This is a genomic window from Cyanobium sp. NIVA-CYA 375 (assembly GCF_056108345.1).
The window spans coordinates 1-49276 of record NZ_JBSYHW010000014.1; the positions used below are offsets into that span (position 1 = coordinate 1).

The window sequence follows — 49276 nt, forward strand, 5'->3', positions numbered from 1 at the left end:
TCCGCGATTACCTGCCAACCCTCCAGATAGCTCACGCGGCTGCGGCCCTGCTCCCGCTGGCGGACTTTGGCCCGATCCAACGGAGCGGCCAGGGCGGCGAGCTGCTCGGGGGAGAAGCCAAGGGATTGAGCCTGGAGGACTTGCGGCGCCGCGGCTGACTCTGGGTTTGCCGAGCTCTCCGCGTCGGCCCGGTCAGCGGAGCGGATCACCTCCAGAGCGGAGGACGGCCGCTGGGTCGGACGAAAAGCGGCGATGGTCATGGCGATGGGAAGCGATGGAGCGAGAAGAAGAGAGGAGCGAAATTGGGTCAGGAAGAAAGGGCCCGCCACTGCAGCGGGCCATATCGAGGGGGGCTCTGCCCCCCTCTCGTCAGTGGATGCGCCAGGAGCGGCGGGGGAGCAGCTGAGCGCCGGTGATCTGGCGACCGGTCTTGAGTGCCTCTTTGATGGCGTTCTTGTCTGGCTTGCTGGTAGTGGAGAAGGTGAGCCACTCGGCATCGAGGGCCTGCTCGTCATCGATCACGACAGCTGAGGACTTGCGGCTTGAGAGCTCGTGATCGGGGAAGGAGAAGCGCGTGGCCGCTGGCTGTAGCTGGGTGAGAACAAAGATCAGCGATTCCTCCAGGGCATCGGCCCGGCCGGCATCAGAGCGGGCCAGATCGGCGAGCCGCTTGGCCTGCTGCTGGCGGTAGGCGGCCTGGCCGCGCAGGTGCTCGATCACCCAGCAGGTGGCATCGGCCTTGGCGGCCAGGGCGGCTTTGTTGCCCTCCTCTGCCAAAAGAGCAGCCTCCAGCTCAGCCAGAGCTGAGGCGTGCTGCTCGAGATCATCGGCTTCCAGCTGCTCGGCCAGCTGGCCGATGGCGGTGGTGAGCTCCTGGGCCTCGATGCCCAGCTGCCATAGAGAACCAGATCGATGAAGGGAACAGGCAGGACCTTTCGCCGAGGGGGCTGCCGCTGGGGCATCGGCTGGAGCTGCGGGAATGGGGGTGAGAACGGCCATGACGGTGTGACGAAAAGAAGAGGAACAGGGAGCGCCAGCAGGCGCTGAAGGCTTCAAGGGACGAGGGAGGCGCATGGCGGCTGGACCTCCGCCACGGAGATCGGCACCGGCGAGCGGGAAGCCATACGCCGCGCCTGCTGCACCAGCGAGGCCGTGCCGGCACCACCGGGGAAGGCCACCACCAGCACCGAGGCGATCGAGCCCGGCGATGTGTGGGCCACGGCCCGGGCAATGGCCTGCTCCAGCAGCTCGCGATTGCGGATCGGCCCGGCGGCGCGGCCATGGCGGCCCCACTCGGCCGGCATCACAAGAGAGCACCAGCCCAGCTGATGGGCGGCACGGGCAATGGCGGCATCGGCGCCCCGAGCACCGCCATGGAGCAGCAGATGGACAAGCCGGCCGCCGCTGCGGGCCAGCAGCTCAGCGGCAACCCGCTGATGGGACCATGCCAGATCGCGGCCGCCACCAGCCGCGATCACCAACGAACGAGCAGGGCCCGAACTTGGCTCAAATGAATAGCAAACAACCCTCCAAATTCAGCACCCAGGCAGCAGCGAACGGCCTCGCAGCCGCGCGCAGGAAGACCTGCAATCAGGGCCCCTTGATTCATCCCTCGCTCGCCGTATCACCACGGGCACCGCAGCCGCGGGCATGCCCTTCCGCCTTGTACCACCACCACGGCCGCAGCGCGGAGGGCGGCGGCGGCTGTCTGACGTCAGCCAGGTGTCAACGGCCTGCCGAGGGTGGCAAGAGCTCTGTGGACAGAGTGTCAGAAACTCACGTAGTCTTCTGACACAACAGAGCACAACAAGGCCCACAGAGCCGCCATGGCAGTACTGAGCGAACAGATCCTGGAAGCCGCGGGCAAGCGCCCGGATGGATCCCTGCTGGCTGCCAAGCAGTTCCTGGCGCTGGCCAACCGCGCTGCGGTGGACCAGGCCCTGAGGCGCCTGGCCGCTCGTGGCAAGCTCGTGAAAATCACCCGCGGCCGCTACGCCCTGCCCATCACCAGTCGCTTTGGCATCAGGCCTCCGGCGCCGGAGGTGGTGATCGCTCAGCTCAACCAGGAGGGTGCCCAGCAGCTGGTGAGTAGCGGTGCCGCCGCGGCCAATGCCCTTGGCCTCACCACCCAGATGCCGGTGCAGCAGACCTTCCTGGCCCGCACCCGCAGCCAGAAGTGCTACGTCTTCGGGAAGCAGCAGGTCACGATCCGTGCGGCAGCCGCCTGTAACTTCCTGCTGCCCGATCGCCCTGCTGGCCAGGCGATCCGAGCACTCATCTGGCTTGGCCCCGATCAGGCTTCAGCAGCCCTGCCGACGCTCCGCCGTGTGCTGCCGCCGGTGGAGTGGGATGCCCTGCTCTCCGTTCGCGCCGAGCTGCCCCTGTGGCTGGCGGAGCTGCTGAGTGAACAGGCTCTAGAGCCGCAGAAGGCTCATGGCTGAGTCCTGGTTCGCGCTTTCCCCAGAGGACCAGAAGGAAGCCCTGGCGGTCGCTGCTGCCGAATCTGGCTGGCCGTCCAACCTGCTGGAAAAGGATATCTGGGTGGTCTGGGCCCTGCAGACCCTGGGGGCAGAGCAACAGTTGCTGGAGACCCTCACCTTCAGAGGGGGCACCTCGCTCTCGAAGGCCTATGGGCTGATCGATCGCTTCTCGGAAGACGTCGATCTCACCCTCAACATCCAGCACCTCTGGCCTGAGGTTGATCTCTCAGCAGCAGTCAATCCCAGCCAGGCGGACAAGCGCCGCAAAGCCGCAGATAGAAAACTCAAACAATGGGTCCGGGAGATCCCCATGCCGCTGCTCCAGGCTGCTGCCGCTGCAGCCGGTGTCACCCTCGAGCTGGTTCTGGAGCAGTCCGAAGCAGGCCGCCGGCAGCCACCAACCATCGTCATCCACTACCAACCGCTGATCCCGACGGCAGACAACAGCTCCGGGTGTGTGCGGCCGACGGTGCGACTGGAGTTCGGCGCCCACTCCACCGGCGAACCGCATGGGCCGATGCCCATCTCATGCGAAGCGGCGACCCATCTGGCCATGCTCGAATTCCCGGCCGCCAGGCCACTGGTGATGGATGCCAGGCGCACCTTTCTGGAGAAGGCCGCGGCCATCCATGTCGCCTGCCGCAAGGGACGTTGGGGCAGCGGCGATGGCGACCGCTATTCACGGCACTGGTATGACCTCGATCGCCTGGCCCGTGCAGGGATCGCTGAGGCGGCGATCCGTGACCGGCCCCTCGCCGTTGAGGTGGCGCAGCACAAGGAGGACTTCTGGCGTGCCACCGACGCCGATGAGCAGCCCATCAACTACCTCCACGCCCTCAGTGGCAACCTGCAGCTGGTGCCGATCGACGCCGCTCGGCAGGCCCTGGAGGCTGACTACAAAGCCATGACCGACTCGGGCATGCTGCGCGGCGAGATCCCGAGCTTCGCCGAGCTGCTGGAGCGGATCAGCCAGCTGGAGAGGCAGTGCAATGCCATCGCTCGATCCTTCCTCTGAAAAGGAGACCCAACACAGCAGAGGGACTACTGCAGCTACAGCAACTGCTCCCTCCCGCAGCGATTGGGATCCAGCAACTTGGTGGCCTGCAACCATCGCTCGAAGGGGAAGGCCTCCAGTCCCCGGCGGTGCAGCGCGAGGTCACGCCCAAGCTCCTTAGCCAATTGACGTGCCTGATCCACTCCGGACGGGTAGGGGAAGGCCGTACTGATCCGCCGCTGCTTCCAACTGCCATCGGGCAAGGGCAGGCTGGCCCGCAACCGCATCCTTCCCCCGGATGGGGAAACTTCGAGGCTGACACTGGAACCCAGGTCCCGCATGGCCCTGTTGATCCGCGTGAGGTAGGGATCCCGGCCGGCCATGGGACGTGTCTAAACGGTGCCTAAATGCGCTTCCTACCCTTGACCTGTTTTTTACCGAAAACCCTTTCTCTGACTGGGGTTTTGAGGATGGGGGTCCCGAGGATCGAACTCGGCTAAGGCGAATTATGAGTTCGCTGCATTCACCAGATTGCTAGACCCCCGCCTTACCAGAGCTACCAGAGCCCCCGTACCGGAGAGCTATAGCTGCCCTGGGTGACTGCGCCACTAGAGCCCAGGCTCCCGGAAAAACCATTGGACACATCGCCCGTACGCCAGGGCATGGGATCGCTTTGCTGCTGAAGCAACGCCTGATAAGTGTTCTGCACCGCCGTGCCGTCCCAGATGATCGTTTGATCAGGAAAGCCAAAGCCCATCACCCTGGTGCCATCCCCTCCGCCCATGGCGATACCAAACAAATCGGTGATTTGGTTTGTGAGGCTGACGCCACGGGCAAAGGGAGCGGAATAGCTGTAAAAACGTCGCTCCATCAGCTGCGGCGTGGTCTGCACAACGCCGCAATGTGTGACTTCAACCGGTCCGGCAGCACCAGCTCCCATCTGGCCGCGAACAGTGGGAGCCTCCAGGGTGGTGCTGCACACAACCGGGCCCGCCAAGACCGGGGCCGCCATCAAAAATCCGGCCAACGAACCGGCAACAACCCAACCATGGGTGACGTTATTGAACATGGATCCCATCAGTCCAGCAGCTGCTCCTGTCATGTTGGTCGCAAACTAGTCAACCAATCACGATTGCACCAGATCTTGTCGACCGTTTCCCTGGCTGCCACGTCATTGGCTGCAAGCCCCGCAGAGATGCGCCTGACCCTGCTGCCCCTGCTCGCCACCCAGGCCTACCGCCACGGCAGCTTCACCCTGGCCTCCGGGCGCACCAGCCACCACTATGTCAACTGCAAACCAGTCAGCCTCAGCGGCACCGGCTTAGCCCTGCTCGGCGCCCTGCTGCTGGAGCAGGTGGAAGCGGAAGCCCGGGCGGTGGCCGGCCTCACCCTGGGAGCCGATCCCCTGGTGAGCGCAGTAGCAATGCGAGCTGCCTGGGAGGGTCGCGAGCTCAATGCACTGATTGTGCGCAAGGAAGCCAAGGGTCACGGCACCGGTGCCTGGCTGGAGGGGCCGCTGCCAGAGCCGGGAAGCGCCATCACCGTGCTTGAAGACGTAGTCACCACTGGCGGCTCTTCCCTTAAGGCAGTGCAGCAGCTGCGGGAGGCCGGCTACAGGGTGAATCGAGTAGTGACGATCGTTGATCGCCAGGAGGGGGGCCTAGCGGCGATGACGACAGCCGGGCTCGAGCTGCGCAGCCTATTTCTGCTGGAGGAGGTGGCTGCCACCGCCGCGGCCCTGGTTAGTTCATGAGCACCGATCCCTGGGGATGGCTGCCCAACGGCCTGTGCCGGAGCGAGCAAGCGGGCTGCTTGATCCGCCTGGATGGCCCCGATACAGCCAGATTTCTGCACGGCCAAACCAGCGCCGCAATCGAAGGCCAGCCGGCCGGCAGCTGGATACCCACCTGTTGCACCACCGCCACCGGTCGCCTGCGGGCCCTCGCCGAGGTGCTGGTAGATGGGGATGGGGCCTGGCTGCTGCTGAGCGGCGCTGATGGCACGGCCATTTGGCAGGCCCTAGACCGGGTGCTGTTCCCCGCCGATCGGGTGCAACTGGGCCCAGTGACACCGGTGCGTTGGATTACCCCACTGGGGGATGAATGCGACTCCCTGCCCCAAGGCCCCGAGGGGAGTTGGATTTCGCTGGAGGACGGCAGCGGCTGGTTACTGGGCCGCCAGTTGGTCCTGCTGGCCAGCCAAGAGCTACCCACCTGGCTAGCCGATCGAGCCCCCCTGCCGGTCCAGGAACAGCAGCGATGGCGCATCCAGCGGGGGATACCGGCGGCCCCAGGTGAAATCAACGACGACACCAACCCCTTCGAAATAGGGCTAGCCGATCGGGTGAGCCTCAGCAAGGGCTGCTATGTGGGACAGGAAACCCTGGCCAAACTCGCCACCTACGACGGCGTTAAACAACAGCTGCGGCGCTGGTTCTGGCGCGGGAGCGAGGGCCCTGGGACGCCAGGCACGGTCTTGTTTGGCGCCAAGGATGGCGAGGGCGAGAAAAGCAGCAGCAACCGGGCGGGCCTGATCACCTCCAGCCTGTCCCTGGAACATGACCTCTGGGTTGGCCTGGCCCTAGTGCGCCGCCAATCCCTTCAACAAACCTCGCTGCGCGCCGGCCCCGATCCCCAAGATCCGCTGCTGGAGCTATCTCGCCCCCCGGGCTATGTGGATCCACCGGTCGGAGCCGGCCGTCAGTTTTGAAAAGTCAGTCCTGAGCCAGCAGCCAACGCACCACGGCCCAGGTGGCCAGGCTGTCATCGTGGTTGTAGAGAAATATCCGCTGCAACTGATTGCGACTGGCCTGGCCCCGGCTGCCGTCTTGGCGGTGCCACTGACGCCACTGGCGCCACCAAAGCAGGCAGCGGGCCCCATCCACCCCCTTCTGGCTCCAGGCAAAGCCAAGCCAGCCGGCCACTGCCTTGAGCCCGTAGCTGCTCACCGGCAGACGCCAGTGGCGCCGCAGCCGGGCGTGCACATCCAGCATCCGGCCCCGCAACCGGGCCACCTCAGCCTCACTGGCCCCCTGGCGCTGGGCCAGGCGCACCAGGCCAATCACCTCGGTTTCGCCGTAATGCAGCACCGGCCAATCGGGATAGCGGGCGAGCAAACGCTGCAGTCGCCTCCATAGGCGCTGCTCGCCGTGCTCCTGCAAGGCCAACAGGGGCTGGTAGCGGGCGGACTGCTCTAGCCAGCCCCCCGCCCCGTCGCTCTCCAGCACCACAAAGCCGTGCAGGAAATCATCGCGGGCATCGGGATCGGATTCGATGTCGTAGAGCAGCACACCAGGTGCTGCTGCCAGCTCAGGCAAAACCGGCCCACGGCCAAGGCGCTGCGGCAGGCCAGAGGCCTGCACTCGGGCCTGGGCCACCAACTCAGCGGCAATCTCACGATGCTGCTCTCCATAGGAGGCAAGGGCCTCGGCCAACAGCTCCGGATCGCGGGCCGCTAGGTCCGGCAGGCTGGTGACCCCCTGCTCCAGCAACATCTCGCGGCGCTTGCCGCCGATGCCACTCACCTCGCTGAGGTGCCCGATCGCGGCGGCCTCCTTATCGCAGACGCCTCGCCAGCTGCACAGGGTGCACTTTTTGCGATCGCTCACCAAGGGCGGTGGCGTGGACTGGGCAAGATCAGCCGCCAGGCGCTGCAGGCTCTCATCGAGCTGGTGCTGCAGGCCGCTAGCCAATGCCAGGCGCTCCCGCTGCAGGAACCTGCCTTCACCGGCCACCACCAGACCATGGGGCACTGCTGCCTGCTGGTGCTCCGCCAACAGGCGCCCCCAAAGCGCCAGCACCACCCTGGCTTCTCGGGTTAGCCGCCGCCCCTGGCGAGCCAGTACCGGCCGGTAGGCAAAGGCTCCCCAACGGCTTTGGCCAGCGATGCGCTCCAGCAGGGAGGGGTGGGATTCCAAACTCAGTCCCTGGGGACCAGCCCCCCTCAGCCGCAAGCCCACCACCCCAGCCGCCCCTGCGGCGCAGGCCGCTTCGCCGTGGCCGGGCCGCTGGGGCAGCAGGGTCTGAAAGCTGCGCAGCTGGTCGCTCAAGGCCAGGGCCCGGTGGGCATTCCACTGCCGCTCACTGGCAAGCCCAAAGCGATCCAGCCAGGCGCGGCGCCTGCAACGCAGCCAACTGCGCAGCAGGCGATCCGTGAGGGCCGCCTCTGTCCCTGAAGGTTCAATTTGAGGCCGGGAAGTCAATGCTGGCGTCCACAGATCCCGACGCTAGGGCTGGAGCGCCGCCGGCACAGCAGAATTGGAGCAGCTCGGCATGCCAACCCCCCATGGCCTCAGCCCCCCTGCCCCTGGAGGCCAGCCCGATCGCCTTCGGCACCGATGGCTGGCGAGGCATCCTCGGCGTGGACATCACCCTGGATCGGCTGCTGCCAGTGGCTGCCGCCGCAGCCCGGGAGCTGGCCCACTCAGCTCCAGAAGGCCTGAATAGCCGCGAGGTGGTGATCGGCTACGACCGCCGATTCCTGGCGCCCGAATTGGCTGAGGCGATCTGCAGCGCCGTCAGAGGTTGCGGCCTAGAGCCCCTGCTTTCGGCCACAGCCACCCCCACCCCCGCCAGCAGCTGGGCCGTGGTGCAGCGCCAGGCCCTGGGGGCCCTGGTTATCACCGCCAGCCATAACCCGCCGGAATGGCTCGGCTTGAAGATCAAGGGACCGTTCGGCGGCTCAGTGGAGGGCGACTTCACCCGCCGGGTTGAAACCCGCCTGGAAGCCGGTGGCATCACCGTGCCGATTCCGGGCCACCCCCAACGATTTGATGCTCTTGGCACCTACTTGGCTGGCCTGCAGGCCAAGGTCAATACTGCGGCATTAGCGGCAGGCCTCGAGCGCCTGGGGCTCACGGTGATCGTTGATCCAATGCACGGCTCTGCCGCCGGAGTGCTGCCTGCCCTGCTGGGCGAGCAGGCCAGCGCCAGTGGCGCCATCCGCGAAATTCGAGCAAGCAGGGACCCCCTGTTCGGCGGCAACCCACCCGAACCGCTGGCCCCCTACCTGCAGGAATTGATCACCGCCGTAACCGCCAGCACAGCAGCTGGCCGGCCCGCCATGGGCATCGTGTTTGACGGCGATGGCGACCGCATCGCCGCCATAGATGAGCGAGGCCGCTTCTGCAGCACCCAACTGCTGATGCCCCTATTCATCGACCACCTAGCCCGGGCCCGCCAGCTGCCCGGCTGCGTGATCAAAACCGTAAGCGGCTCTGACCTGATGCAGCTTGTGGCCGAAGGTCTAGACCGCCAAGTGTTGGAAAAACCCGTGGGATTTAAGTACATCGCCGCCGAAATGCTGAGCGGCGAGGTGCTGGTGGGCGGCGAGGAATCGGGAGGCGTGGGCTTCGGCATGCATCTGCCGGAGCGGGATGCCCCCTTTGCGGCCCTGCTGCTGATCGAAGCGCTGGTGGAGGGCGGCGTGCCCCTGGGTGAGCGAATCGACGCCCTGCAGCAGCGCTGCGGCGGTGCCGCCGCCTACGACCGACTCGACCTGCGCCTACCCGACATGGCAGCCCGCGGGCGCCTTGAGGCAAAGCTGGCCGCAGCCCCGCCCAGCGAGGTGGCTGGCAGCCCCGTGCTGGAGGTGATCACCACCGATGGGGTGAAGCTGCGCCTCGGCCCCAGCCACTGGCTGATGTTGCGCTTCTCAGGCACCGAGCCGCTGCTGCGGCTCTACTGCGAAGCCCCCAGCCAAGCCCGGGTGGCTGAGGTGCTGGGCTGGGCCCGCGAGCTGGCGGAGTCGGTCTGACGCCATGCCTTCAGAAGCAATACTCATCTACCCCGTCATCAAACTGGTGATCGCCAGCGGCAATGCCGGCAAGGTGCGCGAATTCCAGCACCTACTCGCCGGACTCAACCTGGCAATCGAGCCCCAGCCCGATGGCTTGGAGGTGGAGGAAACAGGCAGCACCTTTGCCGAGAACGCTCGACTCAAGGCGGTGGCCGTGGCCAGCGCCACCGGCTGCTGGGCCCTGGCCGACGACTCAGGCCTGAGTGTGCATGCCTTAGGTGGTGCGCCAGGGGTGCACTCAGCCCGCTACGCAAGCAGCGACACAGCCCGTATCGCCAGGCTGCTGCAAGAACTGGAGGGCTATAGCGACCGCAGCGCCGAGTTCAGCGCCGCCCTGGCGGTGGCCGATCCCAGCGGCAGGGTGCGGCTGGAGGTGGAGGGTCGCTGCGCTGGGCTGATCCTGCCAACGCCGCAGGGTAGTGGGGGCTTCGGCTATGACCCCGTGTTCTTTGTGCCGCATACGGGGCTCACCTACGCCGAGATGGACAAAGGTCTCAAAAGCGAGATCGGCCACAGGGGCCGGGCTTTTGCGCAGCTGGAGCCCCAGCTGCGCTCCCTGCTCGGCAGCTGATCAGGCAGTCCCAGACCAACTGCCGTGCAGCCCATAGGGAATGGCCAGGGGAAGCTCGAGCACGGCTTGCTCTGTCATATCGGCAGCGTTGAGGATCACCAGATCCGTGGCGCAGCGTGCCCCATTCCAAACCGGCACCAAGACCCAGCCCCTATCTTCTGCGGCCCCTTCTTCGGGTGAGCCATCAGTTAGGCGGGGCACCATCACCGGTTCGGTGACAAAACCGCGGGGGGCCGCGCTCCAGACCAGGCGTTCGCCGGTCTGCAAGTCGAGCTTCTCAATCGCCTGGAGCGGATCATTACCTCGCTCGCGCTGCGCTACCGCCATCCAGGCGAAGCGGGCGTTTAGGCCCTGCTTTGCCGGATTAACCATGGCGAACTCACAGCAGCGCTGCTCAAGCCACTCGCTCTTAACCGTGCCGCTGCGGGGATCTATCCGGCAACGGCGCAACTGCCCCTCAGGTATGGAGTCGAAATCAATTTCGCGGTAGTCAACCTCTGGGCCTATGGAAGGGAAGTCGTCGTAGTAGATCGAATCCACCACCACCTCGCCGGTGGCCGGATCCTCAAAGGCATTGAGGTGATGGAACACAAAGCCTTCAGGAGCAGGTAGCAGCAGCGGCCGGGCGCCAGCGTGGTGACCCGGCTGGCGGGGCACCAACCAAAACTGGCCGGCTTCGCCGGGCTTGGAGGCCAGGCATTGGGCCGCCCCCTTCTGGCCAAGCACAAACGGCAGCGGATTGAACGCGACAGCGTTCTGCAGAAACACAGCCCAACTGGGTGTGATCGCAAAATCATGCAGGAAGGCAAAACCCTTGAAGCTGTGGCGGCTGTCAGCCACCAGATCACCGGCGCGCACACCATCTGGCTGGTCTGCGCTGGCAAATTCCATCAAGCGAATGGTGCTGGTGGGGCCCGCCTTGACGCCGAAGGTGACCATGCGGGGCTCGCCGTGGTGACCAGGATCGAAGCGGGGGTGGGCGCTGAAAGCTTCGCCTGGCTTGAGCAGACCCTCCAGCCGCGAGAGCCCCCTGGTCTCGAGGGTGCAGGGATCAAGGGCGTGGGGCTCGGCCGCTTCCCAGAGCGCCAGCAGCTGGTCACCCAGCTGCACCACATGGGTATTGGCAATATTTTTGAGCCTCAGATCGAAGGCATTGGCGAGTGGCCCTCCAGGCTTCTGGGTGCCGAAGACCCCCCGGTAAACGAAGCGACCGGCCTGCTCCTCTGCCAGCCAGCCCTCGGTGCGCACAAAGCGGTTGGTGAGTCGGACTTGCCCCCCTTCAAACCGGAAGGCGCTGATCATGCCGTCACCATCAAATGGGTGATGAACCCACTGGCCACCCCGCTCAAGCCGGCCTGGCCCATTGCGGAACAAAGTGCCCTTGAGCTCAGCCGGGATCGTGCCGCGCACGGGCTCTAAAGGAACGTCGCTTAGTTCAACACCGACGTTGCGAAAGGCGCTGGACCAATCGTGGCGCTCATAGGCAGGCTGAAAACCGGTGGGCTGAGAGGCCGTAACTGTCATCCTGGCGATCCCGCGTCAGCGTTTGCGAATTGTTTCGAAAATAGGTCGGCGTAATGGCCGCCGCGAGCCAGCAAGGTGGCGTGGTTCCCCGACTCAACTACTCGGCCGCCGGCAATCACACAAATGCAGTCGGCATTCACCACAGTGGAAAGACGGTGGGCGACCACCAAAGTGGTGCGATCGGCCATTAGACGATCCAGCGCTTCTTGCACCACCTGCTCGGAAGCTGAATCGAGGGCAGAGGTGGCCTCATCCAAAAACAGCAGAGGAGCGTCCTTGATCAGCGCGCGAGCAATAGCAATGCGCTGACGCTGGCCTCCGGAGAGCAGCGTGCCATTTTCTCCAATAAGGGTGGCGTACCCCTCAGGCAGCTGGCTGATGAAATCGTGGGCGTTAGCAGCCCGCGCAGCAGCCTCAATTTCACGCGACGAAGCAGACATCAACCCATAGGCGATATTGCTAGCGACGGTGTCATTAAACAAAAATGTATTTTGGTCTACAACTGAAATCAGGGACCTTAACGAGGCGTGGGATAGCTCGCGGATATCAATAGCGTCAATCGCGATCACTCCAGAACATGGATCATAAAAGCGGCAAAATAAATCGATTATGGTGCTTTTACCACCGCCACTGGACCCCACTAGGGCAACAGTGCTCCCGCGGGGGATCTCAAGACTTAAATCCTCAATTACGGGTTCGTCATCATATGAAAAACAAACATGGCTGGCGCTTAGGCCAGCGGATACGCTATTTAAAGATTTGGGACTAGAAGCTTCAGGCGGATCAGGCCGGGTATCAAGAATATCAAACAAATCGCTGGCAGCAGAAGCACCTTGCTGCAAGATGGAATTAGATCTGGCAATTCCCTTAAAGGGTGCATAGCACAGGTATAAAGAGGTTAGGAAGGCAAAGAAATTACCCGTAGTCCGGGTACCTGCAATTACATTTTCACCGCCATATACCAAAACCGCGCTGAAGCCAATCGCACCTATGACCTCCATCAATGGCTGATTGGCCAGTTTGGCGCGAGTTGTCTTCAGGGCAGCCCTTAAAACTGATTGATTCTCTTGATCAAACCTCGACAACTCATAGGCCTGCATTCCGAAAATCTTGACCACCCGCAAGCCGATTACCGACTCCTGAAGAAATGAAGCCAGCTTGGCCAAGCTGAGCTGCCCTTGACTGGAATGGCGCCGAACTTTTTTAGAAGAATTAAGAATCGGTAGAATCGCTAGCGGGAAAAGAATGAAGGCGATCAACGACAGCAGCCAATCTTGGTAAAAAGCGACGCAGACCAGCACCAATAAAGTCAGAGAGTCTTTAAATATAGATGAAAAGCCATCAACAATTCCAGTCTTGACCAGCGACACATCAGTGAGCACTCGAGACACCAGTACAGCGGAAGAATTGCGATCCACATAGGACTGGGGCAAATCCAAGATTTGCTCAGCAAGCTCATGGCGCAGGTCTGCCGTGATCGACTGACCAACGGTTTCGGTTAGATAGGATCCCAAATATTGAGATACTGCCCTAAGCACTATCACCGCAAGTATGACTGCAGGCGCTAAATACAAGCGACTTCGATCACTCGAAGGCAAAATATCATCAAAAAGGTAGCGAATTACTAATGGGACGAAGCCAGTAGAGGCACCATACAAGAAATTGAAGAAGAGGGCCAGGGAAAATCCCGGCCACAAATGGCGGCGACCATAAAGAGCCAGTCGTCGATAAATCCGAGTACTCATTTAAGCAAACTTACTAATTCATCGGCCGCTCGCCTGGATGCACCAGGGGGGCCCATCGTTGCCTGCAACTCCTGCACAGCTTGATTAAACAAGTCCCGATTAGCGTCGAGGCGCCGCAGGGATCTCACAATTTTGTCAGCCGTCACATCCTTCTGTACCAACTCGGGAAACAACTGACGTCCTAGAATAACATTGGGAAGGCCCATAGAGCGCCGGCCAATTACCAGCCTTGCAATCAAGTAAGTAAGCCAGGAGAAACGATAAAGAATCACATGGGGACAGCCCAGTAAGGCCGCCTCGAGCGTGGCTGTGCCAGAGGCGATCACACCAGCATCGGCAGCATGCAGCAGGTTATGGGCGTCGCCATCAACTAGGGGAACCGGCAGGGCCTCTCCACCATTCGCCTGCTCCAAATAGGAGCGATCGATTGTGGGCGCCTTAAGTAAGACAACCTGCCAGCCATCGAGTTTGAGCTGGTTGGCAGCTTTCAGCATGGCGGGCAACAGCATGCGCACCTCTGCCCGGCGACTACCAGGCATCAACACAAGCAAGGGCTGCTCTAGGGATAAGCCATGGCGGTGCCGCGTCTGCTCACGAGAGCAACTGACTTGGAGCTCATCCACCAGTGGGTGGCCCACATAGCGGGCAAAATCGCGGCCATGGGAATTAAAGATGGGCTCCTCAAACGGGAAAATTACTGCTAGGCGCTCAATTAGTCGCTCCATCTTTTTGGCCCTTCCCTGGCCCCAGGCCCAAACCTGTGGCGCAATGTAGAAAAACACAGGGATGCCGCGCTTCTTAGCCTCCTTAGCCACAAACATGTTGAAGCCGGGATAGTCAACTAGTACCACCACATCCGGGCGACAATTATCCATCTGATGCTTCAACAACTCCATCACGCGGTGGTGACGGCGAAGACTGCTGATGATCTCCACCAAGCCGACCGCAGAAAGCACTCGCACGTCGGCCAGGATGTCAATGCCGCAGGCGCGCAGTTGGTCACCGCCCACCCCTGCTATCTCTACCCCCGGCACTTGGCGCTGCAGCTCTCGCACCAAGAAGCCGCCATGGAGATCTCCAGACGCCTCACCTGCCACAAACAAAATCCGCCGCGGCCCCTGCTCAGCCATGGAACTGGGCACCAGCTAGAGCACCAAGACGCTGATCGAGCCAATTCAGCAAGGGTGCCAAAGTAGCGGGCTCAACCCTTATCGGCACCAAGCTCACCGCTTCGCGAAACCGGTGGGGCAGGCGTTGGCCGTCCTTCACGGTGGTGACCAGACGTGCACCATTGGAATGGGCCAAATCCAATAAGCGCTGCAAGTCTGATTCAGCATAAACGTGATGATCCGGGAAGGATTCCGTCGCCACCAGCTGGAGCCCGCAAGCCTGCAGAGCTGAAAAGAATTTCTCTGGCAGGCCGATGCCGCAGAAGGCCACCAGTCGCTGCTGCTGGAGCTGGGGCGGCGGCTCCAAACAAAAACGCACGGCAAATCGGGGCTTCTGACTCGGCCAACCCGCAGACATAGGGGGCATCTGGTCAACAGGCTCCACTCCGGTGAACACCAGCCCATCTGCCCGGGCCAATTGGTCTAGAGGCTCGCGCAGCGGTCCCGCCGGAAACACCAGACGGTTGCCCAGTCCGTGCTGTCGATCCAGCAGGGAAAGGTCCAAATCCCGGGCTAAACGCCAGTGCTGCAGCCCATCGTCCAGCAAGATCAAAGTGGCCCCGGCTGCCAGCGCCAACGCCGCGCTCTGGCAGCGGTTGGAGCCCACCCACGCCACACCCTCTCCAAGGCTTTTGGCGTACTCCAGGGCCTCATCCCCAACCTCTGAGCAGGAGCTAGTCGCAGAAACCGGGCACGATTGGCGGCGGCGGGTGCCGTAACCCCGCAGCAGCACCGCCACCCGCCAGCCGCGCTCCTCAAGGCCCTTGGCCAAGGCAATCCCCAGGGGCGTCTTGCCCGTGCCTCCCAGGGTGAGGTTGCCGATCGAGAGCACTGGCACCGCACAACGCCAGCGGCGGGTACTGCGCCGGTGCAGGGTCACGGCGCAGCCATAAAGCCAGCCCAGTGGCGAGAGCAGCCAGGCCTGCCAGCCACGGCAGCGCTTATACCAAAAACGCGGCGTAGTTAAGGGCATTAGATCATTGGCATCTCATTAATGGCATCAAATCAGCGGCACTGCTTTAGCAGCAGTGAAGCCAGCAGCTGGGAGGGGCCGCGCAAGCGCAGGCTCTGCCCATGCCCCCGTGGCAATGGCTGCACCAGCAGGGACAGGGCAGCAGCCAGAGTCGCTCCCACATCAGTGCACTGTTGCAGGCAGCCAGCCGCCAGCAACGGCTCCAGCAGGTCAGAAAAGTTGGCCATATCGGGGCCGCAGAGCACTGGACGCCCCAGGGCCACGGGCTCAAGGGGGTTCTGACCACCATGAGCCCGACCCTGCGGATAAAAACTGCCCCCCATCACCACTACCGCCGCTGCACTGATCAGGGTGCCCATCTCGCCAATTACATCGGCCACCAACACATCGGGGTGGGGAGCCAATCCCCCGCCAACCAGGTCACTCCAGAGTGCCGCCGACAGGCCACGCTCCCGGGCCAAGGCGAGCACCTCTTGAGCCCGCTGGGGATGGCGCGGTGCCAATAGAAGCGCCAATTGTCGCTGCGCCAGCTTCTTTTCCTCCCAGGCTTCAAGCCATTGCCGCTCCTCACCGGCATGGCTGCTAGCCAGCAGCAGCACCGACCTACCGGCAAACACCTGCTGCAGCAGCTCTAGGTGATCGCTATTGACCGGCGGCGGATCGGCATCGAGCTTGGTGGAGCCCAAGGCGCGCACATCGCGGGCCCCCAGACGCCGAAAGCGCTCAGCGTCGGCCTGGGACTGGGCCAGGCATACCTCCACCCGCGCTAGCAACCAGCCGGCATAGATGGGTAGGCGCCGATGCCGCAGGTAGGAGCGTTGGCTCATGCGGGCATTGATCAAATGGAGATGGGGCATCGCCTGCACCAACTCGGGCCAGAGCTCCGCCTCCGCCAATACCCCCAGGCGAGGCCGCCAATAGCAACGAAAGGGCAATAGGGCCAGCCAATGGTCTATGGGTACGTACTGATGAATCGCTCCCGGCGGCAATACCCGGCCGGCGAGGACGGCGGAGGTGCAGGTCACCGTTGTTACCAGCAACACTGGCGCCCCAGCCCCGTTGCTCAGCGCCCGCAACACAGGCAGCAGACTGTTGAGTTCGCCCACACTGGCAGCGTGAAACCACAGCAGCGGCCCAGCTGGACGGCGGCGGCTGGGCCAGCCGAGGCGCTCCCCCAGCCTGCGGGGATCCTCCTTGGCTTGGGCCAAGCGAACCAGCAACAACACAAGCCAGAGCGGCGTCAAGCAAAGGGAGAGCAGCCGATAGAGCCCCAGCAGCAACCAGACCTGAGCGCGCCTCACGGGCACTCACCAGCCTGGCTAGCCACCTGACGCAATCCCTGCGCCAGCAGCTCCTGGCTTTCGTTAAGGCTGCTGGGCGGCCGCAGCGGCGCGCCCAGCAGCACAACCACCCTGGATAGGGGCAAGGGCAACACCGACCGGTCCCAAGAGCGCAGACGATGGCTGCGGGAGCAGGACACGGACACCGGCACAATCGCACAGCCTGATTGCTGAGCAAGGTGAATAACCCCACTTTTCACCAACTCAGCAGGGCCTTTGGGTCCATCCGGAGTGATGCAGACCGGCTGGCATTGCTGCAGAGCCCGGCGCAGGAAGTGATAGGCCTGCAGGCCACCACGGGTGGAGGAGCCCTGCACCACCTCCAAGCCGCGCAACCGCACTGCCACGGCCACGATCTGGGCATCCCGATGGCTGCTAAGCAGCACCGCCACCCGGCGCCGATCAAAGCGACGCAATAGGGGTACAAAAAAAGCGTGGCGGTGCCAGAGGGCATAAATCACTGCAGCACCCTGTTCCTGAACCAGCCGATAGGTGTCGGGATGGGCCTCAATGCGGATCCGGGAGGTGCGCACAAACAGCTCCCCGTAGGCATTGAGAGCGGCCCCGGCAAGGGTGGCCAGCAGACGGTTATTAAGCAGGGTTCGTTTCTTCACCAACCGATCACCCAGCCCTAGGTAAATGGCGATCTAAAGAAGTTATTCCAGCGGCCGATCCAGCAAAAAACCCTGCAGGTCGTCCAAAGGCGACACCACAGGGGAAAATAATTCGAATTTGAATCAGGATTTAAGCAGATCCAACTCCTACATAGGCGCCGTAAAAGAACAGCCCGACTACGAAAATTACAGCCATGCCTCCAGCTGTTGCAACGAGCCAGAGGGGCAGGATCCCCTCTGTCCAGCGGGAGCGCCAAGCAACTGCAGGACGACCATCCGGCAGACGATCTGGAATCCGGCCATCAGGCAGGTTGGACTTCTTGCCGCTCATCGGGAGCTCTCCGGGTTATGTGAAGAGGGGTCAGTTAAAGAAATAGCTTGAAAAAAGGATGCCGATCGTGAAAACGAACAACAGGCCCAGAAATAAGCTGGTGCGGTTTAGTTCAACCGGCAAATTATTGGGGTTGGGAGAGCGTTGCATGGCTGACGAGCAATTACCGACTCAGCGGCGAACAAATTGCATAGCCGCAAGACATCCCAGGAAAAAGACCGTGGGAACGCCGAGGGCATGCACCGACAGCCACCGAACCGTGAAGATCGGATAGTTGCGGGGAGTGGTGGAAACAGGTGCTTGGGTCATGGCTTATTGCAAGCGCTGGTCAAGTTGACTCTTGCCCTCGTAACGCCGACTCACCACTGGAGCCTTGCTCTCCTGAGCCTGAAAATAGGCGTCAGGGCGAGGGGTTCCAAAGGCGTCATAGGCCAAGCCCGTTGACACGAACATGAAACCAGCCAAAAAGATGGCGGGCAGGGTAACCGCGTGGATTACCCAGTAACGGATGCTCGTAATGATCTCGAAGAACGGGCGTTCTCCAGTTGAGCCGGCAGCCATAGCGACAAGCGTTCAGCTCGTTGATCTTAAGGGTGAGCCGGGGGAGGACGGGGCCGGAATGGCCCCTTGGTTACAGAAGTTGGCGGCCGCAGCAGCCAGACGGGGCGGGATCAGCCCACCCAACGCAGCAGGGATCCCCGTTCACCCAGCACGAAGCCCTTGCCATCTGACTTGAAGCTGATGCGAGTGAAGTTGGAGGGCTGCTGGGCGCCCACCGGATCTTTCTGCCAGCTTTTGCCCCCATCGCTGGAGATCAACAAGGTGCCGCTGCCGCCTCCGGTCCAGATCGAGCCATCAGGAGCCCAGGCCATGTCGAGATAACCGAAGCCATTCGTGATCGGCACCACCGCCTTGCCCCACTCCTCAACGTTGCTGGCATCTGGGTTGAAGCGGATCTGGGCTCCCCGGGCCAACATCCAGAGGGAGCCGTCGGGCTGGAAGCCCATCGACTGGAGCCGCTGGCTGCTCATCCGTTGGTGGGGCTGCCAGGTGCCATCCCCCGGCTTCCAAGTGGAGAAGAAGTTGCCCAGGCCACTAACGCTTACATAACGACCATCGTTAAAGCGGCGCAGCTCCCGCACGGCCCCGGCAGCGTCATCCACATCGGCTTGCCAATTGGTGCCGCCATCGCTTGTTTGATAAATCGCGCCCACGTTGGTGGCCAGCTCGGCCTGATTTGGCCCCAGGGCCGTGATCAGGTACGGCTCGCCTGGCAGCTTGGTATCTAGGAAAAGACGGCTCCAGTTTTGGCCGCCGTCCGTGGTGTGCAGCAACAAACCAGGCTGGCCAGCAATCCAGCCCTCATCGCCGCGGAAATCAAGGCTGATCAAACGGAAATTTTCCTCTTCCGGCAGATCAAGGGCCCGCTCAGCCCAGCTGGCACCGCCATCGTTGGTTTCGAGGATCAGCCTGTTACTACCCACCAGAAAGCCGTGGCGGTCATCGGTGAAGGCCACATCCAGGGGATTGGCCTTGGTGGCCAAGGGCACCGCTTGCCAGGGACTTGCGGCTGCCACAGGCAACCCGGTGGTGACACAACCAGACAGGCCAAAGCCCAGCCCAGCAACGAGCAGCAAGCTCACTAGGGGCCTCAGCAAGGGCCGCATTAGGGCCTGAAGCTGGAGGGACAGGGGAAGACTGGTCATCAGCGCAGGGAGTAGAGGGAGAGGAAGAAGGCAAAAGCCAAAGCGAAGCCCCCGAAGATCAACACATTCTTCTGGCCTGGGGTGAGCCTGTTGACGCCCAACCCGAAGTTGAGGTTTTCTTCGAAGCCACTGGGCTTGTTGCGGGGCCCGATGTCCTTAAAGGCCCCAACCCGACTGCGGCAGACGGGGCAGCGGAAGCCGATCGGATCAAGCTGGGTAAAGGGCGTGCCGGGGGCGATGGCCAGCTTGCGCACCCCCTCAGCCGGGTCGTAGACGAAACCGCAGCTGCGGCATTCAAAGCGGTGTGTATCTGGATCCTCCCCTGGGTCAACTGATGGATCAACTGACACGGCCGCTTCCGCTTGGGGGCCTGGCTCCGCCTCAATGACCTCGCTGGGTTCGCTGGCATCGGGCTGGGGCCCAGGCACTTGATCAGAACTCATCCCTGGGCCTCAGGTGGTGCAGTCACTTTATCGGTGCCACCCCAGGGCCCGGGCACAGATGCCAGACTGCCCGGCAGGTTGGTATGGCTCGGATGTTCGTGCTCTCCGGCTACGACGCTTTTGTTGGCTTCCTGCTGATTTCGGCGGCGGTGCCAGTGCTGGCGTTGCTGGCCAACAAACTGCTGTCACCCCAGAGCCGCAAAGGCGAGCGCGAGCTCACCTACGAATCGGGCATGGAGCCGATTGGCGGCGCCTGGATTCAATTCAATATCCGCTACTACATGTTTGCCCTGGTCTTCGTCATCTTTGACGTGGAGACCGTTTTCCTCTACCCCTGGGCCGTGGCCTTCCACCGCCTTGGCCTGCTTGCCTTTATCGAAGCCCTTATCTTCATCGCCATCCTGGTAGTGGCCCTCGCCTACGCCTGGCGCAAAGGCGCCCTTGAGTGGAGCTGAACCCATGACCAACACACCCTCCATAGAAGCTTTAAAGGATCTGCGGGCGGCTAGCTGCAACCCGGTTGGCACGCCAACCATCACCTCGGATCTCTCCGAAAATGTCATCCTCACCACCCTGGATGACATTCACAACTGGGCGCGCCTCTCGAGTCTCTGGCCCCTGCTTTATGGCACGGCTTGCTGCTTCATCGAATTTGCTGCCCTGATTGGCTCCCGCTTCGATTTCGACCGCTTTGGTCTAGTGCCCCGCTCCAGTCCACGCCAGGCAGACTTGCTGATCGTGGCCGGCACGGTGACCATGAAAATGGCCCCTGCCCTGGTACGTCTCTATGAGCAGATGCCGGAGCCGAAATATGTGATCGCCATGGGCGCTTGCACCATCACCGGCGGCATGTTTTCCGCCGATTCCACCACCGCCGTGCGGGGCGTGGACAAGTTGATTCCCGTTGATCTCTACCTGCCCGGCTGCCCTCCTCGCCCGGAAGCAATCTTTGATGCGGTGATCAAGCTACGTAAAAAGGTAGGCAACGAAGCCTTGGTCGAGCGCGGCAATCTGCAGCAATCTCACCGCTACTGCACTGTCTCCCACCAGATGAAAGCGGTGGCCCCGATCGTGAATGGCCAATACCTAGCCGCCGAAACTCAAAGGCAGGCCCTAGCCGCCGCCAGCTCCCTGCCCATGCCCGCACCAGCTGCGGCCATCCCTGCACCAGCCGAAGCCTGAGCACCACCTCCACCCCCTCTATGCCTGACGCAATCCAAACCAACGCCGGCGACGACGCCAGCAGTTCGGCGCTTGAAACCCCAGCTCCAGGCGCGGTTGGCAGCTGGCTTGGCAGCCAGGGGTTCGATCATGTTGCGCTTGGCCGCGACCATCTCGGCATCGAAATGATCGGCGTGGAAGCGGTGTTTTTGCCCGTAATCGCTACAGCCCTCAAAAGCCAAGGGTTCGATTACTTGCAATGCCAAGGGGGCTACGACGAAGGAGCCGGTGGCCGGCTGGTGAGCTTCTACAACCTGGTCAAGCTGGCAGTCCTGTCAGATCGTTGTACTGCTGGGGTGATGCCCCCTGGCGAAGCTCCTGAAGAAGTGCGGCTCAAAGTGTTTCTGAAGCGCGACGGCGATCTCACCATTCCCACTCTCTATGGCCTATTCCGCGGCGCCGACTGGCAGGAGCGGGAAACCTTCGACATGTATGGCATTCAGTTTGCTGGCCACCCCCATCCCAAGCGGCTGTTGATGCCGGAAGACTGGAAAGGCTTTCCGATGCGCAAGGACTACGTGCAGCCCGATTTCTACGAAATGCAGGACGCCTACTAAGAAGCGGAACCGCTGCCCCGCTGGTGATTACGGAAAAACCGCATCACCGCTAGAGCGACGCTGCGGGGATCGTGGCGCAACGTGGCCGTAGGCCTTGCCCCTTGGAGCGGTGCCAGCATCACTTCGTAGCCCTGGCGGCGCAGCTGGCGCGTATCACAGGCCACCGGCTCAGCGCCCTGGTGCCGGTAGTGCTCAATTAAGGCGGAATCGCCCAGATCTTCCTGGGCCAGCACAGAGGTAAACAGTCGCTCCTCCACCCCAAGGCTGGCCAACTGGGCCTCAAGGGCCCGCAAATGGCCCTCCACGTCGAGCCCATCGGTTTCGCCCGGCTGGGTCATTAGGTTGCAGATGTAGAGGCGCGGTGCCTTGCTGCGGCGGATGGCCTCCACCAGTTCGGGCACCAGCAGGTTGGGCAGCAGCGAGGTGTAGAGGCTGCCGGGGCCCAGCACAATTAGATCTGCATTGGCGATGGCCTCCAGGGCTCGGGGTAGGGCCGGGGGACGCTCGGGCGTGCAGCCCAGCCGCACGATTGGGCTGGAGGCGTTACCGATCTTCGACTCCCCTTCGATCCGTTCGCCGTTCTCAAGCTCGGCCCACAAACGCACGTCGGCATTGGTGGCGGGCACCACCTGACCCTGCACAGCCAACACCCGGCTGCTGGCTGTGATTGCCGATTCCAAATTGCCAGTGATCGCGGTGAGAGCTGAAAGGAATAAGTTGCCGAAGCTGTGGCCCTCCAGGCCGCTACCAGCTTTGAAGCGGTATTGGAACAACCGAGTGAGCAGGGGCTCCTCCCGAGCGAGCGCCGCCAGGCAGTTGCGGATGTCGCCGGGTGGTTGCACGCCCAGCTCCCGCCGCAGCACCCCGCTGCTACCGCCGTCATCAGCCACCGTGACGATGGCCGTGAGATTGCTGCTGTAGCGCTTTAGTCCACTGAGCAGGGTGGAAAGACCGGTGCCGCCGCCAATGGCAACGATGCTTGGACCGCGGTTGAGGCGCCGCTGAGCCAGCAGGGCATCCACTAACAATGTGTCTTTTTCTGGAGCCAAGGCCTGCTGGATGGAGCCAAAACTACGGCTCTGGCCCAGCCAGATCAGCACAGCCCCAACCAGCAACACCAACGGGCCCGTGAACTTGCGGGGCAACACCCCGGTGACCTGAGCCAGCAGCCACTGAATACTGGAGAGCATCCAATAAATCGGCTGCAGATCCGCCCACACCGCCGCGCCAAGCAGGGCCACCAACAACCCCAGCCCCGAGGTGAGCACCCAGCGCTTCACCACCAAACCGGGCTGCAGCCAGCGGGCCGCCCGCCGGGAGCGACTCATCAGGTCCTTCTGGCGCAGATCGCCGCGGCCCAGCCAACCCGGTTTCGGCAGTGGTCGGCGGGAGCGCCGTAATCGGGAAAGTGGAGCAGAAGAGCGCAAAAGGGGGGTGAGGACGCTGCCGCAACTGGCTGAACTTTACGGAGAGCTATCGGCGCCGCAAAGGGCCAGGATGGAATCCTTCTTCAAAGGCCTTCCCTGGCTTCTTCCGCACCACCGCTAGCTGCAATGGACGACCTCAGCGTGCGCTGGGGCAGCCGCAGAGTTCTGGAGCAGGTGAATCTGCACCTCGCCGCCGGCGAGCGTCTGGTGGTGGTAGGCCCTTCGGGGGCGGGCAAGTCGACCATCCTGCGTCTGCTGGCCGGCCTGCAGCTGCCCAGCAGCGGCAGCTTGAGCCTGCATGGCATCCCACAGACCTACCTACGCTTAGACCAGCGCCAGCCCCCAGACGTGCGGCTGGTGTTTCAGAACCCGGCCCTGCTCGGCTCCCTGACAGTTCGTGAAAACGTCGGCTTCCTGCTTTATCGCCACGGCCAGCTGGCTGAACGGGACATTCGACAGCGAGTGGGAGCAGCACTGCATGCGGTAGGGCTTCAGGGCATAGAGGAGCAGATGCCTGCGGAGCTCAGCGGCGGTATGCAAAAGCGAGTCAGCTTTGCCCGGGCCCTGATCGACGACCCAGCCAAGCCAGATGATCAGATGCCCCTGCTGCTATTCGACGAGCCGACAGCCGGCCTGGATCCAATGGCTTGCACCCGCATTGAAGATTTGATCGTGCGCACCACCGATGTGGCACGCGCCACCTCTGTGGTGGTAAGCCATGTGCACAGCACCATCGAACGCTCAGCGGAACGGGTTGTGCTGCTCTACGACGGCCAGTTCCGCTGGAACGGCACGGTTGAGGAATACCGCAGCTGCAGCGATCCGTACGTGGTGCAGTTCAGGAGCGGTAGCCTGCGCGGACCTATGCAACCTGTAGAGCACTGAATCCATGCGCCGCAGTATCCGAGAAGCAATCGTCGGCTTCTCCCTGTTAGCCGCAATCAGCAGTGCCGTAGGGCTTTCCTTCTGGTTACGCGGCATCTCCCTGAGCCGGCAAAACTGGAGCGTCAAAGCCAGCTTTGCCGAAGCCTCTGGCCTGGCAGAGCGCTCACCTGTGACCTATCGAGGGGTTTTGGTTGGCAGCGTACGGCGCGTAACCGTGACACCCCAGGCGGTGGTTGCCGAGCTGGAAATCAACCATGCCGATCTGAATCTGGCGCAGCCAACCAGGGCGGAAATCGGCGAAGCCTCCTTACTTGGGGGTGAAGCCGAAGTCGCGCTGATCAGCAGCGGTCCGCCCTTGCCGCCAGGCTCTGCCAACCCACGCTCCAAGGCCTGCAACAAGGCCGTAGCCATCTGCAATGGCGCCACCATCGAGGGAATTCAGGGGCCAAGTCTCACCAGCGTGACCACCTTGATGCACAAGATGCTGGTTGAAACAGACCAGATGCAACTGCTCAGCAAGGTCTCAACCGCCGCCAGCAGCTTCGATCGCACCGCCAAGGACACATCCAATTTCATGAAGGACGGCCAAGCACTGGCAAAAGAACTCGAATCAACGGTGAGGGCAGCCCAACCAACGATCACAAATCTCAACAGCAGCAGCGCCCACCTGAACCGGGTGATCGCCGCCCTAGACAATCCAAAAACCCTGCAGGATCTGCAGGCCACCGTCAGCAACGCCGAGCAGCTCACGGCAAAGTGGAATGCGGTCGGCGGTGATGTAACCAAGCTCACGGATGATCCCCTCTTCATGGACGGCATCCGCAGCGTGGCTGTAGGCCTGGGCAAGTTTTTTGACGAGCTTTACCCGACAGCTAAAACCCGTTGATCGCCTCCATTGCGATGGCAGCAATGGCCTGATCGCTGGCCTTAGGCAGCTGCACATACTTGCCACCAGCCGCCTGGGCTAGGTCCTTACCCATGCCGCTGCCAATGAACTTGCGCTCTGTATCTATCACCAGCAACTTGATCCCGAGAGCCCGGTATTTGCTCGCCACCTGCTTCACCTCCTCCTTGAGGTCCACCGGCTCCTCCCCCTCCAGCTGGGGCTGACCCAGGGAGCGGCTGAGGGGCACGTTGCCGCGGCCATCGGTGATCGCCACCACCACCACCTGGCCCAGATCGCCCGTGGCCAGGGCGTTAGCCCCCACGCGGGCGGCCTGGGAGAGCCCGTGGGCCAGGGGTGACCCACCGCCGCAGGGCATGGATTCCAGGCGCCGGCGCGCAGCGGTGATCGAGCGGGTGGGGGGCAGCAGCACCTCGGCCTGCTCGCCGCGGAAAGGAATCAGGGCGACTTCGTCGCGATTTTCGTAGGCCTCGGTGAGCAAGCGGATCACGGCCCCCTTAGCGCTCTGCATGCGGTTGAGAGCCATCGAGCCGCTGGCATCCACCAGGAAGATCACCAGGGCACCGGCCTTGCGCTGCAGCTGCTTAGCGCGCAGGTCACCGTCTTCCACGATCACCTTGCGATGGGGCTCCCGTTCGCGGCGTGATTTCTGGTAAGGCGCTGCGGCCCGAAGGGTCGCATCGACAGCAATGCGCTTCACCGGGCCGCGGGGCAGCATCGGCTTCACGTAACGGCCGCGAGAATCGCTGAGTACCACAGCCCGGCTGCCACTGCCGCCGCTCTTGGCCTTGGCCGAGGCGAACAGCAGCAGGTCAGGGTCGATGGCGACGGCCTCCGGATCCAGCAGAAACTCCTCAGGCACCTGGGGCGGGGCCTGCTCTTCGGGACTGTCGTCCTCCTGGTCGTCTTCGTTGTCGTTGTCGTCCGAGTCCTCCTCCGGCTCCTGCTCGTTCTCGGGCGGCTCGGGCTCCTCCGGCGGCTGCTCCCCCTGCGGCGGCGGTGGTGGCGGCGGCTCCAGAGGCTGGTCGGGATCGGGGGGCGGCATTTGCAGGGCACGAGGTGCAATCACCAGGCGCACTGCCACTTGAAGGTCGTCGGCCTCGACTCGATCGCGGCCGCTAAGGGCTGCATGGGCCCGGGCCACCCGCACGGCATAGAGCTCGCTGCGATGGCCCTCGACCCCACCCCGCAACGCCTCATTCACCAGATAAACGATCTGTTCGCGGGCAATCTGCACATCCGGTAGCCACTGCCGCGCCAGCAGCAGCTGGGTGGCCAGGGCATCGGTTTCCTCCTGCCAACGCGCACCAAAGTCGGTGCTGGATTCGGCCTGATCCATCGCCGAGCGGGTGATTTCAACCCGCTGCTCAAGCTCCAGCACCTGATTGGCACTTAGGCAGATGGCGAAGCGATCGAGCAGGTGATCGCGCACCGGTCCCTCCTCAGGATTGAAGGTGGCGATCAGCAGGCAGCGACAGGGGTGGCTGAGGCTGAGGCCCTCCCGCTCGATCCGGTTTTCGCCACTGCCTACGGCCGCCAACAACAGGTTGGTGACGTTGTCGTCGAGCAGGTTGAACTCATCGATGTAGAGCACACCCCGGTGGGCCTCGGCCAGCAGCCCTGGCTGAAAAACAGCCTGGCCACTGGTGAGCGAAGCCGTCACATCGACCGAGCCCACCAGCCTGTCTTCTGTGATGCCCAACGGCACCTGCACAAAGGGCGCCGGCACCACTGCGGTAGGCAACAGGGCGCTGGGGTCGGCGCCGCTGGGGTCGGCGCCGAGCTCGGTCAGCCGGGCGCAGGTGGCGACATCCCAGTCGTCGGGGCGCTGGGGGTCGATGTTGGGGGTCTGGCCGCCGACATTGAGCACATCGATCGGTGGCAGCAGGGCATGGAGGCCGCGGGCCAGCACGGATTTGCCGGTGCCCCGACCACCGGCGATCACCACCCCGCCCAGGCCCGGATCCACCGCTGCCAGCAGCAGGGCCAGCTTCAAGGTGCCGTGGCCGGTGATGGCGGCGAGGGGAAAGGCCCTGCTGGCAACTCCGCTTGCAACCATGGGAGGGCCAGGACTCGATTCACGTGCCAGCCAGTCTCGCTGATCAGCCCAGAGGCAGTGAAGCGGCAACCCTGGCCATCGCCCTAGGCGCCAACCTGCCCAGCCACTGCGGCAGCCCGATCGCCACCCTGATCGCCGTGCGGCCCCTGCTCGAAGCATGCCTGCGGAAGTGGGGCCAGGGCCTCAGCTCGGAGCCCACCGCCTTGCGCTGGTCTCCACTGTTTGAGACCGAACCGGTGGGCGGCCCCCCAGGCCAGCCGCCCTATATCAATGCGGTCCTAGTGGTGGACGGCCTGGTGGCAGGGCTGGGAGCTGATGGGGCAAGGGCAGCAGCCGGCGAAGCCCTACTGGAGCAATTGCAGGCGCTGGAGCAAGAGTTCGGCCGGGAGCGCCAAGCGCGCTGGACCCCCCGCAGCCTCGACCTCGACCTGCTCTGGTGGGGGGATCTGAACTGTCACACCCCCCGCCTCCAGTTGCCCCACCCGCTCTGGCGGCAGCGAGACTTTGTGCTGGCGCCGCTGGCTGCCCTGGCAGGCCTGGCCCCAGAACCTGGGTGCGCGGTGATAGCGCTGGCTGGCAGACCCGGCTGGCCCGAGCAGCTGGGGTAGCCCTGCGCGATGCTGGCCCCACCGACCCGCGACAAGCCCAGCCATGGCGCCCCTCCCCGCTCCTGAGCCCTCGCGGCACCTGGAAACCACCGCGGTGCTCGATGCCCGCAAGATCCGCTTTGAGGTCAACCGCGTCGAGCTGCCGATGGGCGTGGTGGGCACTTTTGGCTTGATCCGCCACCCCGGCGCCTCCCTGGCCGTGCCGGTGCTCGCGGACGGCCGAATTGTGGTGCTGCGCCAATACCGCTTCGCCGTGGCCACCCGGCTGCTGGAATTTCCGGCCGGCACCCTCGATGAGGGTGAAGATCCCCTCAGCACCATGCAGCGGGAGCTGCAGGAGGAGGCCGGCTACAGCGCCAGCCGCTGGGATCCGCTGGGGGCAATGCTGCCCTGCCCGGGCTACTCCGACGAGGTGATCCACCTGTTTCTGGCCCGCGAGCTGACGCCCCTTGCCCAGCCCCCCGCCGGCGACGACGACGAGGATCTGGAGGTGCTGCTGATGGAGCCCGGCGAACTAGACGCGGCCCTGGCCAGCGGCGACGAGTACCTCGATGGCAAGAGCGTCACTGGCTGGCTGCGGGCCAAGCAACTGCTTGGCCTCTGAGAGGTGTAATCCGTTGGGAGCGATCTGATGACTCCACCCCGCTGGCTTTTCTGGCATCGCCGCGACCTGCGCCTGAGCGACAACCGGGGCCTAGCGGCGGCCGCCGCCGCCACTCCAGCGGTGACGGGGGTGTTCGTGCTGGATCCCGCCATCCTGTCGGAGCCCAGCATGGCCCCGGCGCGGCTGTGGTTTCTGTCTGAGAGCCTGCGGGAGCTGCAGCAGGCCTGGCAGCAGGCCGGCAGCCGGCTGGTGATCCTGAGCGGCGACCCCGCCGAGCTACTGCCCCGCCTGGCTACCGCCCTAGGCGCTGAGGTGGTGGCCTGGAACCGGGACGTGGAACCCTTCGGGCGCGAGCGCGATCGGCGGGTGGCGCGGGCGCTGCAGGCGGAGGGGCGCAAGGTGCTGGCCGATTGGGACCAGCTACTGGTGGCGCCGGAGGCCATCAAAACCGGCGCCGGCGAGCCCTACCGGGTCTACGGGCCCTACTGGCGCAGTTGGCGCCGCTGGGTGGAGGAGGCGAGGGCTGCCGGCACAGCAACCTCGGGTGGCCTGGATCCCCTGCCGGCGCCGAGCGCCCTGATGGATTGCGATTCCGCCCAGCTCAGCGGGCTGCCACTGGTGAGCCCCGAACTGGAGCACGGCTTCTCCGGCGCCGAGCTCTGCCCCTGTCGCCCTGGCGAAAAGGCGGCCCTGCAGCAACTGGCAGCCTTCTGCGACGGCGCTGGCCGCGCCATCCCCCTGCTGGGCTACGAACCAGGGCGCAACCTGCCCGCTGAGGCGGGCACCTCAGGACTCAGCGCCGCCCTCAAGTTCGGCACGCTCAGCCCGCGCCAGGCCTGGGCCGCCGCCCAGCTGGCCCTGCAGCTGGCCCGCAGCGACGAGGAGCGCCACTCCATCCAGGTGTGGGAGCAGGAGCTGGCCTGGCGCGAGTTCTACCAGCAGGCCCTATTCCACTTCCCGGAGCTGGCGGATGGGCCCTACCGGCCCCAGTGGCGCGCCTTCCCCTGGGAAAACGACCAGGGCTGGTTTGAGGCCTGGCGAGACGGTCTCACCGGCATGCCGATCATCGATGCGGCCATGCGCCAGCTCAACACCAGCGGCTGGATGCACAACCGCTGCCGCATGATAGTGGCCTCTTTTTTGGTGAAAGACCTGATCTGCGACTGGCGCTGGGGCGAAGCGGCCTTCATGGCCCGGCTGGTGGATGGCGACCTGGCCGCCAACAACGGCGGCTGGCAGTGGAGCGCCAGCAGCGGCATGGACCCCAAACCGCTGCGCATCTTCAACCCGGCCACCCAGGCCTCCAAATTCGATGCCGATGGCACTTACATCCGCACCTGGCTGCCGGAGCTGCGGCACGTGGCCACCCGCGACCTGATCAGTGGGGAGATAGCCCCGCTGGAGCGCCGAGGCTACCCGGCACCTCTGGTGAACCACAAGATCCAGCAGGCCCGCTTCAAGGCGCTTTACGCCACTATCAAGGGCTGAGCCACTACAGAGCGCAGCACCTCAACCACCCGCTGCTGCTGCTCGCTACTGAGCTCTGGAAAGATCGGCAGGCTTAACACTTCGGTGCAGAGCCGCTCGGTCACCGGCAGCGATCCGGGCCCGTAGCCCAGCTCGTCGTAGGCCGGCTGGCGGTGGATCGGGATTGGGTAGTAGATAATCGTGCTGACACCGGCCTCCTGGAGCTGCTGCTTGAGCCAGTCACGGCAGCAAGCCTCCGGCAAGCCAAAGCTGGCGCTATCGGCAGCCGGCGTACAGGAGACACCGGCAGCAGCGCAGGCTTGGGCAGCAGCGCAGCGGGGCACGCGCAGCACGAACTGATTCCAGCTGTGGCCTTCCGGGCCAGGCTCAGGCAAGGCCACTGAGGGCAACCCGGCCAGATGTTCGCGGTAGTTCTTGGCAATGGCGCTACGGCACTCCAGCCAGCGAGGCAGGTGGGGGAGCTTGACGTTGAGCACCGCCGCCTGCATAGCGTCGAGGCGACTGTTGTATCCAAGAGCTGTGTGGAGATAACGGCGGGGCATGCCGTGGACCGCCAGCTCCCGGATGGTTTGGGCCAGCTCGCCATCCCGGCAGGTGATAGCTCCGCCATCGCCAGCGGCACCAAGATTTTTGGTGGGGAAAAAGCTGAAACAACCCACATCCCCCCAGCTGCCCACAGGCCGGCCGGCCCAGCTGGCGCCGGTGGCCTGAGCGCAGTCTTCAACCACCTTGAGGTCGTGGCGCTCGGCGATGGCGCACAGCCGCGCCATATCTACAGGACGACCGAACAGATGCACAGGCAGCAACGCCCGAGTGGCAGGGGTAATGGCTGCCTCCAGCTGATCCAGGTCGATCAGGTAACTGCTCTCTTCGACATCGACAAACACCGGCTTAGCGCCCACGGCGCTGATCGCTTCAGCGGTGGCAAAGAAACTGAAGGAAGCGGTGATCACCTCATCGCCAGGGCCGACCCCAAGGCCACGCAAAGCCAAAATCAACGCATCTGTGCCGCTGTTGCAGCTGATGGCGTAAGGGACGCGACAGGCCTCAGCAAAATCCTGCTCAAAGCGAGCAATCGTGGCGCCACCGATGTATTGACCGCTACGCAACACCTCAAGAACAGCCTGATCTAGTGCTGTTCCCAGCCCTTGGATCTGCTCGCTGAGGCTGAACGGAGGCACTTGCATGGATAGCAACTTACGTCTCCCAGTCGTACGCCTTGGTGGCCGGATGCCAGTTGATGGTGCAGCCGGGTAATGGCCAAGCCATGATCAGCCCCAACCGCCATGGGAGATCAGTAGTGATCCCAGCACGGAAACAACTTGCCTTGGCCAGCACGCTTGCCAGCCTGATCGGCACCGCCTTACTGGGCGCCTGTGTGCCGGCCCACCGTCACCCCAGCTGGGCGATTTATCCCCTGCAGCGGCGCATGCCCCACGACGGCCTGGCCGTGGTCAGCCAGCCCGACGGCTATGGCCTGCACATCTGGATCGATACCGACACCCGCCAGAGCGGCAGCTGCAAGCCCCGTTGGAATGTTGATGCAGCTCGGCTGTTCAACGGCAACGGCACGGCACCATTTAGTTCGGGGCTAGCGCCGCGGCAGGAGTTTTTCATTGCAGTGGCGCGGGCCGACGTACGCCGAGCCCTGCGCAGCCAGAGCGAAGCCCTCTGCCGAGAGCGGGCGCCCCGCAGCCCCTTCACCTGGCTGGAGCCACCCCGCAACGCCACCGAATTCAAGCCGGAGGCCTATCCGCTGCTGGAGGAAGCCGACCTGCTCAGCGATCCCAACGCCGTGCTGGAGCAGGAGGAGCGCCTGCTCCAGCACGAGCCCACAGCACCGGCTCCGCCTGGCGCCAATAGCGACTGAAGCGACGCAAATCCGCCGATGCGGACAGTGCCACGAAGGCTTCGGGCTGCAGCACTTCCAGCGGCAGCTCAGCCCCAATCTGCTCCCGCAGCGCGCTGAAACGCGGATCAACAGCCTGGCTGGTAGATATGCCATCGGCCCCATAGCGCTGGGCAAAGGCCAGTAGCTCCTCGACCACATCACCGTGGCGCAGGGTCACCGGCAGCTCCAGCAGGCACTCATACAAAAAACCTAGACGCTGCAGGCTGAGCTGCTGACGGGCGATTACTTCGCGGTCGAAAACAAACACCGCTGGCGCCCCCGGATGGGCTAACAGCGCCGGGTTGGTAGGAGCCAGGGCCTCAGCGTGAATCCAAACGATCGGATTAAGCATTAGTGAGGCCCTCGCGGGGAGGGCACAGCCTTAAACAACCGGCTGTGCAGCTCGTCATAGCTGGCATCAAAGGGGCAACCCGCACCAGCCAGGGCGCAGTCGCAGCAAAAGCGACTGCTACTAAAGCGCTCTAGGTTTTCCCGGTTGAACAGGTAGGGCTTGCTGCTGAAGCTGCTGGCCACCCACTGCCAGCTGAGGTTGTTGCTGGCCGGGTCGCCATCAAGCAAATACCGCAAAAACCAGCGGGCACCGGCCTGCCAGCGCACCCGGCGCCAGTGCACCACATAACTGGCCAGCCACATGCGGGCGTGGTTGTGCAGCCAGCCGGTGGCCTCTAGCTCCTGCACGAAACCATCCATGCAGGCCAGTCCAGTGCGGGCCTCCAGCAGGTCGACAGGCAGCGCGGCGGCGTAGCTCTCAGGGGGATGACCGGTCTTGAGCGGCTCGCGGTCGTCCCAGATGCCATCGCCCAGCTGACGCCAGAGCCGTTGCCAATAATCACGCCAACCCAGCTCATTGATTAATTTTTGAGCCGCTGCCGGCGGCTGCTTGCTCCGCTCCAGCCAGGTAAATACAGCCTCACGCACCTCCGCCAGGCTGAGCACGCCGTGGCGGATGTAGGGCGAGAGCAGCGTCACGGCTCCCCCTAGATGGTTGCGGCTGCGGCCATAGGCCAGCGGATCGATGGCGGCCAGCGCCGTTTCAGCGGCCCGGCGCCCACCCTGGATCGGGCTCAACCCACCAGGGGCCTGGGGAAACAGCTGGCGCAGGGTCGCCTCCATCTCATTGCGATTGGCGAACTGCCGTGGCAGATCGTCGGGTGGGAGAGAATCGCCCAATCGCATCATTACGGCTTCTGGCCACTGCATCCATGCTCCTCGATCTGCGCGGCAAAAAAGCCCTGGTCACCGGCATCGCCAACAACAAGTCGATCGCCTGGGGCATAGCCCAGCAGCTGCATGCGGCCGGTGCCGAGCTGGGTGTCACCTATCTACCCGATGAGAAGGGCCGCTTCGAGGGCAAGGTGCGCGAGCTAACCGCACCTCTGGCTCCCAGCCTGTTCGAACCCCTCAACGTGCAGGACCAAGCCCAAATCGAAGCCGTGTTCGAGCGCGTTCAGGAGCAGTGGGGCTCGATCGACGTGCTGGTGCACTGCCTCGCCTTCGCCGGCAAAGAGGAGTTGATCGGCAACTACAGCGCAATCAGCCCCGAGGGCTTTGCTCGGGCTCTGGAGGTGAGCGCTTACTCCCTGGCGCCTCTGTGCCGCTTCGCCAAACCCCTTTTCAACCCAGGCGGCAGTGTGATCACCCTCAGCTACCTGGGCGCCGAGCGGGCCATCCCCAACTACAACGTGATGGGGGTGGCTAAAGCGGCCCTGGAGGCCTCGGTCCGCTACTTAGCAGCCGAGCTAGGCCCAGAAAAACAGGTGCGGGTGAACGCCATCAGCGCCGGCCCGATCCGCACCCTGGCCAGCAGCGCCATCGGCGGCATCCTCGACATGATCCACAACGTGGAAGCCAAAGCCCCCCTGCAGCGCACCGTCACCCAGGAGGAGGTAGGCAGCACCGCGGCCTTCCTGGCCAGTCCACTCAGCTCAGGCATCACCGGCCAGGTGCTCTACGTGGATGCCGGCTACTGCATCACGGGGATGTGAGGGGATGCAGCGTGCGTCGGGTCGCCATGGGGTTTTGCGCCTGCTGGCCCGTGCCGGCAGCGGTGACCTTGTTCAGTCGACGGTGGTGTGGCTGTTTGCCTGGCTGATGTTTCTGCGACTGGGTCTGCCTCAGCATCACATCTGCTCTGCGATCAACCGCGACCTGCTGGGGCCGGCCCCTCCCCTGGCCCAGCTGCCCCAACCCAGCTCTGCCACGGTCTGGACCTGAGCCAAGGGCAACAGGCTTCGGCATGATCAGAGCAGACAGAATCGGCGCCTTGTAGCGCTCTTAGCACCCATGCCTCCAGGCCTTGAGCGAGTTGGCACCATCCATCGCGTCACCGGTGAGACCGACGTACGCGTCACCCTTGGGCTTGATGGCAGCGGCCACTGCCAGGTGAACACCGGCGTTGCCTTCCTAGACCACATGCTCCACCAGATCAGCAGCCACGGCCTGATCGACCTGGAGATCCAGGCCAAGGGCGACATCCACATCGACGACCACCACACCAACGAAGACGTGGGTATTGCCGTGGGCCAGGCCCTAGCCCAGGCCCTAGGCGACAGGCGCGGCATCCAACGCTTCGGCCACTTTGTGGCGCCACTAGATGAAGCCTTAGTGCAGGTGGCGCTCGATTGCAGCGGCCGGCCCCACCTCAGCTACGGGCTGACAATTCCGGCCCAGAAGATCGGCAGCTACGACACCGAACTGGTGAAGGAGTTCTTCGTGGCCGTAGCCAACAACTCCAGCCTCACCCTGCACATCCGCCAGCTGGACGGAGTCAACTCACACCACATCGTCGAGGCCTGCTTCAAGGCCTTTGCCCGCGCCCTGCGCCTAGCGGTGGAAATGGATCCGCGCCGCGCTGGAGCCGTGCCAAGCAGCAAGGGTGTGCTGGCTTAGCCCTGATTAGGCTCCCGCGACCACAAAAACAGCCCCAGCCGCTCCGCATCCGCCATCGTTTGCTCCGCATCAAGGAGCAGGGCACTGCGAGCTTCCCAGGCGATCCCCGCCAGTCCTGCTGCCGCGGCCTTGGCCACGGTGGTGGGACCGATGCCGGGCAGATCCATGCGCCGGTCTTGGTTGAGCTTGGGGGCCTTGTAAAGCACCCCGGAACGACAGGATTCGGGCCGATCCATACGAGTGGCAGCTACCCACTCGAGCATGGCGTCAGTGCCCGGCAAAGCCTCGGTTGCCAGGCATAGCCCCTTGGCCACCACAGCACCTTGACCCACATCTACCTGGGAAATGGCCTCCACGATGTAGGCGGCGCGCTCCACATCGGCCCGATCAAGGTCGCTGGGCACGGTGCTGGCATACAGGCCCGGCTCCGGCAGCAAATTAGGTGCCACATCTTCAATGCCAACCACCCGCAGACCGTGCTCTTCGATGATCTGGGCTAAGGCCCGCAGCGAGGCGTCATCGCCGCTGCGCAGCGAAGCCAGAATGCGTGGCGCCGCCATCAAGGTGGAGCCCTCAAAGCGCAGCAGGTTGAGCGAACGCGGCCGCACAAACTTGCCCACCATCACGATCTGCTGAATGCCGCGCTGCTGCAGCGACTTGATGAAGGCGATCGAGCGCTCAAAAAAGAATTCCTCCGCCCCCACCACCTCAACCTCCAGGCCGTGGGGGTAGCAGGCGATATGGGGCCGCCCCGCACGGGTAAGAGCTTCAGAGAGCATCCGAGGCAACACTCCTTCACCAGCAATGATCGCGACGGTCGGATCACCCATCAGGGCCGAAACTGCTCCGCGGATTGTTATGCAGTCAGTCAAAGGCCCTACACCCTGGCCTGGCCCCCATCGGTGGACAGGTCCTGTGGCGTCATGGCCCCGAAAGGCCCTCACTCAGGGCCTCGAGCAAGGCTTCAGGAGTGAGCCGCTGGTTGGGCTGCTCACCGCTGGCGCGTAGATCCTTGAGGCCCACCACGCCATCGGCCACCTCCTGCTCGCCGATCACCGCCGCATAGCGGGCCCCGGAGCGGTCAGCCCGCTTGAACTGCTTGCCGAAGGCCGACCCACTGGCATCCCGCTCCACCGCCAGACCCACCAGCCTGCATCGCCGAGCCAAAGACAGTCCCATTGCAGCCGCGGCCTCGCCGCGACTCACCACATAAAGATCCAGGCCAGGCTCAGAAGCAACGTCCTCCCCCTGGCTAAGCAGCAACACCAGTCGCTCCATGCCCAAGGCCCAGCCGATCGCCGGCGTGGCCGGCCCGCCCAGCTGCTGCACCAGGCCGTCGTAGCGACCGCCACCGCACACCGTGGCCTGGGCCCCCAGCTGGCTACTGGTGATCTCAAAGGCGGTGTGGCTGTAGTAATCGAGGCCCCGGACCAGCCGAGGGTTCAGAACAAAAGGAATCCCCAGAGCAGTGAGGGCCTGCTGCACCGCGGCGAAGCGGGCCTGGCTGTCGTCGCTGAGGGCTGAGGCCAAGCTGGGAGCATCCGCCAGCAGCTCCTGAGTGCCGGGATGCTTGGAATCGAGCACCCGCAAGGGATTGCTAGCGATGCGGGCCTGGGAATCGGCATCGAGCTGATCGCGCCGCTGCTCCAGCCAGGCCAGCAGCATCTCCCGGTAGCGGGCCCGGTCTTCGCTACTGCCCAAGGAGTTGAGCTCAAGCGCCAACCCCTGCACGCCCAGCGCAGCCAGCAGGTCCCAGGCGATGGCGATCGCTTCGACGTCGCTGTAGGCATCGGCAAAGCCAAGCAGCTCTACACCGATCTGATGAAACTGGCGCTGGCGGCCTGCCTGGGGGCGCTCGTAGCGAAACATCGGACCGCCATACCAAAGCCGCTGGGGCCCCTGGCTCAGCAGGCCCTGCTGTATCGCCGCACGCACCACCGAGGCCGTGCCCTCGGGGCGCAGGGTGCAGCTGCGCTCACCCCTATCCAGGAAGGTGTACATCTCTTTACCCACTACGTCGGTCGCCTCGCCGATACCGCGGGCAAATAGCTCGGTGACCTCCAACAAAGGGGTGCGGATCTCAGCGATGGCGGCACAACGAAAGTGCTCCCGGGCCGTGGCCTCCAAGTGCTGCCACCGGCCGATCTGCTCGGGTAGCAGGTCGACCATGCCACGCAGGCTCTGCAGCGACGCCAAACCAAAAGCAGCAAGTTGGTTGAGTCTGCCTGCCAGAGCTCAGGCGTAACTGGCTTGATACCAACGGGCGAAATGTTCAACCCCCACCTCGATCGGGGTGGAAGGGCTGAAGCCCACCCAGGCCTCGAGCAAGCTCGTGTCGGCGGCGGTCGCCTCTACATCGCCAGGCTGCATGGGCTGCAGATCGCGGATCGCTTCGCGACCTAAAGCCTGCTCAAGCAGGTTGATAAAATACATTAATTCCACCGGCTCGCTGTTGCCGATGTTGAATAGCCGGTGGGGCGCCCAACTGGTGGCGGGGTCAGGGGCCGAGGTGTCAAAACTAGGGTCGGCAGTGGCCGGCTTGTCGGCGCAGGCGATCACCCCAGTCACGATGTCGTCGATATAGGTGAAATCACGTCGCATGTGGCCGTAGTTAAACACCCGAATCGCTTCCCCCGCCAGGATCGCTTTAGCAAACAGCATCGGCGCCATGTCGGGCCGGCCCCAGGGGCCGTAAACGGTAAAAAAGCGGAGACCCGTGGCCGCTAGCCCATAAAGATGGCTGTAGGTGTGGGCCATCAATTCGTTGGCCTTCTTGGTGGCCGCGTACAGGCTCACCGGATGGTTCACCGGCTGATGCTCGGCAAACGGCAAATTCGTGTTGCCGCCATACACCGAGCTGCTGGTGGCGTATACGAGATGTTCAACGCCGTTATGCCGGCAGCCTTCAAGGATTGAGCCAAAACCCGCCAAGTTGCTCTGCAGGTAAGCCCCTGGATTCTCTAGGGAATAACGCACCCCTGCCTGGGCGGCCAGATGGATCACCAGCCGGGGACGCTCGCGAGCGAAGAGCTCCGCCATCGCTGATGCATCTTCTAGGTCTAGGCGCTGGAAGCTCCAAGCAGCAGCTGGCGCAGTGGCCTTGATCCGGGCCAGTCGGGCCTGCTTCAAGGCGGGATCATAATAGGTGTTGAGGTTATCGATCCCCAGCACCCGCTCACCACGGGCCAAAAGCCTCTCACACACAGCCGCACCTATGAAGCCGGCCGCGCCGGTCACCAGTACGGGACGACTCACTGGGCCAAAGGCTCCCGAACGTAGGTGATGGTGGGCTCCAGCCGAATCGGCTCGGTAACGTCGTAGCGGATCAGTTCAAAGCATGGGAATCAGATCCATTGGGCGATGTTGGTTTTGCGTCCAATGAAATAACAGGATCGCTCACCAGCTTCAACGGGTCTCGGCAGATCCGTTTCACCGGTGATTCAGCCTCACAGCCAAGTCCTAGTAAGCCACCACCTCCGCCAAGCCGTAGTGACGCCACAAGTGCACCAAGTTCAAGATGTCCTGTTGAAAGTAGCTGCCTGCGCCAATGGCTTTGGCTACATCACGCCCATCAGCGCCTGTTGCCCCACATAACGCCGCCATGCTGTTGCTCAGGCTGATCCGCTCAGCCAGGAAGACATTGGCCGTGAGCTTGGAGGGCTCGCTGCTCCAGCGGTTGGTGCGCAGGATCTCTTCCGGCGCTACCCACTGGCCGTAGATGCCGGCCTTGGCAACAGCCCACCACCGCCATGTTGGGCAATCCCTTGGAACTCCCATAGCCAAAACGAGAGACTATTCCTTAAGCACGAATTACCACCATGGCCCAGCTGTTGATCACAGGAGGCGCTGGCTTCATCGGCAGCCACAGCTGTCTGGTGCTGCTGGAGGCGGGCCACAACTTGGTGGTGCTCGACAACTTCGACAACAGCTCACCCGAGAGCCTGAAGCGCGTGCTCGAACTCGCCGGCCCCTCCGCAGCCGGCCGGCTGCGGGTGGTGGAGGGCGATATTCGCTCCGCTGCAGATCTGGAGCGGGCCTTCGAGGCGGCCCCGGCCGGCCAGCCAATCACAGCCGTGGTCCACTTCGCCGGCCTCAAGGCGGTGGGTGAATCAGTGCGCGAGCCGCTGCGTTACTGGGACGTGAATCTCTGTGGCTCGCGCCAGCTGCTGGAGGCAATGCAGGCCCATGGCTGCCGCAGCCTGGTGTTCAGCAGCAGCTGCACGGTTTACGGCCTTCCCAAACAAACACCGATCAGTGAATCTGCCGCCATCCAGCCGATCAACCCCTACGGCCATAGCAAGGCGGCAGTGGAGCGGCTGCTGGCCGATCTGGCGGCCAGCGAAGCGGGCTGGCGCATCGCCCGGCTGCGCTACTTCAATCCGGTGGGAGCCCACCCCAGTGGCCGCATCGGCGAGGACCCCAGGGGCATCCCCAACAACCTGTTCCCCTTTGTGAGCCAGGTGGCGGTGGGGCGTCGCGACTGCCTGCAGGTATTCGGCGGCGACTGGCCAACCCCCGATGGCAGCGGCATCCGCGACTACATCCATGTAATGGACCTCGCTGAGGGGCACCGGGCCGCCCTGGATGTGCTGCTGGCGGAACCACCCCAGCTGCTCAGCCTCAACCTGGGCAGCGGCCAGGGCCACTCGGTGCTGGAGGTGGTGAGGGCGTTCGAGCTGGCCAGTAGCCGTTCAGTTCCGTACACCGTTGTGGCAAGGCGAGACGGAGACGCGGCCAGCACCGTGGCCGATCCACGCCTGGCTGCTACACGACTCGGCTGGCGCACCCGCCGCTCCCTGGAGGAGATGTGCCTCGACGGCTGGACCTGGCAGCAGGCCAATCCCGAGGGTTATGGCAGCTGAAGCAAGGCTGGTGCTCGCCGGTGGCGGCCACAGCCACGCCCTGGTGCTGCGCATGTGGGCCATGGGACGGCAGCGGCCAGCCGCCTGGATCACCCTGGTGAGCCGCCACAGCACCGCCCTCTACTCGGGCATGGTGCCGGGGCTGGTCGCCGGTCTTTATCAGCCAGCCGCCTGCGCCATCGACCTGCGCCGCCTTTGCCTGCTGGCGGGGGTGACCTTTGTTCAAGCAGAGATCACGGCGATTGATCCCGAGGGTCGGGAGCTGGCACTGGCGGGGCGGCCCAACCTGCGCTGGGACTGGCTCAGCCTCGATGTGGGCGCAGAAACCGGCGCCCCAACCCATGCGGCCATGGCGGTAAAGCCCCTTGAGCCCTTCTTGCAATGGTGCCGCCAGCCCAAATCAGGCAGCGTCCGCATCCGGGGTGGCGGAGCCGCAGCCGTAGAGGTGGCCCTGGCCCTGCGGGCGAGGGGCCAGCAGCCCAAGCTGCTGCTGCGCGGCACCCAGCTGAATCTGGGCTCAAAGGCAGCCAACCATTTAGGGGAGCAGCTACTGGAAAGCGCTGGCATTGCCATCGAAGCCAACTGCCTGGATGAATCCGCCACCGACCTGGCCTGCACAGGCAGCCGCGGACCCCGCTGGCTCGCCGCCTCAGGCCTGGCCTGCAACAGCGAGGGACGCCTGCTCACCGAGGCCAGCCTGCAGGTATGGCAGCAGCCAAGGCTGTTCGCCAGCGGCGACTGCGGCGTGATCGCCAGCAGGCCCAGGCCCGCCTCCGGTGTCTGGGCTGTGCGCTGCGCCCAAACCCTGGCCCACAACCTGACGGCAGTGGTGGCGGGCCGCCAGCTGCGGCCCTGGCGGCCCCAGCGCTGGGCGCTGCAGCTGCTGGGCGACGGCAACAACACCAGACCCCAAGCGGTGGCCTTCTGGGGTCCATGGGCCCTGGGCCCCAGCCCGCTGCTTTGGCGCTGGAAGCAGGCCGTGGATCGGCGCTTCATGGCCGGCTTCAGCGAGCTGAAGGCCATGGGCCCAGACGGGGGCGCAGCGATGGCCTGCCGGGGCTGCGCCGCCAAATTGGCCGCCAGCCCCCTGCAAGACGCCCTGGCACGCAATGGCCTCGGCGGCGGCACCCCGGGCAGCGCCGAGGATGCCGCGGTGATCGCCCAGACAGGCGATGGGTCCCTGCTGCTGCAGAGCGTCGATGGCTTTCCGGCGCTGGTGGCCGACGCCTGGCTCAATGCCCGGCTCACCACCCTGCATGCCTGCAGTGATATTTGGGCCAGTGGCGCCCAGGTGGAAAGCCTGCAAGCGGTGGTCACCCTGCCTGAGCTGGCTCCCGCCCTGCAGGCAGACCTGCTCAGCGACACCCTGGCCGGCATCCAATCGGTGCTGCAGCCGCTCGGAGCCCGCTTGATCGGCGGCCACACCCTGGAGGCCCGCGACAGCCGATCCAGCCCGGCCAACCCCGCAGGCCTGAGCTTGGTGCTGAGCGTGAACGGCAGGGCACCCGCTGGGCGGCACTGGGGCAAGGGGCCCTTGCGCAGCGGCGATGGGCTGTTGCTGTGCCGGCCCATCGGCACGGGGGTGCTGTTTGCCGCGGCCATGGCTGGAGCGGCCCAGCCCCAATGGATAGATGCCGCGCTAGCCCAAATGCAGCAGTGCCAGGCAAACCTGGTGGAGCTACTGAGCCGCCGCGGCTGCCGGGCCTGCACCGACGTGACCGGCTTCGGGCTGTTGGGCCATCTGGGCGAAATGCTGGCCGCCAGCCCAGCAAACTGCCGCGTGACGCTGGCGGCAGCTGATATCCCGGCCCTGCCCGGGGCCTTAGCCCTGCTGGGCGCAGGCTGGGCCAGCAGCCTGGCCCCTTCTAATGCCAGCGCCCTGGCCCTACTGGGGGAGCGGATTGAGCTCCAGGGGCAAGCCGATGCAGCTCATCAAGCCCTGCTGCTTGATCCCCAGACCTGCGGCCCCCTGCTGGCAGCGATTCCAGGCGACCAGCTGGCAGAGGCCCTGAGCGATCTTCAGCAAGCCGGCTTTGGCGAAGCCGCTGTGATCGGCCAAGTGCACACCTAAACGGAGGCACGCCGAACCGCCAGCGACAATGGCTTATCTGCGAGACCGGCTTCTTGTCTGCCCTCACCCGCTGCCTGGAGGAAGAAGCTGCTGCCATTGCCGCAGCAGCCCAGCGCCTCAGCAACGACCAGGTGGAGGCCGCTCTGGAGCTGCTAGAGGGGTGCCGCCAACGCCGAGCCAAACTTGTGCTTACCGGCGTGGGCAAGAGCGGCATCGTTGCCCGCAAAATCGCTGCCACCTTCTCCTCCATCGGCCTTACGGCCGTATTTCTCAATCCGGTCGATGCCCTGCACGGCGATCTCGGCATCGTCGCTGCCGACGACGTCGCCCTGCTGCTCTCCAACAGTGGAGAAACCGAAGAGTTGCTGGCGATCCTGCCCCACCTGCGCCGCCGCGGCACGGCCCTGATCGCCCTGGTGGGGCGCCTGGAGTCCAGCCTGGCTAGGGGGTGCGACGTGGTGCTGGATAGCTCGGTGGATCGGGAGGTTTGCCCGCTGAACCTGGCTCCCACCGCCAGCACGGCGGTAGCCATGGCGATTGGCGACGCCCTGGCGGCAGTGTGGATGGAGCGGGCAGGCATATCGCCCGAAGACTTCGCCATCAACCATCCAGCCGGCTCCCTGGGCCGCCAGCTCACCCTCACCGTGGCCGATCTGATGGTGCCGGCAACAGACCTGGACGGCCTCTCCCCCGAGGCACCCCTGGCTGAGGTGATTGGGCGGCTCACCGAAGGCAGCAACGGCAAAGGCAGTCTTGGGGCCGCCTGGGTGCGGGCCAGCACAAACTCCGAACTGATGGCCGGGCTGATCACGGACGGAGACCTGCGCCGCACCCTGCAGCACCATGCCCCCGAGTCGTGGGCTGGCCTCCGCGCCGGCTCCATGGCCACCGCGAACCCGATCACGGTGACGCCAGAGGTGCTCGCTGTAGAAGCTCTGAAACTGATGGAACGCAATCCCCACCAGGCAATTTCAGTGCTGCCAGTTGTGGAGCCCGCCCAGCCTCGCCTGTTGCTGGGCCTGCTGCGGCTCCACGATCTAGTGCAGGCTGGGTTTACCACCAGCACCACCGCGGAGCGCCCATGACGGCCATCCCCTTCACCTTGATCGCCGGGCCCTGCGTAATCGAAAGCCGCGATTTGGTGCTGCAGATCGCTGAGCAGGTGAGCACGATCTGCGAGCGGGTCGGCATCCGCTACATCTTCAAAGCCAGCTTCGACAAGGCCAACCGCAGCTCCGGCAAGTCGTTTCGCGGCCCGGGCCCCGATGAGGGACTGAAGATCCTCCAGGAGGTGGGCCAGGGCTTCGGGGTGCCCGTGCTCACCGACATCCACGAGAGCTGTCAGGCGGCGGCGGCGGCCCAAGCCGTGGATGTGCTGCAAATCCCAGCCTTTCTCTGCCGTCAGACCGACCTACTAGAAGCCGCCGCCAAGGCCGTGGCTGGCACCAGCAAGGTGGTGAACGTCAAAAAGGGACAGTTCCTGGCGCCCTGGGACATGGCCCAGGTGGTGAACAAAATGCAGGAGTGCGGGCTGGATCCCGCCAGCGGCCGCCTTTGGCTCACCGAACGAGGCACCAGTTTTGGCTACAACACCCTCGTAGTCGATTACCGCAGCTTCCCCCAGCTCCAAGCCCTGGGTTGCCCGGTGATCTTCGATGCCACCCACGCCGTGCAGCAGCCCGGCGGCCGTGGCAGCAGCACCGGCGGGCAGCGGGAGTTTGTGGCACCACTTGCCAGAGCTGCCGTCGCCGTGGGGGTGGATGGTTTGTTCATGGAGACCCATCCAGACCCCGACAATGCCCTTAGCGACGGGCCCAACATGGTGCCGCTGCACCGGCTGGAAGCGCTGCTCAGCCAGCTGCTGGCCCTGCGTCAAGTGGTGGCCGCCGGTGTGGCCCCTAGCAGCCTGTGATCGGCCAGCTGCTGCAACGAACCCTGCTGCGGCGCCGGAATCTTGCAGCGATCGAGCTGCTGGTTTGTGACGTTGACGGCGTGCTCACCGATGGCGGCTTGCACTACGACGAGCAGGGCCAGGTGGTGAAGCGCTTCGACGTGCGCGACGGCCTGGCGATCCGGATGCTGCAACGAGCGGGCATTGAAGTGGCCTTTCTCAGCGGCGGGCGTAGCGGCGCCATCGAGCAGCGGGCCCGGCATCTGCACGTCAATCACTGTCTGGTGGGGGTCGGCGACAAGCTCAGCGCCCTACGCCAGCTCCAAGCCAGCCTGCAGCTTGAGCGCCAGCAAACCGCCTTCATCGGCGACGACCTCAACGACTTAACAGTGCGACCGGCTACGGGTCTGCTGATCTGCCCCGCCGACGGCACCCGCGGCCTGCGCCGCCAGGCCGACTGGGTGCTGCGCCGCCGGGGGGGGGATGGGGCCGTGCGTGAACTAGCTGAAGCCCTGCTGCAGCAGCGGGGGCTGTTGCAAAGCCTCAACCGCGAGGGCTGGCGAGAAGGCAACGCCTAGACGCCGGCCAGGGCCCGGGCCTGCTCCAGCTGCTCCAGGGTATCCACCGAGAGGCAGTCCTGCGCCACCTCGTAGGTGAGCAGGGGAATACCGGCGTCGATAAGCCGCAGCTGCTCCAACTTCTCCAGGTCTTCGAGCCGGGAATGGGGCAGGGCCGCCCAGCCAGCCAACACGTCGGCCCGATAGCCATAGAGGCCCACATGACCCCAATAAGTGGTGTGCTGGGCCCACTGCTCCGGGGGCACCCCGCGCAAATGGGGCAGGGCACTGCGGGAGAAGGTGATGGCGCGGCCGTCGCGGGCCCGCAGCACCTTCACCACATTTGGATCGTGCAACTTGTCAGCTGTGAGGCGATAAACGGGCGTGAGCACCGGCGGCCGCTGCAGCTGGGCAAACTCAGCCGCCATCGCATCGATGATCGCCGGATCCAGCAGCGGCTGGTCGCCCTGCACATTGACCACCAGGGTTTGGTCAAAATCAGAGGCCGCACCCCCCGCAGCGGCCACCAGCTCCGCCACCACGCTGGCCAGGCGTTCACTGCCGGAGCTGCAATCGGGCGAGGTCATCAGCACCGGAAAGCCCCAGCCTTCGGCAAAAGAGCGAACCTGGTCGCTGTCTGTGCACACCACCACGGCCGCCACACCCTGGGCCTGCCGGCAACGCTCCAACACATGCTGGAGCATGGGCTTACCAGCGATATCGGCGAGCAGCTTGCCCGGCAGCCGCGCCGATTCCAGCCGGGCCGGTACGGCCACCACGACTCGGGGAGCAGACATCAGATCAGTCATGTCGCCACGCTAACGAGGGGTCTGCGGCGCTCAGATCCGCTCCAAGCGCAGCCGCTCGGCCCGCAGCTGCCGCAGCCGCTGGCCCAACTCGGGGCCTTGCCTCATGCCAGCTGCCAGCAGGTCAGCGGCGGTGAGCTCGGCCTTGACCTGGCGCCAGCGCAGCAGCCAGCGCAGCAGGGGCCGGCGCGGGCCGCTGCTGCAGGCCAGGGCCAGGGCCACCGCTTCTGGACTGCAGCCAGAAGCCTCCAGCAGGGCGCACCAGTGCTCCGGCAGCGCCGCAGAGCCCTCCTGCTGCGGCTCCCCCAGCCGGCGCCGCAACTCCAACCATTGCGCCAGTAGGCGGTGCTGGCGGTGGGGCAACTGCAGCCGCGCCGCCAGGGCGAGGGGTTGGCGCGCTCCTGCCACCAGGGCCACCAGCAGCGGCAACCCCAGCCGAGCAGCCCAGCGCAGCCGCCGCGGCCACTGCCTATCCGCCTGCAGCGCCGGATCAAGCAGCGCCAGAGCGCCCCAGCGCTGCAGGGCCCCCAGAGCCGCCGGCCAGGGCTCGCGCTCCAGCAGCAACTCCAGCTCCATCCGCAGGCGCGTGCCCAGGGCTGACGGCGCCTCAGCCGGCGGATCACCCTGCCGCCAAGGCCAAGGCCACTGGACCAACGTGGCTGCGGCCTGGTCGGCGCTGGCCCCCTCAAGCTCCAGCCCCAGCCGCGCCGCATAGCGAGCACCGCGCACCAGCCGGGTGGGATCGTCGCGAACGCTGCCGTGATGCAAAAAACGCAGCTGGCGCAGCTCCAGATCCGCCTGGCCTCCATGGGGATCGAGCAGGGTGCCGCTGGCCAGATCCAAGGCCATGGCGTTGATGCTGAAATCACGCCTGGCCAGGTCATCGGCCAGAGAGCCGAAGCTCACCTGAGGATTTTCGGCTGGCACCGGGTAGGTCTCGCAGCGGGCGGTGGCCACATCCAGCAGCACCTGCTGGCCGTCCAAGTTGAGTTCGAGCTCAACGGTGCCGTATGCCCCGTGCTCCTGGCAGCGCTGCACCACAGCCTCACCGAGCTGGCCAGCCAGGTCCTTAACCAGCTCTGAAGCCCGGCCCTGCACCACCAGGTCCAGATCGGGCAGGCCACGCCAGGGATCGTTGTGCAGCCGGTGCAGCAACAAATCCCGCACCGCCCCACCGACCAATGCCACCGGCCCAACCCCTGCCCGGCTCAGGGCTTTCAGCAAGGGCGCTGGAATGCCGGGGATTTCCACCTAGAGCGGCTCGATCGGCGCCAGGCGCGGGTCAAGGATTTTGGGCCCCATCCCCTGAAATTTCACGGCAATCGACACCTTCTCACCACTGCCAAACAGGTGGGTCACCTGACCTTCGCCAAAGCTGCTGTGGCGCAGCCGGTCCCCCACCGCCCAGGTCTTGGCAGCCGCCCGGCGCCGCACCGCATTGGCGGGAGCACCGGCCGCACCGCCGCCAGCTACCTGGCGTGAATCCTCGCGATCCACGCGAGTGAGCCGCTCCAGGCGCTGCTCACGGCGAATGGAAGCTCCACCGCTATGGGGAATGTCCCCCTGGATCAGGGCGCTGGGCAGCTCCGAAAGAAACACCGAGGGCACCGCCGGCTCGCGCATGCCGCCCCACAGCCGCCGCTCACTGGCGTGGGAGAGGAACAGGCGCTCCTTGGCCCGGGTGATGCCCACATAACAGAGGCGCCGCTCCTCCTCCAGGGCCGAAGGATCCTCCAGGGAGCGGTAGCTGGGGAAGAGACCCTGCTCCATCCCCACCAGATACACCACCGGAAATTCCAAGCCCTTGCTGGCGTGCAGGGTCATCAGGGTGACCCGGTCCTGGTCAGTGTCCTTGCTGTCGGCATCGCTGGCCAGGGCAGCGGAGGCCAGGAAATCCTCCAGGGAGCCCTCCTCGTTTTCCTCCTGGTATTGGAGCGCAGCATTCACCAGTTCGTTGAGGTTGCGACGCCGGTCTTCGGCCTCATCGGTGCCGTCGGCGATCAGTTCGGCCACATAGCCGCTCTGCTCCATCACCCGCTGCACCAGTTCAGAAGGGGCGATGTCCTGGGCGCAGGCCTGCAGGCCGTTGATCAGCTCGCAAAACTGCAGCAACCCCTTGGCCGAGCGCCCGCCCAAAGAGCGCACCGCCTCGGCATCGCTCACCACGTCCCAGAGGGGAATGCCGAGCTGGCTTGAGGCGTCGGTGAGCCGTTCGATCGTGGTTTTGCCGATGCCGCGCTTGGGGGTGTTGAGCACCCGCAGCAGGCTGACGGTGTCGGCCGGGTTGATCAGCAGCCTGAGGTAGGCGAGCACATCCTTGATCTCGCGCCGGTCATAGAAGCGCAGGCCCCCCACCACGATGTAGGGAATCCCCCAGCGCACCAGCGACTCCTCCATCGCCCGCGACTGGGCATTGGTGCGATAGAGCACAGCCATGTCGCCCCAGCGCAGGTCTGGATGGGCGGCGTCCAGCATGCGCATGCGGTGCACCACCGCCTCGGCCTCGGCGATCTCGTCATCGCAGCGGGTGAGCGAGATCAATTCCCCCTCACCGCGGGTGGGGCGCAGCACCTTGTCGATCCGCTCGGAGTTGTGGGCGATCAGGGCGTTGGCCGCCTCCAGGATCGTGGCGGTGGAGCGGTAGTTCTCCTCCAGCTTCACCATCGTGGCGGTGGTCTCACTGGTGGCCCCGTCACCGAAGTCGTCCTGGAAACCCATCAGGATCGTGAAGTCCGCGGCGCGGAAGCTGTAGATGCTCTGGTCGGCATCGCCCACCACAAACACCGAACGGCCGACCCAGTCGTCGTAGTCGGAAGGCTCGCGACCGTTGGTCACCAGCAACTTGATCAGGTCGTACTGGGTGCGGTTGGTGTCCTGGTATTCATCCACCAGCACATGGCGAAAGCGCCGGTGCCAGTAGTCGCGGATCTGCTCGTTCTGGCGCAGCAGTTGCACGGGGAAGAGCAGCAGATCATCGAAATCGAGGGCATTGTTAGCGGCCAGGGCGCGCCGGTAGCGCCGGTAGGTCTCAGCCATCAACTTGCCCCGCTGGCCGCCGGCATCTGCCTCGAGCTGCTCGGGCATCCAGCCCTGGTTCTTGGCGTTGCTAATCGCCCAGCGCACCTTCTTGGGCTCGAAGCGCTTGGGATCGAGCTGGAGCTCCTGGACGACGATCTCCTTGATCAGGCTCTGGACGTCGTTCTCGTCATAGATGGAGAACTGGCGGGTCCAGCTGAGCCCTTCTGGATCCTTGAATTTATCGATGTCGAAGCGCAGCAGCCGGGCAAACAGGGCGTGGAAGGTGCCGATCCACAGCTCCTTGATCACATCCCGGTAGATGCGGCTGCGCAGCTGGCGCTGCTCCACCGCCGCCAGGGTGCTCCAGGGCTGGCCAAACTGGCTCTGGGCCAGCTTCTGGGCCAGCAGTAGCTCCAGCCGCTCCTTCATCTCGCGGGCCGCCTTGTTGGTGAAGGTGACGGCGAGCAGATGGGCCGGATCGGCGCCGTGGTGGCCGATCAGGTGGGCGATGCGGTGGGTGAGGGCCCGGGTCTTGCCGCTGCCAGCACCGGCCACCACCAGCAGGGGGCCGGTGTGGTGATCCACCGCCTTGCGCTGGGCGTCGTTGAGGCCGGCGAGAAATGCGCTCATTCCTGAGACCCTAGGCAAGGCGACGGGCCAACCTCTGCCGCCAGCGCTCCAAGCGCAGCTGGAGCAGGGAAGGGGGCCGCAGGGGCGGCTCACCGGCCTGCAGCCGATCGATGTGGATGTTGATCGCCTCCAGGGCCTGGCGCCAGCGCTGGCGCAGCCGCGGTTCACTGAGCTCATCAAGCAGCTCTTCCAAGCGGCGCGGCCCAGGCAGCCAGGCGGCTGGATCGGCCACCGCCGCAGCGATCCGCTCCCCGTCGGCGGCCAGGCTGCCCATACCGATCTGGTGGGCCAGGGCCCCGGGATTGAGGTTGTCAGCCAGGGCGTGATTGAGGCTGCTGAACAGCACGCAGCCACAGGCCAGGGCCTCGATCGGCGGCAAGCCGAACCCCTCGCTCACCCCACTGCAGCGCCAGTGGTCGGCGGAGTCGTAAACCACCACCTTGGCGCTGTTGAACAGCCCCACCAGATCCTCCACCCAGCCTTCCTGCACCAGCACCGTGAGCCCTCGGGCCCGCAGGGCTGGCACCAGCTGCTCCAGCACATAGGCGCTGGTCTTGCGCCGCTGGATCAGCACATCAATCGAGCGGCCGCCCGGCGCCGGCTCAGCCCCGAGGTTGTGGGGGCGATCACCGCGGGCGATCCAACTGGCCTCCAGGGCGTTGGGCACCAGAAACAGCGGATTGCGGCTGGCCCATTGGCCCCAGTAGCCCAGGGTGTTGCGGCTCACCGCCAGCACCGGCACCCCAGGTGGCAAGCGGAAGCCATAGCCGCTGCTATGGGCGTGATAAGCCACCGGCCGGCCCCGCAACGCCCGCAACTGGCGGGGCACATCAAAGCCCCAGCTCACGATCCACAGGGGGGCAGTAGCGGCGGGGCTGCCTAGGGGTTCAGCCCGGAGCAGATCACCCAAGTAGGGCAGTCCAGGCTCCCGCTGCCGATAGGTGACCAGTTCTGTTGGCACAAGTTCGGCCAGCAGCCGGGCCGTCTGCTGCTCCACCAGCAGGCCGCCGCAGCGGTAGCGACCGCTGGTGCCAGGCACCAAAAAGCGAAGGGGGCGCAAGACGCTCAGAGGCTGCGGCCCGCCAACTCTGGCTCAGGCAGCTGCCACTTCCGTGCTGCCCGAACGCTGACGGCGGGTAAGGAAGCCAAACAGCACCTTGCCAATGGCGGCGATCAGATTGCCTTCCAGTTCCTGGAACAT

At 64.5% G+C, this 49276-nt stretch carries 52 protein-coding genes, 1 tRNA gene and 3 pseudogenes; 23 read left to right on the top strand and 33 right to left on the bottom strand.

Annotated features, from left to right (window positions below; genetic code table 11):
- The 3 genes and pseudogenes from AC01FP_RS05535 to AC01FP_RS05545 all read right to left on the bottom strand — a co-directional run.
- Window positions 1-260 (bottom strand): annotated as a pseudogene (locus AC01FP_RS05535) (RAD52 family DNA repair protein); the annotation flags it as partial.
- 109 nt (window positions 261-369) lie between these two features.
- A complete protein-coding gene (locus AC01FP_RS05540; protein WP_474478740.1) occupies window positions 370-999 on the bottom strand; it encodes a siphovirus Gp157 family protein in 630 nt (209 codons plus the stop codon).
- A 53-nt stretch (window positions 1000-1052) separates the two neighbouring features.
- Window positions 1053-1478 carry an SLOG family protein gene (locus AC01FP_RS05545; protein WP_474478837.1) on the bottom strand — a complete coding sequence of 142 codons (426 nt, stop codon included), beginning with the start codon at window positions 1476-1478 and terminating at the stop codon, window positions 1053-1055.
- Window positions 1479-1826: 348 nt separating this feature from the next.
- On the opposite strand from AC01FP_RS05545, the gene AC01FP_RS05550 reads away from it, so the two are divergent.
- On the top strand, window positions 1827-2441 hold the full coding sequence (locus AC01FP_RS05550) for a DUF6088 family protein (RefSeq protein ID WP_474478742.1): 615 nt from the start codon (window positions 1827-1829) through the stop codon (window positions 2439-2441).
- Window positions 2434-3495 (top strand): nucleotidyl transferase AbiEii/AbiGii toxin family protein, encoded by a 1062-nt coding sequence (locus AC01FP_RS05555; protein WP_474478744.1) that lies wholly within the window; start codon window positions 2434-2436, stop codon window positions 3493-3495. The genes AC01FP_RS05550 and AC01FP_RS05555 overlap by 8 nt, the downstream gene beginning before the upstream one ends.
- Before the next feature lie 35 nt (window positions 3496-3530).
- On the opposite strand, the gene AC01FP_RS05560 is transcribed toward AC01FP_RS05555, so the two are convergent.
- From AC01FP_RS05560 to AC01FP_RS05570, 3 genes are all read right to left on the bottom strand, one after another.
- Window positions 3531-3857 (bottom strand): hypothetical protein, encoded by a 327-nt coding sequence (locus AC01FP_RS05560; protein WP_474478745.1) that lies wholly within the window; start codon window positions 3855-3857, stop codon window positions 3531-3533.
- 88 nt (window positions 3858-3945) lie between these two features.
- A tRNA-Ile gene (locus AC01FP_RS05565) sits at window positions 3946-4018 on the bottom strand.
- A 12-nt stretch (window positions 4019-4030) separates the two neighbouring features.
- On the bottom strand, window positions 4031-4543 hold the full coding sequence (locus tag AC01FP_RS05570) for an Occludin/ELL family protein (RefSeq protein WP_474478748.1): 513 nt from the start codon (window positions 4541-4543) through the stop codon (window positions 4031-4033).
- Between the two features lie 126 nt (window positions 4544-4669).
- Here AC01FP_RS05570 and pyrE point away from each other — a divergent pair, with 126 nt between their 5' ends.
- Both pyrE and ygfZ read left to right on the top strand, forming a co-directional pair.
- Window positions 4670-5227, top strand: a complete 558-nt coding sequence (gene pyrE / locus AC01FP_RS05575) for an orotate phosphoribosyltransferase (protein WP_474478750.1) — start codon at window positions 4670-4672, stop codon at window positions 5225-5227.
- The gene (gene ygfZ, locus AC01FP_RS05580; RefSeq protein WP_474478752.1) at window positions 5224-6183 is read left to right on the top strand and encodes a CAF17-like 4Fe-4S cluster assembly/insertion protein YgfZ; all 960 of its coding nucleotides are present in this window, start codon (window positions 5224-5226) and stop codon (window positions 6181-6183) included. The genes pyrE and ygfZ overlap by 4 nt, the downstream gene beginning before the upstream one ends.
- A 4-nt stretch (window positions 6184-6187) precedes the next feature.
- Here the strand turns inward: ygfZ and AC01FP_RS05585 are convergent, their stop codons facing one another.
- The gene (locus AC01FP_RS05585) at window positions 6188-7675 is read right to left on the bottom strand and encodes a TM0106 family RecB-like putative nuclease (RefSeq protein WP_474478754.1); all 1488 of its coding nucleotides are present in this window, start codon (window positions 7673-7675) and stop codon (window positions 6188-6190) included.
- 83 nt (window positions 7676-7758) lie between these two features.
- Here AC01FP_RS05585 and AC01FP_RS05590 point away from each other — a divergent pair, with 83 nt between their 5' ends.
- Window positions 7759-9228 carry a phosphohexomutase domain-containing protein gene (locus AC01FP_RS05590; RefSeq protein WP_474478756.1) on the top strand — a complete coding sequence of 490 codons (1470 nt, stop codon included), beginning with the start codon at window positions 7759-7761 and terminating at the stop codon, window positions 9226-9228.
- A 4-nt stretch (window positions 9229-9232) separates the two neighbouring features.
- A complete protein-coding gene (gene rdgB / locus AC01FP_RS05595; RefSeq protein ID WP_474478758.1) occupies window positions 9233-9841 on the top strand; it encodes an RdgB/HAM1 family non-canonical purine NTP pyrophosphatase in 609 nt (202 codons plus the stop codon).
- Here the strand turns inward: rdgB and AC01FP_RS05600 are convergent, their stop codons facing one another.
- The 12 genes from AC01FP_RS05600 to AC01FP_RS05655 form a co-directional block, all read right to left on the bottom strand.
- On the bottom strand, window positions 9842-11365 hold the full coding sequence (locus AC01FP_RS05600) for a carotenoid oxygenase family protein (RefSeq protein WP_474478760.1): 1524 nt from the start codon (window positions 11363-11365) through the stop codon (window positions 9842-9844).
- Window positions 11362-13110, bottom strand: coding sequence for an ABC transporter ATP-binding protein (locus AC01FP_RS05605; protein WP_474478762.1), 1749 nt, complete (start codon window positions 13108-13110; stop codon window positions 11362-11364). The genes AC01FP_RS05600 and AC01FP_RS05605 overlap by 4 nt, the downstream gene beginning before the upstream one ends.
- Window positions 13107-14240, bottom strand: a complete 1134-nt coding sequence (lpxB, locus tag AC01FP_RS05610) for a lipid-A-disaccharide synthase (RefSeq protein ID WP_474478764.1) — start codon at window positions 14238-14240, stop codon at window positions 13107-13109. The genes AC01FP_RS05605 and lpxB overlap by 4 nt, the downstream gene beginning before the upstream one ends.
- Window positions 14233-15252 (bottom strand): tetraacyldisaccharide 4'-kinase, encoded by a 1020-nt coding sequence (gene lpxK, locus AC01FP_RS05615; protein ID WP_474478767.1) that lies wholly within the window; start codon window positions 15250-15252, stop codon window positions 14233-14235. Before lpxK ends, lpxB begins: the two co-directional genes overlap by 8 nt.
- A 32-nt stretch (window positions 15253-15284) precedes the next feature.
- Window positions 15285-16553, bottom strand: coding sequence for a 3-deoxy-D-manno-octulosonic acid transferase (locus tag AC01FP_RS05620; protein ID WP_474478770.1), 1269 nt, complete (start codon window positions 16551-16553; stop codon window positions 15285-15287).
- On the bottom strand, window positions 16550-17206 hold the full coding sequence (locus AC01FP_RS05625) for a lysophospholipid acyltransferase family protein (RefSeq protein ID WP_474478773.1): 657 nt from the start codon (window positions 17204-17206) through the stop codon (window positions 16550-16552). Before AC01FP_RS05625 ends, AC01FP_RS05620 begins: the two co-directional genes overlap by 4 nt.
- A 130-nt stretch (window positions 17207-17336) precedes the next feature.
- Complete coding sequence (locus AC01FP_RS05630; RefSeq protein ID WP_474478776.1) at window positions 17337-17537, bottom strand: photosystem II reaction center protein J; 201 nt, start codon at window positions 17535-17537, stop codon at window positions 17337-17339.
- A 30-nt stretch (window positions 17538-17567) separates the two neighbouring features.
- On the bottom strand, window positions 17568-17687 hold the full coding sequence (locus tag AC01FP_RS05635; RefSeq protein ID WP_094559111.1) for a photosystem II reaction center protein L: 120 nt from the start codon (window positions 17685-17687) through the stop codon (window positions 17568-17570).
- 21 nt (window positions 17688-17708) lie between these two features.
- Window positions 17709-17846, bottom strand: coding sequence for a cytochrome b559 subunit beta (psbF, locus tag AC01FP_RS05640; RefSeq protein WP_106632249.1), 138 nt, complete (start codon window positions 17844-17846; stop codon window positions 17709-17711).
- Window positions 17847-17849: 3 nt separating this feature from the next.
- A complete protein-coding gene (gene psbE / locus AC01FP_RS05645) occupies window positions 17850-18098 on the bottom strand; it encodes a cytochrome b559 subunit alpha (protein ID WP_254935168.1) in 249 nt (82 codons plus the stop codon).
- A 110-nt stretch (window positions 18099-18208) separates the two neighbouring features.
- A complete protein-coding gene (locus AC01FP_RS05650; protein WP_474478838.1) occupies window positions 18209-19204 on the bottom strand; it encodes a photosynthesis system II assembly factor Ycf48 in 996 nt (331 codons plus the stop codon).
- 38 nt (window positions 19205-19242) lie between these two features.
- Window positions 19243-19686 (bottom strand): rubredoxin, encoded by a 444-nt coding sequence (locus AC01FP_RS05655; RefSeq protein ID WP_474478781.1) that lies wholly within the window; start codon window positions 19684-19686, stop codon window positions 19243-19245.
- Window positions 19687-19778: 92 nt separating this feature from the next.
- On the opposite strand from AC01FP_RS05655, the gene ndhC reads away from it, so the two are divergent.
- Genes ndhC through AC01FP_RS05670 form a run of 3 tightly spaced genes read left to right on the top strand, consistent with a single transcriptional unit; the run spans window position 19779 to window position 21464 of the window.
- The gene (gene ndhC, locus AC01FP_RS05660; RefSeq protein ID WP_106632246.1) at window positions 19779-20141 is read left to right on the top strand and encodes a photosynthetic/respiratory NAD(P)H-quinone oxidoreductase subunit C; all 363 of its coding nucleotides are present in this window, start codon (window positions 19779-19781) and stop codon (window positions 20139-20141) included.
- Between the two features lie 4 nt (window positions 20142-20145).
- Window positions 20146-20868, top strand: a complete 723-nt coding sequence (locus AC01FP_RS05665) for an NADH dehydrogenase subunit K (protein WP_474478784.1) — start codon at window positions 20146-20148, stop codon at window positions 20866-20868.
- Between the two features lie 20 nt (window positions 20869-20888).
- On the top strand, window positions 20889-21464 hold the full coding sequence (locus tag AC01FP_RS05670; protein ID WP_474478787.1) for an NAD(P)H-quinone oxidoreductase subunit J: 576 nt from the start codon (window positions 20889-20891) through the stop codon (window positions 21462-21464).
- Here the strand turns inward: AC01FP_RS05670 and AC01FP_RS05675 are convergent.
- Window positions 21461-22792 (bottom strand): gluconeogenesis factor YvcK family protein, encoded by a 1332-nt coding sequence (locus tag AC01FP_RS05675; RefSeq protein ID WP_474478790.1) that lies wholly within the window; start codon window positions 22790-22792, stop codon window positions 21461-21463. The genes AC01FP_RS05670 and AC01FP_RS05675 overlap by 4 nt on opposite strands.
- 225 nt (window positions 22793-23017) lie before the next feature.
- Here AC01FP_RS05675 and AC01FP_RS05680 point away from each other — a divergent pair, with 225 nt between their 5' ends.
- Window positions 23018-23776, top strand: a complete 759-nt coding sequence (locus AC01FP_RS05680; RefSeq protein ID WP_474478793.1) for an ABC transporter ATP-binding protein — start codon at window positions 23018-23020, stop codon at window positions 23774-23776.
- A gap of 4 nt (window positions 23777-23780) precedes the next feature.
- Entirely contained in the window at window positions 23781-24662 is an 882-nt protein-coding gene (locus AC01FP_RS05685; RefSeq protein ID WP_474478796.1) for an MlaD family protein, read from the top strand.
- On the opposite strand, the gene bchD is transcribed toward AC01FP_RS05685, so the two are convergent.
- Window positions 24649-26739, bottom strand: coding sequence for a magnesium chelatase ATPase subunit D (gene bchD / locus AC01FP_RS05690; protein WP_474478799.1), 2091 nt, complete (start codon window positions 26737-26739; stop codon window positions 24649-24651). The two genes, AC01FP_RS05685 and bchD, sit on opposite strands and share 14 nt — an antisense overlap.
- Between bchD and folK the strand changes: the two genes are divergently transcribed.
- Genes folK through AC01FP_RS05705 form a run of 3 tightly spaced genes read left to right on the top strand, consistent with a single transcriptional unit; the run spans window position 26730 to window position 29439 of the window.
- Window positions 26730-27347, top strand: coding sequence for a 2-amino-4-hydroxy-6-hydroxymethyldihydropteridine diphosphokinase (folK, locus tag AC01FP_RS05695; RefSeq protein WP_474478802.1), 618 nt, complete (start codon window positions 26730-26732; stop codon window positions 27345-27347). The genes bchD and folK overlap by 10 nt on opposite strands.
- Before the next feature lie 43 nt (window positions 27348-27390).
- Window positions 27391-27951: an NUDIX domain-containing protein gene (locus AC01FP_RS05700; protein WP_474478804.1), complete on the top strand. Its 561-nt coding sequence runs from the start codon at window positions 27391-27393 to the stop codon at window positions 27949-27951.
- Between the two features lie 27 nt (window positions 27952-27978).
- Window positions 27979-29439: an FAD-binding domain-containing protein gene (locus tag AC01FP_RS05705; RefSeq protein ID WP_474478807.1), complete on the top strand. Its 1461-nt coding sequence runs from the start codon at window positions 27979-27981 to the stop codon at window positions 29437-29439.
- Here AC01FP_RS05705 and AC01FP_RS05710 read toward each other — a convergent pair.
- Window positions 29418-30626 (bottom strand): DegT/DnrJ/EryC1/StrS family aminotransferase, encoded by a 1209-nt coding sequence (locus tag AC01FP_RS05710; protein ID WP_474478810.1) that lies wholly within the window; start codon window positions 30624-30626, stop codon window positions 29418-29420. The genes AC01FP_RS05705 and AC01FP_RS05710 overlap by 22 nt on opposite strands.
- Window positions 30627-30766: 140 nt before the next feature.
- Here AC01FP_RS05710 and AC01FP_RS05715 point away from each other — a divergent pair, with 140 nt between their 5' ends.
- Window positions 30767-31309: a hypothetical protein gene (locus tag AC01FP_RS05715; protein ID WP_474478813.1), complete on the top strand. Its 543-nt coding sequence runs from the start codon at window positions 30767-30769 to the stop codon at window positions 31307-31309.
- On the opposite strand, the gene AC01FP_RS05720 is transcribed toward AC01FP_RS05715, so the two are convergent.
- Both AC01FP_RS05720 and AC01FP_RS05725 read right to left on the bottom strand, forming a co-directional pair.
- Window positions 31218-31682: a hypothetical protein gene (locus tag AC01FP_RS05720; RefSeq protein ID WP_474478815.1), complete on the bottom strand. Its 465-nt coding sequence runs from the start codon at window positions 31680-31682 to the stop codon at window positions 31218-31220. The two genes, AC01FP_RS05715 and AC01FP_RS05720, sit on opposite strands and share 92 nt — an antisense overlap.
- Window positions 31682-32527, bottom strand: a complete 846-nt coding sequence (locus AC01FP_RS05725; protein WP_474478839.1) for an FAD-binding domain-containing protein — start codon at window positions 32525-32527, stop codon at window positions 31682-31684. The genes AC01FP_RS05720 and AC01FP_RS05725 overlap by 1 nt, the downstream gene beginning before the upstream one ends.
- A gap of 26 nt (window positions 32528-32553) precedes the next feature.
- Here AC01FP_RS05725 and fabI point away from each other — a divergent pair, with 26 nt between their 5' ends.
- The 3 genes from fabI to hisB all read left to right on the top strand — a co-directional run bounded on the left by fabI (window position 32554) and on the right by hisB (window position 34240).
- Entirely contained in the window at window positions 32554-33336 is a 783-nt protein-coding gene (fabI, locus tag AC01FP_RS05730) for an enoyl-ACP reductase FabI (RefSeq protein ID WP_474478817.1), read from the top strand.
- Between the two features lie 4 nt (window positions 33337-33340).
- Window positions 33341-33565 carry a hypothetical protein gene (locus tag AC01FP_RS05735; RefSeq protein WP_474478819.1) on the top strand — a complete coding sequence of 75 codons (225 nt, stop codon included), beginning with the start codon at window positions 33341-33343 and terminating at the stop codon, window positions 33563-33565.
- 69 nt (window positions 33566-33634) lie between these two features.
- Window positions 33635-34240, top strand: coding sequence for an imidazoleglycerol-phosphate dehydratase HisB (gene hisB / locus AC01FP_RS05740; RefSeq protein ID WP_474478821.1), 606 nt, complete (start codon window positions 33635-33637; stop codon window positions 34238-34240).
- Here the strand turns inward: hisB and AC01FP_RS05745 are convergent.
- The 4 genes and pseudogenes from AC01FP_RS05745 to AC01FP_RS05760 all read right to left on the bottom strand — a co-directional run.
- The gene (locus AC01FP_RS05745) at window positions 34237-35070 is read right to left on the bottom strand and encodes an LpxI family protein (protein WP_474478823.1); all 834 of its coding nucleotides are present in this window, start codon (window positions 35068-35070) and stop codon (window positions 34237-34239) included. The genes hisB and AC01FP_RS05745 overlap by 4 nt on opposite strands.
- 91 nt (window positions 35071-35161) lie before the next feature.
- Window positions 35162-36436: a histidine--tRNA ligase gene (gene hisS, locus AC01FP_RS05750; RefSeq protein WP_474478825.1), complete on the bottom strand. Its 1275-nt coding sequence runs from the start codon at window positions 36434-36436 to the stop codon at window positions 35162-35164.
- A 39-nt stretch (window positions 36437-36475) separates the two neighbouring features.
- Window positions 36476-37495, bottom strand: a complete 1020-nt coding sequence (locus tag AC01FP_RS05755; protein WP_474478826.1) for an NAD-dependent epimerase — start codon at window positions 37493-37495, stop codon at window positions 36476-36478.
- Between the two features lie 207 nt (window positions 37496-37702).
- Window positions 37703-37972 (bottom strand): annotated as a pseudogene (locus AC01FP_RS05760) (nucleotide sugar dehydrogenase); the annotation flags it as partial.
- A gap of 86 nt (window positions 37973-38058) precedes the next feature.
- Here AC01FP_RS05760 and galE point away from each other — a divergent pair.
- The 5 genes from galE to AC01FP_RS05785 are packed head-to-tail and all read left to right on the top strand — an operon-like array spanning window position 38059 to window position 43642.
- Window positions 38059-39102, top strand: a complete 1044-nt coding sequence (gene galE, locus AC01FP_RS05765) for a UDP-glucose 4-epimerase GalE (protein ID WP_474478827.1) — start codon at window positions 38059-38061, stop codon at window positions 39100-39102.
- Complete coding sequence (selD, locus tag AC01FP_RS05770; RefSeq protein WP_474478828.1) at window positions 39092-41173, top strand: selenide, water dikinase SelD; 2082 nt, start codon at window positions 39092-39094, stop codon at window positions 41171-41173. The genes galE and selD overlap by 11 nt, the downstream gene beginning before the upstream one ends.
- A 53-nt stretch (window positions 41174-41226) precedes the next feature.
- A complete protein-coding gene (locus tag AC01FP_RS05775; RefSeq protein ID WP_474478829.1) occupies window positions 41227-42258 on the top strand; it encodes a KpsF/GutQ family sugar-phosphate isomerase in 1032 nt (343 codons plus the stop codon).
- A complete protein-coding gene (gene kdsA / locus AC01FP_RS05780; RefSeq protein WP_474478830.1) occupies window positions 42255-43085 on the top strand; it encodes a 3-deoxy-8-phosphooctulonate synthase in 831 nt (276 codons plus the stop codon). The genes AC01FP_RS05775 and kdsA overlap by 4 nt, the downstream gene beginning before the upstream one ends.
- Window positions 43082-43642, top strand: coding sequence for a KdsC family phosphatase (locus AC01FP_RS05785; protein WP_474478831.1), 561 nt, complete (start codon window positions 43082-43084; stop codon window positions 43640-43642). Before kdsA ends, AC01FP_RS05785 begins: the two co-directional genes overlap by 4 nt.
- Here the strand turns inward: AC01FP_RS05785 and kdsB are convergent.
- The 5 genes and pseudogenes from kdsB to AC01FP_RS05810 form a co-directional block, all read right to left on the bottom strand.
- Window positions 43639-44418 carry a 3-deoxy-manno-octulosonate cytidylyltransferase gene (gene kdsB / locus AC01FP_RS05790; RefSeq protein WP_474478841.1) on the bottom strand — a complete coding sequence of 260 codons (780 nt, stop codon included), beginning with the start codon at window positions 44416-44418 and terminating at the stop codon, window positions 43639-43641. The two genes, AC01FP_RS05785 and kdsB, sit on opposite strands and share 4 nt — an antisense overlap.
- Window positions 44419-44460: 42 nt before the next feature.
- Window positions 44461-45651, bottom strand: a complete 1191-nt coding sequence (locus tag AC01FP_RS05795) for a tRNA nucleotidyltransferase/poly(A) polymerase family protein (protein WP_474478832.1) — start codon at window positions 45649-45651, stop codon at window positions 44461-44463.
- Window positions 45652-45678: 27 nt separating this feature from the next.
- Window positions 45679-48075 carry a UvrD-helicase domain-containing protein gene (locus AC01FP_RS05800; protein ID WP_474478834.1) on the bottom strand — a complete coding sequence of 799 codons (2397 nt, stop codon included), beginning with the start codon at window positions 48073-48075 and terminating at the stop codon, window positions 45679-45681.
- Window positions 48076-48085: 10 nt separating this feature from the next.
- Window positions 48086-49135, bottom strand: coding sequence for a glycosyltransferase (locus AC01FP_RS05805; RefSeq protein ID WP_474478835.1), 1050 nt, complete (start codon window positions 49133-49135; stop codon window positions 48086-48088).
- Window positions 49136-49168: 33 nt separating this feature from the next.
- Window positions 49169-49276 (bottom strand): annotated as a pseudogene (locus AC01FP_RS05810) (biliverdin-producing heme oxygenase); the annotation flags it as partial.

Bases quoted from the DNA above. Each gene is read 5' to 3' on its own strand.
- AC01FP_RS05675 (WP_474478790.1), bottom strand. From the start codon at position 22,792: ATGAGTCGCTCCCGGCGGGCGGCCCGCTGGCTGCAGCCCGGTTTGGTG.
- AC01FP_RS05800 (WP_474478834.1), bottom strand. From the start codon at position 48,075: ATGAGCGCATTTCTCGCCGGCCTCAACGACGCCCAGCGCAAGGCGGTG.
- AC01FP_RS05735 (WP_474478819.1), top strand. From the start codon at position 33,341: ATGCAGCGTGCGTCGGGTCGCCATGGGGTTTTGCGCCTGCTGGCCCGT.
- AC01FP_RS05600 (WP_474478760.1), bottom strand. From the start codon at position 11,365: ATGACAGTTACGGCCTCTCAGCCCACCGGTTTTCAGCCTGCCTATGAG.
- AC01FP_RS05705 (WP_474478807.1), top strand. From the start codon at position 27,979: ATGACTCCACCCCGCTGGCTTTTCTGGCATCGCCGCGACCTGCGCCTG.
- rdgB (WP_474478758.1), top strand. From the start codon at position 9,233: ATGCCTTCAGAAGCAATACTCATCTACCCCGTCATCAAACTGGTGATC.
- AC01FP_RS05605 (WP_474478762.1), bottom strand. From the start codon at position 13,110: ATGAGTACTCGGATTTATCGACGACTGGCTCTTTATGGTCGCCGCCAT.
- AC01FP_RS05670 (WP_474478787.1), top strand. From the start codon at position 20,889: ATGCCTGACGCAATCCAAACCAACGCCGGCGACGACGCCAGCAGTTCG.
- AC01FP_RS05630 (WP_474478776.1), bottom strand. From the start codon at position 17,537: ATGAGCGGCAAGAAGTCCAACCTGCCTGATGGCCGGATTCCAGATCGT.
- AC01FP_RS05650 (WP_474478838.1), bottom strand. From the start codon at position 19,204: ATGCGGCCCTTGCTGAGGCCCCTAGTGAGCTTGCTGCTCGTTGCTGGG.
- AC01FP_RS05665 (WP_474478784.1), top strand. From the start codon at position 20,146: ATGACCAACACACCCTCCATAGAAGCTTTAAAGGATCTGCGGGCGGCT.
- lpxK (WP_474478767.1), bottom strand. From the start codon at position 15,252: ATGCCCTTAACTACGCCGCGTTTTTGGTATAAGCGCTGCCGTGGCTGG.
- selD (WP_474478828.1), top strand. From the start codon at position 39,092: ATGGCAGCTGAAGCAAGGCTGGTGCTCGCCGGTGGCGGCCACAGCCAC.
- psbE (WP_254935168.1), bottom strand. From the start codon at position 18,098: ATGGCTGCCGGCTCAACTGGAGAACGCCCGTTCTTCGAGATCATTACG.
- AC01FP_RS05570 (WP_474478748.1), bottom strand. From the start codon at position 4,543: ATGTTCAATAACGTCACCCATGGTTGGGTTGTTGCCGGTTCGTTGGCC.
- AC01FP_RS05685 (WP_474478796.1), top strand. From the start codon at position 23,781: ATGCGCCGCAGTATCCGAGAAGCAATCGTCGGCTTCTCCCTGTTAGCC.
- AC01FP_RS05635 (WP_094559111.1), bottom strand. From the start codon at position 17,687: ATGCAACGCTCTCCCAACCCCAATAATTTGCCGGTTGAACTAAACCGC.
- AC01FP_RS05680 (WP_474478793.1), top strand. From the start codon at position 23,018: ATGGACGACCTCAGCGTGCGCTGGGGCAGCCGCAGAGTTCTGGAGCAG.
- AC01FP_RS05540 (WP_474478740.1), bottom strand. From the start codon at position 999: ATGGCCGTTCTCACCCCCATTCCCGCAGCTCCAGCCGATGCCCCAGCG.
- kdsB (WP_474478841.1), bottom strand. From the start codon at position 44,418: ATGTCTGCTCCCCGAGTCGTGGTGGCCGTACCGGCCCGGCTGGAATCG.
- AC01FP_RS05655 (WP_474478781.1), bottom strand. From the start codon at position 19,686: ATGAGTTCTGATCAAGTGCCTGGGCCCCAGCCCGATGCCAGCGAACCC.
- galE (WP_474478827.1), top strand. From the start codon at position 38,059: ATGGCCCAGCTGTTGATCACAGGAGGCGCTGGCTTCATCGGCAGCCAC.
- AC01FP_RS05550 (WP_474478742.1), top strand. From the start codon at position 1,827: ATGGCAGTACTGAGCGAACAGATCCTGGAAGCCGCGGGCAAGCGCCCG.
- bchD (WP_474478799.1), bottom strand. From the start codon at position 26,739: ATGGTTGCAAGCGGAGTTGCCAGCAGGGCCTTTCCCCTCGCCGCCATC.
- AC01FP_RS05560 (WP_474478745.1), bottom strand. From the start codon at position 3,857: ATGGCCGGCCGGGATCCCTACCTCACGCGGATCAACAGGGCCATGCGG.
- fabI (WP_474478817.1), top strand. From the start codon at position 32,554: ATGCTCCTCGATCTGCGCGGCAAAAAAGCCCTGGTCACCGGCATCGCC.
- ygfZ (WP_474478752.1), top strand. From the start codon at position 5,224: ATGAGCACCGATCCCTGGGGATGGCTGCCCAACGGCCTGTGCCGGAGC.
- AC01FP_RS05700 (WP_474478804.1), top strand. From the start codon at position 27,391: ATGGCGCCCCTCCCCGCTCCTGAGCCCTCGCGGCACCTGGAAACCACC.
- pyrE (WP_474478750.1), top strand. From the start codon at position 4,670: ATGCGCCTGACCCTGCTGCCCCTGCTCGCCACCCAGGCCTACCGCCAC.
- hisB (WP_474478821.1), top strand. From the start codon at position 33,635: ATGCCTCCAGGCCTTGAGCGAGTTGGCACCATCCATCGCGTCACCGGT.
- AC01FP_RS05590 (WP_474478756.1), top strand. From the start codon at position 7,759: ATGGCCTCAGCCCCCCTGCCCCTGGAGGCCAGCCCGATCGCCTTCGGC.
- kdsA (WP_474478830.1), top strand. From the start codon at position 42,255: ATGACGGCCATCCCCTTCACCTTGATCGCCGGGCCCTGCGTAATCGAA.
- AC01FP_RS05745 (WP_474478823.1), bottom strand. From the start codon at position 35,070: ATGGGTGATCCGACCGTCGCGATCATTGCTGGTGAAGGAGTGTTGCCT.
- AC01FP_RS05710 (WP_474478810.1), bottom strand. From the start codon at position 30,626: ATGCAAGTGCCTCCGTTCAGCCTCAGCGAGCAGATCCAAGGGCTGGGA.
- AC01FP_RS05720 (WP_474478815.1), bottom strand. From the start codon at position 31,682: ATGCTTAATCCGATCGTTTGGATTCACGCTGAGGCCCTGGCTCCTACC.
- AC01FP_RS05725 (WP_474478839.1), bottom strand. From the start codon at position 32,527: ATGCGATTGGGCGATTCTCTCCCACCCGACGATCTGCCACGGCAGTTC.
- lpxB (WP_474478764.1), bottom strand. From the start codon at position 14,240: ATGGCTGAGCAGGGGCCGCGGCGGATTTTGTTTGTGGCAGGTGAGGCG.
- ndhC (WP_106632246.1), top strand. From the start codon at position 19,779: ATGTTCGTGCTCTCCGGCTACGACGCTTTTGTTGGCTTCCTGCTGATT.
- AC01FP_RS05555 (WP_474478744.1), top strand. From the start codon at position 2,434: ATGGCTGAGTCCTGGTTCGCGCTTTCCCCAGAGGACCAGAAGGAAGCC.
- psbF (WP_106632249.1), bottom strand. From the start codon at position 17,846: ATGACCCAAGCACCTGTTTCCACCACTCCCCGCAACTATCCGATCTTC.